This is a genomic window from Virgisporangium ochraceum (assembly GCF_016863655.1).
In the GTDB taxonomy this organism is placed as follows: domain Bacteria; phylum Actinomycetota; class Actinomycetes; order Mycobacteriales; family Micromonosporaceae; genus Virgisporangium; species Virgisporangium ochraceum.
Genome location: NZ_BOPH01000061.1, coordinates 1 through 57,671 on the forward strand (window position 1 = coordinate 1; position 57,671 = coordinate 57,671).

The 57,671-nt window shown below is 71.8% G+C and carries 50 protein-coding genes (1 of these 50 running past the window's edge); 29 read left to right on the plus strand and 21 right to left on the minus strand.

Annotated elements, in window-relative coordinates; all coding sequences use genetic code 11:
* From Voc01_RS21360 to Voc01_RS21370, 3 genes are all read left to right on the plus strand, one after another.
* A partial coding sequence (locus Voc01_RS21360) for a hypothetical protein (RefSeq protein ID WP_203929262.1) occupies window positions 1-538 on the plus strand: 538 nt, incomplete at its 5' end.
* Window positions 539-577: 39 nt separating this feature from the next.
* Window positions 578-880: a hypothetical protein gene (locus Voc01_RS21365; protein ID WP_203929263.1), complete on the plus strand. Its 303-nt coding sequence runs from the start codon at window positions 578-580 to the stop codon at window positions 878-880.
* A gap of 146 nt (window positions 881-1,026) precedes the next feature.
* On the plus strand, window positions 1,027-1,377 hold the full coding sequence (locus Voc01_RS21370; protein ID WP_203929264.1) for a hypothetical protein: 351 nt from the start codon (window positions 1,027-1,029) through the stop codon (window positions 1,375-1,377).
* Here Voc01_RS21370 and Voc01_RS21375 read toward each other — a convergent pair.
* From Voc01_RS21375 to Voc01_RS21410, 8 genes are all read right to left on the minus strand, one after another.
* Window positions 1,358-2,329, minus strand: a complete 972-nt coding sequence (locus Voc01_RS21375; protein WP_203929265.1) for a DUF6177 family protein — start codon at window positions 2,327-2,329, stop codon at window positions 1,358-1,360. The two genes, Voc01_RS21370 and Voc01_RS21375, sit on opposite strands and share 20 nt — an antisense overlap.
* On the minus strand, window positions 2,314-2,661 hold the full coding sequence (locus Voc01_RS21380; protein WP_203929266.1) for a hypothetical protein: 348 nt from the start codon (window positions 2,659-2,661) through the stop codon (window positions 2,314-2,316). The genes Voc01_RS21375 and Voc01_RS21380 overlap by 16 nt, the downstream gene beginning before the upstream one ends.
* Window positions 2,661-6,614, minus strand: coding sequence for a type VII secretion protein EccCa (gene eccCa, locus Voc01_RS21385; protein WP_203929267.1), 3,954 nt, complete (start codon window positions 6,612-6,614; stop codon window positions 2,661-2,663). The genes Voc01_RS21380 and eccCa overlap by 1 nt, the downstream gene beginning before the upstream one ends.
* 47 nt (window positions 6,615-6,661) lie before the next feature.
* Window positions 6,662-7,828, minus strand: a complete 1,167-nt coding sequence (locus tag Voc01_RS21390) for a MinD/ParA family ATP-binding protein (RefSeq protein WP_203929268.1) — start codon at window positions 7,826-7,828, stop codon at window positions 6,662-6,664.
* A 109-nt stretch (window positions 7,829-7,937) separates the two neighbouring features.
* The gene (eccD, locus tag Voc01_RS21395; RefSeq protein ID WP_203929269.1) at window positions 7,938-9,260 is read right to left on the minus strand and encodes a type VII secretion integral membrane protein EccD; all 1,323 of its coding nucleotides are present in this window, start codon (window positions 9,258-9,260) and stop codon (window positions 7,938-7,940) included.
* Window positions 9,257-9,511 (minus strand): hypothetical protein, encoded by a 255-nt coding sequence (locus tag Voc01_RS21400; protein WP_203929270.1) that lies wholly within the window; start codon window positions 9,509-9,511, stop codon window positions 9,257-9,259. Before Voc01_RS21400 ends, eccD begins: the two co-directional genes overlap by 4 nt.
* A gap of 56 nt (window positions 9,512-9,567) precedes the next feature.
* Window positions 9,568-10,122, minus strand: coding sequence for a Uma2 family endonuclease (locus Voc01_RS21405; protein WP_203929271.1), 555 nt, complete (start codon window positions 10,120-10,122; stop codon window positions 9,568-9,570).
* Window positions 10,119-12,101 carry a penicillin acylase family protein gene (locus Voc01_RS21410; RefSeq protein ID WP_203929272.1) on the minus strand — a complete coding sequence of 661 codons (1,983 nt, stop codon included), beginning with the start codon at window positions 12,099-12,101 and terminating at the stop codon, window positions 10,119-10,121. Before Voc01_RS21410 ends, Voc01_RS21405 begins: the two co-directional genes overlap by 4 nt.
* Window positions 12,102-12,180: 79 nt before the next feature.
* Between Voc01_RS21410 and Voc01_RS21415 the strand changes: the two genes are divergently transcribed.
* Genes Voc01_RS21415 through Voc01_RS21435 form a run of 5 tightly spaced genes read left to right on the plus strand, consistent with a single transcriptional unit; the run spans window position 12,181 to window position 17,988 of the window.
* A complete protein-coding gene (locus Voc01_RS21415) occupies window positions 12,181-12,906 on the plus strand; it encodes a siderophore-interacting protein (protein ID WP_239160367.1) in 726 nt (241 codons plus the stop codon).
* A 46-nt stretch (window positions 12,907-12,952) separates the two neighbouring features.
* Window positions 12,953-14,419, plus strand: coding sequence for a pyridoxal phosphate-dependent decarboxylase family protein (locus Voc01_RS21420; RefSeq protein WP_239160368.1), 1,467 nt, complete (start codon window positions 12,953-12,955; stop codon window positions 14,417-14,419).
* Window position 14,420: 1 nt separating this feature from the next.
* Entirely contained in the window at window positions 14,421-15,668 is a 1,248-nt protein-coding gene (locus tag Voc01_RS21425; RefSeq protein WP_203929274.1) for a lysine N(6)-hydroxylase/L-ornithine N(5)-oxygenase family protein, read from the plus strand.
* Window positions 15,665-16,204 carry a GNAT family N-acetyltransferase gene (locus Voc01_RS21430; RefSeq protein ID WP_203929275.1) on the plus strand — a complete coding sequence of 180 codons (540 nt, stop codon included), beginning with the start codon at window positions 15,665-15,667 and terminating at the stop codon, window positions 16,202-16,204. Before Voc01_RS21425 ends, Voc01_RS21430 begins: the two co-directional genes overlap by 4 nt.
* The gene (locus Voc01_RS21435; protein WP_203929276.1) at window positions 16,201-17,988 is read left to right on the plus strand and encodes an IucA/IucC family protein; all 1,788 of its coding nucleotides are present in this window, start codon (window positions 16,201-16,203) and stop codon (window positions 17,986-17,988) included. Before Voc01_RS21430 ends, Voc01_RS21435 begins: the two co-directional genes overlap by 4 nt.
* Here the strand turns inward: Voc01_RS21435 and Voc01_RS21440 are convergent.
* The gene (locus Voc01_RS21440) at window positions 17,969-18,700 is read right to left on the minus strand and encodes a hypothetical protein (protein ID WP_203929277.1); all 732 of its coding nucleotides are present in this window, start codon (window positions 18,698-18,700) and stop codon (window positions 17,969-17,971) included. The genes Voc01_RS21435 and Voc01_RS21440 overlap by 20 nt on opposite strands.
* A gap of 98 nt (window positions 18,701-18,798) precedes the next feature.
* A complete protein-coding gene (locus tag Voc01_RS21445) occupies window positions 18,799-20,616 on the minus strand; it encodes a hypothetical protein (protein ID WP_203929278.1) in 1,818 nt (605 codons plus the stop codon).
* Between the two features lie 55 nt (window positions 20,617-20,671).
* Between Voc01_RS21445 and Voc01_RS21450 the strand changes: the two genes are divergently transcribed.
* The gene (locus Voc01_RS21450; RefSeq protein ID WP_203929279.1) at window positions 20,672-22,615 is read left to right on the plus strand and encodes an acetoacetate--CoA ligase; all 1,944 of its coding nucleotides are present in this window, start codon (window positions 20,672-20,674) and stop codon (window positions 22,613-22,615) included.
* Here Voc01_RS21450 and Voc01_RS21455 read toward each other — a convergent pair.
* Window positions 22,602-23,282, minus strand: a complete 681-nt coding sequence (locus tag Voc01_RS21455; RefSeq protein WP_203929280.1) for a TIGR03089 family protein — start codon at window positions 23,280-23,282, stop codon at window positions 22,602-22,604. The genes Voc01_RS21450 and Voc01_RS21455 overlap by 14 nt on opposite strands.
* A gap of 56 nt (window positions 23,283-23,338) precedes the next feature.
* Between Voc01_RS21455 and Voc01_RS21460 the strand changes: the two genes are divergently transcribed.
* On the plus strand, window positions 23,339-25,603 hold the full coding sequence (locus Voc01_RS21460; protein ID WP_203929281.1) for an N-acetylmuramoyl-L-alanine amidase: 2,265 nt from the start codon (window positions 23,339-23,341) through the stop codon (window positions 25,601-25,603).
* Between the two features lie 190 nt (window positions 25,604-25,793).
* A complete protein-coding gene (locus Voc01_RS21465; RefSeq protein ID WP_203929282.1) occupies window positions 25,794-26,972 on the plus strand; it encodes a glycosyltransferase family 4 protein in 1,179 nt (392 codons plus the stop codon).
* Window positions 26,973-27,010: 38 nt separating this feature from the next.
* On the opposite strand, the gene Voc01_RS21470 is transcribed toward Voc01_RS21465, so the two are convergent.
* Genes Voc01_RS21470 through cofD form a run of 4 tightly spaced genes read right to left on the minus strand, consistent with a single transcriptional unit; the run spans window position 27,011 to window position 30,702 of the window.
* Entirely contained in the window at window positions 27,011-28,105 is a 1,095-nt protein-coding gene (locus tag Voc01_RS21470) for a mannose-1-phosphate guanylyltransferase (protein ID WP_203929283.1), read from the minus strand.
* A gap of 27 nt (window positions 28,106-28,132) precedes the next feature.
* Window positions 28,133-28,660, minus strand: a complete 528-nt coding sequence (locus Voc01_RS21475) for an NUDIX hydrolase (RefSeq protein ID WP_203929284.1) — start codon at window positions 28,658-28,660, stop codon at window positions 28,133-28,135.
* A 34-nt stretch (window positions 28,661-28,694) separates the two neighbouring features.
* Window positions 28,695-29,756 carry a coenzyme F420-0:L-glutamate ligase gene (locus tag Voc01_RS21480; protein WP_203929285.1) on the minus strand — a complete coding sequence of 354 codons (1,062 nt, stop codon included), beginning with the start codon at window positions 29,754-29,756 and terminating at the stop codon, window positions 28,695-28,697.
* Entirely contained in the window at window positions 29,749-30,702 is a 954-nt protein-coding gene (gene cofD / locus Voc01_RS21485) for a 2-phospho-L-lactate transferase (protein WP_203929286.1), read from the minus strand. Before cofD ends, Voc01_RS21480 begins: the two co-directional genes overlap by 8 nt.
* A gap of 119 nt (window positions 30,703-30,821) precedes the next feature.
* On the opposite strand from cofD, the gene Voc01_RS21490 reads away from it, so the two are divergent.
* The 3 genes from Voc01_RS21490 to Voc01_RS21500 all read left to right on the plus strand — a co-directional run bounded on the left by Voc01_RS21490 (window position 30,822) and on the right by Voc01_RS21500 (window position 36,084).
* On the plus strand, window positions 30,822-32,789 hold the full coding sequence (locus Voc01_RS21490; protein WP_203929287.1) for a hypothetical protein: 1,968 nt from the start codon (window positions 30,822-30,824) through the stop codon (window positions 32,787-32,789).
* Window positions 32,790-32,898: 109 nt separating this feature from the next.
* Window positions 32,899-35,523 carry a bifunctional FO biosynthesis protein CofGH gene (locus Voc01_RS21495; protein WP_203929288.1) on the plus strand — a complete coding sequence of 875 codons (2,625 nt, stop codon included), beginning with the start codon at window positions 32,899-32,901 and terminating at the stop codon, window positions 35,521-35,523.
* A 303-nt stretch (window positions 35,524-35,826) separates the two neighbouring features.
* Window positions 35,827-36,084 carry a WhiB family transcriptional regulator gene (locus Voc01_RS21500; protein WP_203929289.1) on the plus strand — a complete coding sequence of 86 codons (258 nt, stop codon included), beginning with the start codon at window positions 35,827-35,829 and terminating at the stop codon, window positions 36,082-36,084.
* A 98-nt stretch (window positions 36,085-36,182) separates the two neighbouring features.
* Here the strand turns inward: Voc01_RS21500 and Voc01_RS21505 are convergent, their stop codons facing one another.
* The gene (locus Voc01_RS21505; RefSeq protein ID WP_203929290.1) at window positions 36,183-36,632 is read right to left on the minus strand and encodes a metallopeptidase family protein; all 450 of its coding nucleotides are present in this window, start codon (window positions 36,630-36,632) and stop codon (window positions 36,183-36,185) included.
* Window positions 36,633-36,776: 144 nt separating this feature from the next.
* Between Voc01_RS21505 and Voc01_RS21510 the strand changes: the two genes are divergently transcribed.
* Together Voc01_RS21510 and Voc01_RS54660 are read left to right on the plus strand one after the other, a co-directional pair.
* Window positions 36,777-37,127 carry a DUF3499 domain-containing protein gene (locus Voc01_RS21510; protein ID WP_203929291.1) on the plus strand — a complete coding sequence of 117 codons (351 nt, stop codon included), beginning with the start codon at window positions 36,777-36,779 and terminating at the stop codon, window positions 37,125-37,127.
* 303 nt (window positions 37,128-37,430) lie between these two features.
* Window positions 37,431-37,610 (plus strand): transposase, encoded by a 180-nt coding sequence (locus Voc01_RS54660; RefSeq protein ID WP_203929319.1) that lies wholly within the window; start codon window positions 37,431-37,433, stop codon window positions 37,608-37,610.
* A 17-nt stretch (window positions 37,611-37,627) separates the two neighbouring features.
* Here the strand turns inward: Voc01_RS54660 and Voc01_RS21520 are convergent, their stop codons facing one another.
* From Voc01_RS21520 to Voc01_RS21530, 3 genes are read right to left on the minus strand one after another with little or no spacing between them, the layout of a single operon-like run.
* Complete coding sequence (locus Voc01_RS21520) at window positions 37,628-38,974, minus strand: aspartate aminotransferase family protein (protein WP_203929292.1); 1,347 nt, start codon at window positions 38,972-38,974, stop codon at window positions 37,628-37,630.
* Window positions 38,971-39,429 (minus strand): Lrp/AsnC family transcriptional regulator, encoded by a 459-nt coding sequence (locus tag Voc01_RS21525; protein WP_203929293.1) that lies wholly within the window; start codon window positions 39,427-39,429, stop codon window positions 38,971-38,973. The genes Voc01_RS21520 and Voc01_RS21525 overlap by 4 nt, the downstream gene beginning before the upstream one ends.
* A gap of 4 nt (window positions 39,430-39,433) precedes the next feature.
* The gene (locus Voc01_RS21530) at window positions 39,434-40,951 is read right to left on the minus strand and encodes an APC family permease (RefSeq protein WP_203929294.1); all 1,518 of its coding nucleotides are present in this window, start codon (window positions 40,949-40,951) and stop codon (window positions 39,434-39,436) included.
* Between the two features lie 93 nt (window positions 40,952-41,044).
* Between Voc01_RS21530 and Voc01_RS21535 the strand changes: the two genes are divergently transcribed.
* From Voc01_RS21535 to Voc01_RS21550, 4 genes are all read left to right on the plus strand, one after another.
* Window positions 41,045-42,244 carry a saccharopine dehydrogenase family protein gene (locus Voc01_RS21535; RefSeq protein ID WP_203929295.1) on the plus strand — a complete coding sequence of 400 codons (1,200 nt, stop codon included), beginning with the start codon at window positions 41,045-41,047 and terminating at the stop codon, window positions 42,242-42,244.
* 17 nt (window positions 42,245-42,261) lie between these two features.
* Window positions 42,262-43,251, plus strand: coding sequence for an agmatinase (gene speB, locus Voc01_RS21540; RefSeq protein ID WP_203929320.1), 990 nt, complete (start codon window positions 42,262-42,264; stop codon window positions 43,249-43,251).
* Between the two features lie 105 nt (window positions 43,252-43,356).
* Window positions 43,357-43,734, plus strand: a complete 378-nt coding sequence (locus Voc01_RS21545) for a hypothetical protein (RefSeq protein WP_203929296.1) — start codon at window positions 43,357-43,359, stop codon at window positions 43,732-43,734.
* 225 nt (window positions 43,735-43,959) lie between these two features.
* Entirely contained in the window at window positions 43,960-44,811 is an 852-nt protein-coding gene (locus tag Voc01_RS21550; protein ID WP_239160369.1) for a type IV toxin-antitoxin system AbiEi family antitoxin, read from the plus strand.
* A 317-nt stretch (window positions 44,812-45,128) separates the two neighbouring features.
* Here Voc01_RS21550 and Voc01_RS21555 read toward each other — a convergent pair whose 3' ends face one another.
* Both Voc01_RS21555 and Voc01_RS54135 read right to left on the minus strand, forming a co-directional pair.
* Window positions 45,129-46,559 carry a gamma-aminobutyraldehyde dehydrogenase gene (locus tag Voc01_RS21555; RefSeq protein WP_203929322.1) on the minus strand — a complete coding sequence of 477 codons (1,431 nt, stop codon included), beginning with the start codon at window positions 46,557-46,559 and terminating at the stop codon, window positions 45,129-45,131.
* A gap of 105 nt (window positions 46,560-46,664) precedes the next feature.
* A complete protein-coding gene (locus tag Voc01_RS54135; RefSeq protein ID WP_275423741.1) occupies window positions 46,665-46,796 on the minus strand; it encodes a hypothetical protein in 132 nt (43 codons plus the stop codon).
* A 111-nt stretch (window positions 46,797-46,907) separates the two neighbouring features.
* Here Voc01_RS54135 and Voc01_RS21560 point away from each other — a divergent pair, with 111 nt between their 5' ends.
* The 9 genes from Voc01_RS21560 to Voc01_RS21600 all read left to right on the plus strand — a co-directional run.
* On the plus strand, window positions 46,908-48,287 hold the full coding sequence (locus Voc01_RS21560) for a phosphomannomutase/phosphoglucomutase (RefSeq protein ID WP_203929297.1): 1,380 nt from the start codon (window positions 46,908-46,910) through the stop codon (window positions 48,285-48,287).
* 21 nt (window positions 48,288-48,308) lie between these two features.
* Window positions 48,309-48,476 carry a Trm112 family protein gene (locus tag Voc01_RS21565; protein WP_203929298.1) on the plus strand — a complete coding sequence of 56 codons (168 nt, stop codon included), beginning with the start codon at window positions 48,309-48,311 and terminating at the stop codon, window positions 48,474-48,476.
* On the plus strand, window positions 48,473-49,702 hold the full coding sequence (locus Voc01_RS21570; RefSeq protein WP_203929299.1) for an SIS domain-containing protein: 1,230 nt from the start codon (window positions 48,473-48,475) through the stop codon (window positions 49,700-49,702). The genes Voc01_RS21565 and Voc01_RS21570 overlap by 4 nt, the downstream gene beginning before the upstream one ends.
* A gap of 12 nt (window positions 49,703-49,714) precedes the next feature.
* Window positions 49,715-50,674 carry a cation diffusion facilitator family transporter gene (locus tag Voc01_RS21575; RefSeq protein ID WP_203929300.1) on the plus strand — a complete coding sequence of 320 codons (960 nt, stop codon included), beginning with the start codon at window positions 49,715-49,717 and terminating at the stop codon, window positions 50,672-50,674.
* The gene (gene manA / locus Voc01_RS21580; RefSeq protein WP_203929301.1) at window positions 50,674-51,834 is read left to right on the plus strand and encodes a mannose-6-phosphate isomerase, class I; all 1,161 of its coding nucleotides are present in this window, start codon (window positions 50,674-50,676) and stop codon (window positions 51,832-51,834) included. Before Voc01_RS21575 ends, manA begins: the two co-directional genes overlap by 1 nt.
* Window positions 51,835-52,144: 310 nt before the next feature.
* Window positions 52,145-53,623, plus strand: coding sequence for an adenosylhomocysteinase (ahcY, locus tag Voc01_RS21585; protein WP_203929302.1), 1,479 nt, complete (start codon window positions 52,145-52,147; stop codon window positions 53,621-53,623).
* A 528-nt stretch (window positions 53,624-54,151) separates the two neighbouring features.
* Complete coding sequence (locus Voc01_RS21590; protein WP_203929303.1) at window positions 54,152-55,882, plus strand: ABC transporter family substrate-binding protein; 1,731 nt, start codon at window positions 54,152-54,154, stop codon at window positions 55,880-55,882.
* Between the two features lie 113 nt (window positions 55,883-55,995).
* Window positions 55,996-56,982 (plus strand): ABC transporter permease, encoded by a 987-nt coding sequence (locus Voc01_RS21595; protein WP_203929304.1) that lies wholly within the window; start codon window positions 55,996-55,998, stop codon window positions 56,980-56,982.
* 57 nt (window positions 56,983-57,039) lie between these two features.
* Window positions 57,040-57,671, plus strand: the 5' portion of a protein-coding gene (locus Voc01_RS21600) for an ABC transporter permease (protein ID WP_203929305.1). 304 nt of this gene lie beyond the right edge of the window; 632 of the gene's 936 nt are visible here — the first part of the coding sequence; it begins with the start codon at window positions 57,040-57,042; its stop codon lies off the right edge, out of view.

The window sequence follows — 57,671 nt, forward strand, 5'->3', positions numbered from 1 at the left end:
CAACGGCAACGACGGCAACGGGAACGGCGACGGGAACAACCCTCCGGGGTCGTCGGGGCCTGACCCGTTCGATCAGCTGCCTCCGGAGCGTCAGCAGCAGCTCATCGACGACGTGATCGCCGACTCGAACAAGGACTTCCCGATGACCCGCGAGAACGCCGAGGCGGTGCTTCGTGGTGGACCGCCGGGCACCACGCCGCACGTTGCGGGTCCAGGGGTCGCGGGTGGCGACGTCCAGTTCCGCGACCCGGACGGGAACACCGTCCTCGCCCGGGAGAACAAGTCGATCGGCGCCGGTTACAACGCCTGGACCAAGGAGGTCAGGCACGCCGCGCAGGACCAGCTCGACGGCAGCGGCGAGGTCTGGGTGCAGGTTCGCAACGGCTCCGACGTCGACAGCTGGGTCCGCAGGTTCCAGGGGAGCCGCACGCCGGAGCGTCTCGCCGACTACGAGAACGTCGACGTGATCTTCCGCGACGCCGACGGCAACCTGCTGGGTGAGTACAATCTGGGCACGAGGCTGCCTCCCCGGGAGTAGAAGACAGATCACCCTCAGGCACTCATGGGGAGGAGCGAAGTGAGCATTTCGAGTTACGTGGTCTGCCCGTCCCGGAAACTGATACTGGCGCTGGGCAAGCGCCTCAGCGATCCGAATGGAACCGTCATCGGGTTCTCGATCGGTGAGCACTTCACCGCCGATGACCCCGAGCGCACCCGGGCGCTGCTGAAGTTCCTGGCCGACACCGCCGGCGAGACGCTGGTGGTCAAGTTCAGCGACGACCCCGAGTTCGAGCACATTGCCGGCTATCGCGAGATCGGCGGCGACACATACGACGACATTCCGTTCGACGAGTACCTGCGCGGCTCGCCCGGCAGGTAGAACGACAGGTGGCCCACACCGACCGTCGCTCCTCTCCGAGGCGCGGCGGTCGGTGTTCCGTTCCAGGCGTTGCGCGTCGGGCGGACGATCCGGGCGCGGCAGGACCCGTGCCGTCAGCGGGGAGCCGGCGGTCTCATGGAGATGTGATGCCGACCTACGTGCAGATCTACTTCGCGTCCCAGGACAGCGGCGACCGGCTCCTGTCGAGGGTCGGTGCCGCGCTGGGTGTGCGGTTCGAACCGGTCGACCGGCCCTATGCCGACTACCGGGCCAGCACCGGAGACCTGGTGCTCGACCTCGCCTTCAGCCACGAGCTGGAAGACGACGCCGGCGTCCCGTTCGAGAGCATGCCCCACGTGCTGACCGTGCGTGACCTGCAGCGTGGTCAGCACGAGGAGCCCGCCGCACGGGAGATGTTCCGTCGCCTGGAAAGGGTGGGCTACCGGCCCATGTACCTGGTGAAGGGGCTTGTCCCGATCAGCCCGGGCCGGGAGTAGCCGGCTCCGTCAGGCCGTAGCGGCGCAGCACCGCGGTCAGCGTCTCGTACGGCGCACCGGGGCCGCCGTCCAACCGGTACCACCAGGCCCGGCGCGCGCCGCGGCCGAAGGCCCGGCCCATCACCACCGCCGGCTCGGACTCGACCGGGTTCTCCTGGTGACCCACGAGGATTCCCCACGGCAGGGCGGGCATGCTCGGCGTGCTCGACCGAAGGCCGCCCGACCTGCCCGGGTGCACCGACACGATGACGCTGCGGGCGGTGCCGGCCACCTGCTCGGCCAGCGCTTCGATCGTCTCCTCGCGCACCGACGACAGGGGCGGGCCGGCCAACCGGAGCTGTTCGCGCACCCCGTTGTCGACCCGTTCGACGGTCAGGACACCGAGCACCGCCTTCCACGGCTCGCCGCCGACGACCGCCAGGCTGGTGGGGGACGGCGCACGGGTGCGGCAGAACGTCGTCACGTCGCGGCGGGACCACGGCTCGGTCACCGGCTCGGCGACGCCCCAGCCGGCCGGGCCGCTGCCGGTGAACGCGCGCACGGCGGCCTCGGTGCTGGCGCCCAGTTCCAGGGCCTCGGTGGACGGGTGAAGGGTGACGATCTGCAGCTCAAGACCGCCGGTCCAGGCCGCGGCCACCGGAGACTGACCGGAGTGACCGGTGGAGCGGACCGGCGTGAAGCGGTCGCCGTCCCACCGCATGGGGAGACCGGTGAGCCCGTCGCGGAAGCTGTCGCCGGCGCGCACGACCCACTGGCCGCGGGCCTGGGTCAGCATGATCTCCAGGGGATACGTGACGAGCGCGTCGGCCGGGGTCACGATCTGCAGCGTCAGGTTGTCGCGGACCGCGTCGACGGCGGCCTCGGCCAGCCAGGGTGCCAGGCCGACCACGGCCCGGTTCTGGTGCAGCACGATCGCCTTCCCGGTGACCGCGTCGGTCAGCGGCCCGCCCATGTGTGCCCTCCCGTGATCGCCACCAGTTCCGCGGTGAACCGCCGCGCCACGTCGGCGGCCCGCGGGTCGTCGTGGGGTGCCCGGCTCTCCACCCACCAGACCGGACCGTCGACCGGCACCCCGAGCAGCCGCTCCGCCTCACCCGGCACCTGCACCAGCCGGCTGGTCTCGACGGTCAGCACCAGCCGGCCGTCGGCCGGGTCGAACAGCTGGATCAGCCCGGCGTCCTCGACCGTGCCCACCTTCAGGTCCGACGCGGCCGCGACCAGCGCGCCCAGGATCGCGGGCGCGTCGGGCTCATCGCGGCACAGCGCCACCGTGTCGAACGTCATCAGTCCTCCTTCAGCGTCCCGGTGTAGGCCGTCTGCACGATGCGCGGCGGGTCGCCCACCCGGACGAACTGCGCGCGCCCGACCGGAAGGGCCATCGGCCGGACCGGGCCCAGCAACTGGCCCTCCGTACGGTCGCCGGACATGAGCAGGCTCAGGCAACCGGCCTCCCGCGTGGCCAGCGGGAACGGCTCGAACAGCCCGCGCGACGCACCGGCCACCCGCCGCGCCATCACAACGTGCAGCCCGGTGTCGCGGCCGGCCGCCACGTACGGCACGAACGCGCCGAGCGGCTGGGTGGCCGAGGCGGCCAGGATGTCGTAGTCGTCGATGAGCAGGACGATCCGCGGGCGGGCCGCCTCACCCGGTCCCCGCTTGGCGAGCTCCTGACAGACCGCCGCCGACAGCTGCTGGGCGAGCGTGGGGTTCGGGGCATATCCACCAAGGTAGGGCTCCGGTACCAGGCCGGAGAGCGCGCGGCGCGGGTCGAACACCGCGAACACCAGGTCGTCGGAGGGGTACTGCCGCATCAGCTCCTCGGCGACGAGCCGCAGCAGGTTGGTCTTGCCGGTGCGGGGGTCACCGAGGATCAGGAGGTGCTGGTCGCGGCCGAACAGGTCGACGACCGCCGGGGAGAAGTCGTTCTCGAACCGCCCGAACGGAACCACGCCGTGGCCGGCCGGAGCGTCGAGAAGGTCCGTGATCGGCAGGACCGCGGGCAGCACGCGCACGGGTGGCGGAAGCGCGCCCGTCCACGAGGATCTGACGCCCTGTGCGGCCGCGACCAGACCGGCGTTCGCCGGGTCGGCGACACCGTCGAGGCGGGGCAGCGCGATCTGTGCGTAGAGCTTGTCGGTGGTGAGCACCCGGCCCGGTGTCTCCGGCGGGACGCCGCGGGCGAGCTTCCCGTCGATGCTCGACTCGCCGGGGTCGGTGAGGCGCAGCTCGATCCGGTTGGCGAAGGCGACCTGCTGACCGGAGCGCACCTCGTTCCACCGGCGGACGCAGGCGACGACGTGGATCCCGTACCGCCCGCCGCGGGAGAGCAGGTCGTGCACCTTGCCCTCGACGCTCTCGAACTCCGTGTTGAGCTGGCCGTAGCCGTCGATCAGCAGGACGACGTCGACGCAGCCGAGTTCGGCGCGCACCCGTTCGTCGGCGGCCCGGAGCTCGTCGACATTGTCGAGGTGGTGCCGGTTGTAGAGGCGTTGGCGCTGCGCGAGCATCGCGTGCACCTCGTCGATGGTGCGGCGCACGCGTTCGCGGTCGTCGCGGCCGGCGACGCCACCGACGTGCGGCAGGCCCGCGAGCGGGGCCAGGCCGTTGCCGAGCAGGTCGATGCCGTAGATGCCGACGTCCGTCGGGCGGTGGCTGGTGGCGAGGCCGAGCGCGATCGTGCGCAGCGCCGTGGTCTTGCCGGATCCGGGACCGCCGAGCACGAGCAGGTTGCCGCCGGCGGCGGCCAGGTTCACCAGCCACGGACCCTGCCGCTGGCGGGCCGGGTCGTCGAGCCGGCCGAGCGGCACCGGCAGCCCACCGGCCGGCCGGTCGACGCGCAGGCGGATACCGTCCGGGGTCGCGACGACCCCGTCGCAGGCCTGGTCGAGGGTCACCGCCGGGGGCAGCGGGGGCAGCCAGATCGCGGATACCGGCGTTCCGGCGGTCGTCATCTGGCCGACCACGGTCGACAGCAGGGTCGGGCCGGTCGTGCGTCGCGTGGCCTTCGGCGCCGGCGCGCCCGGCTCCTCGACCAGGTCGGCCGAGCCGAACACCGGCATGGTCTTGACCAGCGGACCGACGATCGGCGCGAGCTCGGCTTCCTCGTCGCCGGCGAGCGGACCCGACACGTAGGCGGCCTTGAACTGCTGGTAGATCGACACGTCGACCTTCAGGTAGCCGTTGCCCGGCAACGGCGGCAGGTGGAAGGCGTCGACGGTGTCGAGGACGGTGCGCGACTCCATCTCGCTGAGCGTGCGCAGGCCGAGGCGGTAGGACAGGTAGTTCTCCAACCCGCGCATCTTGCCCTGCTCGACCCGCTGGCTCGACAGCAGCAGGTGGACGCCGATCGACCGGCCGATCCGGCCGATGCGCAGGAACAGCTCGATGAACTCCGACTTCGCCGCGAGCAGCTCGCCGAACTCGTCGATCAGCACCAGGAGGTGCGGCAGCGGCGGCAGGCCCGAGTGGGGACCGGCCGCCTCGCGGCGCAGGTGGTACTCGGTGATGTCGGTGACCCGTCCCGCGTCGGCGAGCACCTGCTGGCGCCGCTGCACCTCGCCGTCGAGGCTGGTGTACATCCGCTCGACGAGCGACGCGTCCGACTCCAGGTTGGTGATCAGACCGGCGACGTGCGGCATCTCGAGGAACGGCGCGAACGTCGCGCCGCCCTTGTAGTCGACCAGCACCATCGCCAGCCGCTCGGGCGGGTGGCTGGCCGCGAGAGCGAGCACGAGCGTGCGCAGCAGTTCGCTCTTGCCCGATCCGGTGGCGCCCACGCACAGCCCGTGCGGACCCATGCCCAGCTGGGCCGACTCCTTCAGGTCCAGCAGCACCGCCCGGCCGGCCGGGTCGACCCCGATCGGCACCCGCAGGAAGTCGCGCTCGCCCCGCGGCCGCCACAGTCGGGCCAGGTCGAGCTCGGTGGGGTCGTTGAGGCCGAGCAGGTCGCGGAAGTCGGCCGGCGGCGTGCCGGTGCCGTCGTCGTAGGAGTCCGCCGAGAGCCGCAGCGGCGCGATCCGCCGCGCCAGACCCTCGATCAGCGGCGCCGGGGCGCGGTCGAGCGTGCCGTCGACCACCACGGGCGGAGACGCCTTGAGGTCCTCCAGCATCAGCGCGTCGCCGTCCAGCGTGATCCGCCGCGAGATCTCTCCCGGTTCGTGCAGGCGGTCGGCGAGCAGGTGCACGACGGTGGCGCCGAGGCTCGGCAGGTCGACCAGCTGGTCGGGGCTGGCCACCGTCTGCGCGATCCGGCCGTGCGCGTCGTCGATGACCAGCAGCCGCGGCCGGGTGCGCGCACCCGCCGCCCCGCCGCCGTGGCGCAGCGACTTGAGCGCGTTGGTGGCGCGCTGGTCGAGGTCGGCGCCGAGCAGGTCGGCGAGCGTCTCCGGAGCGGTGACCAGCAGCGGCGTCGGCCCGGACGGACCGATCGCCGTGCGGTCGAGCAGGTGCGGCAGCCAGCGTGCCCACGCCCAGTCCCCGGCGCGTTCCGGAGTGGTGACGATCGCGAGCGTGACGTCGTCGGGGGCGTGGAACGCGGCCACCTGGACGAGGAGCGCGCTCGCGAGGGCGACCGCCTCGGCCCTGTTCGGGGTGACGACGCTGACGTCGCCGGCACAGTCGAGCTCCACCCGCAGCGGCAGCCCGGGGGTCAGCTCGAAGCGCCGCAGCAGCGACTGGGCCTCGTGGCGCATGAACGGGTCGACGGGGTCGGAGGCGTTGGCCTGGTCACGCAGCTGCATGCGACGCAGGGGCAGCGCGCCGACGCCGATCCGCACCCGGAGGAAGTCGATGTCGGCCCGCCGCCGCTCCCACAGGCGCGCCGGGCTGCGGACGACGTCGAGGAGCCGGTTCACCGGCGGGTCGAGCACGTTCGCGTCGGCCTGCATCCGCTGTTCGCTCTCGCGGAGCGTCTCGCGCAACTCCTCCAGGTAGTTCTGGTACCGCTCACGCTGGACCCGGCGTTGCCGGCCGGCCTTGCCGAGCTGCGAGACGTACATCGCGCCGGCACCGACCAGCGCGGCGACCATCACGACCGCGCCGAGCGCCGCGAAGCCGGAGCCCCGCAGGAACATCATCATGGCCATCGCGACACCGGCACCGGCCATCGGCAGCAGGGCCTGCATCCCCACGCCGCCCTTGCCGTCGGGCAACTGCGGCGGCGGGTCGACGACGAGTGGCTCCACAGTGGACAGTGGGCGCGCGACCCGGGTGGGACGGTGCACGAGGCGCGTCGACATGGTTCCCCCCGGTTGGTCGGATCGGTTGGTCGGCCCGGTTCGTGGGCTCAGTGCTGGCGGGCGCGGTCGAGTGCCAGTGCGGCGGTCCGGGTCGCCGCGACGAGCGTCGCCTCGGCGATCCGCGCCGGCCTGATCCGCGCGCCGCCCGCCAGGTGCCGGTCGAAGGGCAGGGTGACGACGGGCACGCCGAACCCGTCGATCAGGTCGCGGGCGGCGTCGAGCTTGAGCGCCGCCCGGCCGTGCGGGCTGCCGGCGCTGAACACGACCACCACCCGCCGCAGCCACGCGGCGTACCCGGTGGCCATCACCCGGTTGAGGGCGCGGTAGGTCGCGCGGACGCCGTCGGGCGTCGCGGCCGCGACGAGCACCACGGAGTGGGCGTCGGCGACGGCGGCCCCGGTGGTGCGCGACTCCAGCCCCGGCGGGCAGTCGGTGACGGCGACGGCGAACAACCGCGACAGGGCCCGGGTGACGTCGCTGCACAGGTTCGGCTGCCCGGCTCCGCCGCTGGGCAGCACCCACAGCCCCGACTTCGTGCGCGGCAGCAGCGGTTCCAGCGCCCGCAGGTCGCCACCCCGGGCGGCGACCAGGTCGGGTGCGATCCGCTCGAGCGGCTGCGCGGTGACACCCAACCGCCAGGTGAGCGACCCTTCGTAGGGATCGGCGTCGGCGACGAGCACCGGGTCGGCCCGGCGCGCCGCGAACACCGACGCGAGCACCGCCGACACGGTCGACTTGCCCGCGCCCCCGTGCACCGAGGCGACCGCGATCCGGCGTCCGGTGTGCACGGGAGCCTGCACCTCGGCGGCCAGCTCGGCCAGTTCGCGGGTCGCCCGCCCGCTGGTGAACATCCGGCCGGCGGTACGCAGCACCTTCCGCAGCGGCCGTTCACCCGACGCGGTGCGCCGGGAGATCGACAGGTCGTCGAGGTCCGCGGCGGCGGGTTCCGTCGTGGGTTGAGGCGAGGGGACGGGCGTCGGCGCCGGAGGCCGCGGTGCGACGGGTGGGGCCGCGGGGTACCGGGCCGCCGGCGGCGGCGTGGCGTGTGCCGCTGGGTTCGGCTGTGCGGGCTGAACAGCCGGCTGCGCCGGCGGGGCCTGCTGCATGGGCGCGGTCTGCGGCGCCGGCGGAGTCTGCGGCATCGGCGGGGCCGGCTGGGCGGGCTGCGTCCAGGGGTGGGTCGTCTGCGGCGCCGGCGGCGCGGGCTGGGGCACCGGCGGGTGGGTTGGTTGGGGTGCCGGGACGGTTGCCCGTCCGCGGGCTCGGGGCTCTGGCGGGTGCGTTCCGTTACCGCCGGGGAGAGTCGTCATTCGACCGCCTCGCTCAGAAGGTGTCGAGCAGTCGTGAGTACAGGCCGAACACGCCGACGGTCACCGGCACCAGCGCGATCACCGCGAGTGCCTCGAACCGGTCGGCGTTCTGCCGGGCCCGCGCCAGCACGTGCGGCGGCGGCCGGTAGGCCAGCACCACCAGCGCGATCGCGCCGACGCCCAGGGCCGCCGACGGCGGCCCCCACCACAGGTCGGGAGCCTCGCGGATCCACCGCGCCAGCAGGCCCGCCATCACCGCGAGCGAACCGGCCACCAGCGCGACCACCTCGACGGCCAGCGGGAACGCCCGCATCCGTAGCAGCAGCGCGACGCTCACCAGGGACGCCAGCGCGAGCGTCCACGGACCCGGGGTCGCGGCCAGCACGACCCCGGCGAGCGTCGCCGACGCCGCGGCGGCCACGGTGGCCGCGGCCAGCCCGCGGTGGGCCGAGTCGACGGCGGCCAGCACCGCGACCCGGCTGACCGGCTCGTCGCCGCTGCGCAGGTCGTCGAGCCGGGTGAGACCGGACGCCATCATCGCCATCCGGGGCAGCACGCCGAGCACGCCGACGGAGACGATCGTCATGATCGCCGCGACGCGCCCGCCGGGCATGTCGAGCGCGATCATCGTGCTCCAGCACGCGAGCAGGACCAGCAGCGTGCCGCCGCCGAGGACGCCCGCGCGCCGGTTGCCCGTCACCGTGCCGAGCGCCACCACCGTGATGGCGACGCCGACGGCCCACAGGGTGTAGCGCAGCGGCCGGTCGGCGGTCCAGGCCGGGATGGTCGTCATCACCATCGCGGCGCCGCTGACCAGCACCGCGACGCCCACGACGCGTCGTCCGAACGCACCGACGCCGATCCCGGCGAAGGCCACCGCCGCGCCGATCAGGGTGACCGACACCTCGCCGAGCCGCGGACCGGCGAGCACCGCCGCGAGCGTGGCGGTGAGCACGATCACCGCGGTGGCCGTGCCGACGCGGGACCGGTCGCCCCACCGCCAGCGCCGGCGGTCGAGATCGTCGGCCACCTCGTCGGAGACGTCGTGCACGATCGCGGCCGGCGGCGCCTCCAGGATCGGGTCGACCCGCAGCATCGAGCCGTCGGTGATCTCGGCGGTGCGCAGGCTGGTGCCCGGGTCGAGGACGGTGCCGTCGAGCGTGCTGATCTGGTAGCCCCGCGAGTCGTCCATGGGCGGCAGGCCGACCATGCCGACGACCTCGGGCAGCAGCAGGCCGATCGGTTCGTCGGCGGGCAGCACCAGGTCGATGCGCCGGCGTGGGCCGGCCAGCGTCACCCGGCTGAGGTGACCCGTGGCGGTCTGTGGAGCTGTCATCGTGTCCCCGTTTGCACCGGTGCCGGAGTGCGCGCCCGCTGCTGCTGCTCGGCGATCATGTTCGAGAGGAAGGACCAGCCGACGCAGACCGCGCAGGCGACGGCGGCGAGGATGAGCCCCAGCCGCAGCCACCGGACGCCGTCGCCGGTGGACCGGGCGCGGCGCTCGCGCCCCCACAACAGCAGCTCGCGCATGCGGGCACGCCGAACCGCGACCGATTCGATGAGCTGCGTGTCGTACTCCCGTGCCACGCCACGATCCTAGCGACGGGGGGCGATCCCTACCGGCCGATAGGAATCGGCGGGCGTCAACCTACGTGCTCGGCCGGTTCCGTGCGCAGCAGCCAGGCGAGCGGCATCTTCGAGCCGACCTCGTACGTACCGTCCGGACGCAGGCGGTGCAGGGTGACGGTCTGTGCGGCGTCCCGGTCGACCAACCAGTAGCGGGGAATGCCGGCCTCGGCGTACTCGAGTCGCTTCGTGTCTCTGTCCATCGACCTGGAACCGGCCGAGACGATCTCGACCACGAGCAGGAGATCGGCGATCGGCAGCCAGACGCTCGACGGCTGCGGTTTCGTCCAGACGGTGAGGTCCGGGATACGTCCGCCTTCACCGTCGGGTCCTGAGATGCGGATGCCGGCGGCCTGAAGGATCTGCCTGGGCAGCCATCCACCCATGATGAACCAGGCGAACAGATCACTCGCGATTCCGGCGTGGTCGGAGTCGGGCGGCGGCATGACCGACAGCATTCCTTCAGGGCTGGTCTCGTACCGGTGGCCGTGCACGTCGGCGGTGTTCATCGCAGCCAGGTCGGTCAGATCGACCCGGGCCGGCATGGACTGCCCGATGACGTCCGCGCTCATGCGCTCATCGTACCGAGGGTCAGACTGGACCAGTCGGTTTCCACGGGGACGTAGTCGCCGGCCGCCCACAGGGGGAGCTGGTCGGCGAAGTGGGGGTCGCCCGGCACGCCCGACGCGCCGAACGGCACCACCCACCTGCTGCGGCTCCGGTCGGACACGTCCCACACGTAGCGGGCGACCGGCCCGCGCCAGCACGCGTCGGACACACCCGGGACGGTCGAGGTCGCCAGCACGCAGTTGGTGTCGCCGCCGAGGCGGACGGCGAGGGCGGGCACCGGGACGTCGACGTCCAGCCGGATCGGGAACAGGCGGTGCCGTCGGCCCCACGGCTCGTCGTCCAGGGTGGCGACGTCGTCGAGTGCGAGCCCGGCCAGCTCGACCGCGCTGTCCACTATGGACACCAGGGTGTCGAGCGCAAGACCGGTGCGGGCCAACGGATCCGTCCACGGGGTGAACAGTTCGTCGAACCCGCTCGGCGCCCGCAGCGGCGCCAGCGCGGGCGATCTGTGCAGCCGCCGCACCAGCGCCGTACGCCAGGCCGCGTACGCGCCGGCTTCCGCGCTGCCGGCGTCCATCCGCCCGTCCCACGCCAGCAGCCGCGCTCGCAGCCGGCCCGCGGCGCCGTCGGGCGACAGCTTCGCGAGCAGGTCACGCAGCGCGTTCCCACCAAGGGCAAGATCCATGTGGACCGCGTGCGGGTCGGCGCCGTTGGCCACCAGCTTCGCGATCCGCCGGGCGCGGTGGGGCGGGGCGAACCCGTTGCCCAGGTCGGCGACGTCGGGCCGGCGGTCGTTGGCGTTCACGGCCACACCGGTCACCTCGACGCGGGCCGTCGGGGCGTATCCGTCGCGCCAGTGGTACCGGGACTCCCACGCGGGCACCGGCACCTCGCGGCACCGGTCGTCGCGGAGGGGCACGCGGCCGGCGGACAGCTGGAGCACCGCCCCCGTGGAGTCGGCCACCAGCACGCTGTTGACCGGTTCGACCCACCGCTCCAGGGCGTCGGCCACGTCGTCCACGGTCCGCGCGCGCAGCAACGGGAGCAGTGCCCCGAACCCGAGGTCGCCGTCGACCATCGCCGGGTACCGCAGGCTGATCCCGGCGTCGTCGATCACCGGTCCCCGCGGCGTCTCCACGATCTCGACCGGCACCGGGTCGCCGCCGTCGACGAGGATCTCCTCGACGTGTGCCGCCACCGGCTCCCAGCCCCGCGGCCCACGGGCCTCGACCCCGCCGGACGCGGTGCGGCGCAGGTCCTCGCGGTACACGTCCTGGTAGTCCGCCATCGCGTTGGTCACCGCCCACGCCACCGGTCCGGCATGCCCGAAGTGGGGAACGCCGGGAACGCCGGGGAACGCCAGCCCCACCACGTCGAACTCGGGGCAGGCGAGGCGCACCTGCTGGTAGATCCCGGGCAGTTCGAGGATCCGGTGCGGGTCACCGGCGACGAGTCCGGACCTCGCCCACGCGTTGGAACCGGAGGGGCCCTCGAACGCGAACCACGACGCCGCGTCGGGGCCCAGGGTCGACTCGACGTGCGCGCGCCACAGCTTGCCGGGGAACGTGCCGAACAGGATGTGCTGCACCAGGAAGACACCGAGCGGGTGCCACGGCTCCCACGGGTCCACGGCCGAACGGCCGGTCGCGGCGAATTCGGGCGCCGCGGCGGTTCCCGTCGGCAGGCCGGCGTTCACACCGTCCACATAGGACCCGATCCACGCGCGGGTCGGTTCGTCGAGGTTCTCGTAGCAGCGGCGGGCGGTGGCGGCGAGCCGGGCGCGGCGGGCGAACCGGTCCCAGCCGGTCTCGCCGGGTCCGACGTGCTCGGCCAGCCTTCCCTCGCTGCGCCAGCGCTCGACCTGTACCTGCCAGGCCCGGTCGGTGGCCGCGACCAACCCCTGTGCGAAGGCCAGTTCGGAGACGCTGTCGGCGCGGAGGTGCGGGATCCCCCAGGCATCGCGGTAGATGGCGTGTGTCATCCCGTCCCACTATCCTCCTGCCGACCGTTGGGTTAGGTTACCCTCACCTAACTTGAATACCGTACCGGGAGGACACGTCGTGCGAAACTGGGAGGATCTGGTCCTCAGGGCTCTCGGGGCCAGGGACTACCGGTTGACGGTCGTCTCGGCGGAGCGGGTCGCCGACCACTATCACCGCCTGCTGGTCGAGGGTGGCGGGCTGCTGGAGGCCAACGGCGTCCACCCGACCATGTGGATCCGCCTCTGGTTCGACAACAACGGCAGGGCGCACCAGCGCGCCTACACGCTCGTCGACCCCGACCCGACGACCGGGCGGTTCGGCCTCGAGTTCGCCGTGCACGACGGCCCGGCGGTGACGTGGGCGCTGGGCGCCGCGCCCGGCGACACCATCGACGCCACCGTGTACGGCAGTTCGTTCGCGCTGCCCGACCCGCTGCCCGGCCACGTATACCTCGTCGGCGACGCGGCCTCGGTGCCGGCGGTGAACAGCCTGCTCGACGCGCTGGCCGGTGCGGGGCCCGAGGTCCCCGCGACGGTGTGGCTGGAGTACGCCCACGACGACGACCGCGACCTCCCGCTGCGCAACCGCGCCCACCACACCGTGACCTGGGTGCCGCGCAAGGACGGCGGCCAACTGCTGGCCGACACCGTCTGCGCCGAGGTGCCGGCGGGTGGCGACGGCTTCCACTGGATCGCCTCGGAGGCGAAGAGCAACCGGGCGATCGTGCGGCACCTCCGGAAGACGCTCGGCATTCCGAAGAGCCACGTCTACTCGATGGCCTATTGGAGTGCCCGGTCGTCTTAGGTTAGGGTTACCTAATAAACATTGACCAACATCGATGGGATAACCCGTGGTGCTGCCTCGTGACCAGCTGCTGAACAACGAATCCGTCGACCGGTACCGACAATTGCTGGCCGCCGGAATAGACCGGGTGGCGCACCGGATCGGCACCACGGACAAGCCGTTCACCGGAGTTCTCCCGGCCGATCTGGCCCTCGAGATCGACGTCGTCGACCTCGACACCCCCCTCGGTGACGCGGCCGCGGCGCTCGACGAGCTCGACACCGTCTACCTGCGCGACGCGGTGTACTTCCACCACCCGCGGTACCTCGCCCACCTGAACTGTCCGGTGGTGCTGCCGGCCCTGCTGGGCGAGGCGGTGCTCAGCGCCGTCAACCCCTCGCTCGACACCTGGGACCAGAGCGCCGGCGCCACGCTCATCGAGCGCCGCCTGATCGGGTGGACCGCCGACCGGATCGGCCTCGGCCCGCGCGCCGACGGCGTGTTCACCAGCGGCGGCACCCAGTCGAACCTGCAGGCTCTGCTCCTCGCGAGAGAGGAGGCACACCTCCGCTCCGGCGGATCGCCACTGCGGATCCTGGCATCGTCGGCCGGCCATTTCAGCGTCCAGAAAGCCGCGAAGCTGCTCGGACTCGAATCCGACCACGTGCGTCACATATCCACCGACGACGAAGGCCGCATGCGGCCGGCGGCCCTGGCCACCGAACTGCGCCGCGCCGCCGACGAAGGCGTGACGGTGATGGCCGTCGTCGCGACGGCCGGCACCACCGACTTCGGTTCGATCGACCCGTTGCCGGAGATCGCCGACCTGTGCGCCGCCGCCGGAACGTGGCTGCACGTCGACGCGGCCTACGGATGCGGGCTGCTGGTGTCGCCGACGCGGCGGCACCTGCTGGCGGGCATCGACCGGGCCGACTCGGTGACCGTCGACTTCCACAAGTCGTTCTTCCAACCGGTCAGCTCCAGCGCCGTTCTCGTGCGCGAGTCACGCGTGCTGCGGCACGTGACGTACCACGCCGACTACCTGAACCCGGCGCGCATGGCCGAACGGAACATCCCGAACCAGGTCGACAAGAGCATGCAGACCACGCGCCGGTTCGACGCCCTCAAGCTGTGGCTGACGCTGCGGATGATGGGTCCGGACGCGATCGGCGCACTGTTCGACGAGGTGATCGACCGCGCGGGAGCGGCGTGGAGCCTGTTGAGCGACGACCCGCGGTTCGAGGTGTGCGCCCGGTCGGACCTCAGCACCGTCGTGTTCCGGTACCTGCCGGCGGGCCGCGCGCTCGCGTTCGCCGACGAGGCCAACCTGCACGCCCGCGACGCGCTGTCGGCGTCGGGTGCCGCGGTGATCGCGTCGACGACCGTCGACGGCCGGCACTTCCTCAAGTTCACGCTGCTCAACCCGTCGACGACCGTCGAGGACATCGCGGCCGTCGCCGACCTCATCGCCGAGCACGCCGGCCGTCACGCCGACGAGGCCGCCGGCCTGCGCCTCAGCCCGACCGGGAGTTGACATGCCCACCCATGACTTCGTCGCGATCGGCCTCGGCCCGTACAACCTCGGGCTGGCCTGCCTGACCGCGCCGATCCGTGACCTCGACGGGGTGTTCCTCGAAGCGCGGCCGGAGTTCCAGTGGCACCCCGGCATGATGCTCGACTCGACCCGCCTGCAGACCCCGTTCATGAGCGACCTGGTGACGCTCGCCGACCCGACGTCGCCGTTCTCGTTCCTGAACTACCTCAAGGAGACCGGGCGGCTGTACCCGTTCTACATCCGGGAGAGCTTCTACCCGTTGCGCAGCGAGTACAACAGGTACTGCCGGTGGGCCGCGGCGAAGCTGCCGTCGATCCGGTGGAGCCACGAGGTGACGACCGTGCGGCACGCCGGCGGTCTGTACCACGTGGACACTCCACAAGGGACGTTCAGCGCGCCGCGGATCGTGCTCGGCACCGGCACCCCGCCGTACGTGCCGCCGGCCTGCGAAGGGCTCGACGCCGTACACGCCGCCGACTACCTGACGCACGCGCCGGCGCTGCGGTCGCTCGGGAGCATCACGATCGTCGGCAGTGGACAGAGCGCCGCCGAGATCTACCACGACCTGCTCGGCGACATCTCGCGCGGGTACCGGTTGAACTGGGTCACGCGGTCGCCGCGGTTCTTCCCGCTGGAGTACACGAAGCTGACGCTGGAGATGACGTCGCCCGACTACGTCGACTACTTCCACGCGCTGCCCGAACCCGTGCGGTACCGGCTCGAGGCCGGCCAGAAGGGGCTGTTCAAGGGCATCAACGGCGACCTCATCGACGCCATCTACGACCTGCTGTACGAGAAGAGCGTCGACGGTCCCGTGCCCACGCGGCTGCTCACCAACACGTCGCTGGTGTCGGCGTCCCTTGTGGACGGTGTGTACACGCTCGGCCTGCGCAACGACGAGCAGGAGCGGGAGTTCACGCTCGACACCGAGGGGCTCGTGCTCGCCACCGGCTACAGATACGTGCCGCCCGCGTTCCTCGCGGGGATCCGGGACCGCATCCGGTGGGACGGTGCGGGGCGCTTCGACGTCGCCCGCAACTACACGGTCGACGTGAACGGGCGCGAGATCTTCCTGCAGAACGCCGGCACCCACACGCACAGCATCACCTCACCCGACCTGGGCATGGGCGCCTACCGCAACTCCTGGATCATCCGCGACCTGCTCGGCGAGGAGTACTACCCGATCGAGAAGAGCATCACGTTCCAGGAGTTCGGGGTGGCGTCATGACGTTCTCCCGCGGTGAGTTCGCGATCGGTCCCCTCGACGCCGACCGCGACGCCGTGCTGCTGCACGGCTGGGTGACCCACCCGAAGGCGGCGTACTGGATGATGCAGGACGCCTCCGTCGACGACGTGGTCGCCGAGTACCGGCGGATCGCCGAACACCCGCACCACGACGCGTACCTGGGTTCGTACCGCGGCTCGCCGGCGTTCCTGGCCGAGCGGTACGACCCGGCCCGCTGCGAGCTCGTCGGCATCTTCGACGCCTCACCCGGCGACGTGGGCATGCACTTCCTCTGCGCGCCCACGGACACACCGGTGCACGGGTTCACGCTCGGGGTCATCACCACGGTGATGGCGTGGCTGTTCTCCGATCCCGCCGTCCGACGGGTGGTGGTGGAACCCGACGTGCGCAACACCGCCGTGCACGCGTTGAACGGGGCGGTCGGGTTCACGGTGATCGGACCGGTGGCGAAGCCGGAGAAGGAGGCGCTGCTGAGCATCTGCACGCGCGCCTCGTTCGAGGCGGCGGTGCTGGTATGAACCATCTCGACCCCTCGTTCTGGGCCGTCGCCAACCGGCTGCTGGTGCGCAAGGCACTGGCCGAGTTCACCCACGAGCGGCTGCTGACACCGGTGCGCGTCGCCGGTCTCTACACAGTGGACAGTGACGACGGCTCGGTCCGGTACCGGTTCGGGGCCACCCGGCTGGCGCTCGACCACTGGGACGTCGACGCCGACAGCATCACGCGGACCCGCGACGGCGCCGACCTGCCGGTCGACGCGCTCGACTTCTTCCTGGACCTGCGCGGGGCGCTCGGGCTGACCGACGAGATCCTGCCGGTGTACCTGGAGGAGATCGGGTCGACGCTGTCCTCGACGGCGTACAAGCTGTCGCGGCCGAACGTGGCGTCGTCGGCCCTGGTGTCGGCCGACTTCCAGGACATCGAGAGCGGGATGACCGAGGGCCATCCGTGTTTCGTCGCCAACAACGGGCGGCTGGGCTTCGGTCTCGACGACTACCTCCGGTACGCGCCGGAGGCGGCGCGGCCGGTCCGGCTGGTCTGGCTCGCGGCCCACCGCGACCACTCGACGTTCACCTGCACGACGGACCTCGACTACGAGGCGCTGGTGCGCCAGGAGTTCACGCCGTCGACGCTCGCGGCCTTCGGCGACATCGTGGACCTCGCGGATTACCACCTGTTCCCCGTGCACCCGTGGCAGTGGGACAACAGGATCTCGGTGACTTTCGCCGGTGAGGTGGCCGCGCGCCGGCTCGTGTACCTGGGCCCGTCGTCCGACGATTACCGGGCGCAGCAGTCGATCCGGACGTTCTTCAACACCACGACGCCGTCGCGGCACTACGTGAAGACCGCGATCTCCGTGCTGAACATGGGGTTCGTCCGCGGGCTGTCGGCCGCGTACATGGAGGTGACGCCGGCCATCAACGACTGGCTCGCCGACCTCGTCGCCGCCGACGACGTCTTCAAGGCGACCCGGCTGACGCTGCTGCGCGAGCGCGCGGCGATCGGATACCACCACCGGCACTACGAGGCGGCGACCGACCGGTACTCGCCGTACCGCAAGATGCTGGCGGCGCTGTGGCGCGAGAGCCCGGTGCCGTCCCTGGTGGACGGTGAGCGGCTGGCGACGATGGCGTCGCTGCTGCACGTGGACGCCGCCGGCGGCTCCTTCGCCGCGGCGCTGATCTCATCGAGCGGCCTCGCCCCGTCTTCGTGGCTGCGCCGGTACCTCGACGCGTACCTGGTGCCGCTGCTGCACGCGTTCTACGCGTACGACCTCGCGTTCATGCCCCACGGCGAGAACACGATCCTCGTGCTGCGCGACGGCGTGGTGGAGCGGGCGATCTTCAAGGACCTCGCCGAGGAGATCGTGGTGATGTCGGACTCACTGCCGCTGCCGCCCGCGTGCGAACGCGTCCGGGCCGCGGTGCCGGAGCACATGAAGCTCCTGTCGATCTTCACCGACGTGTTCGACTGCTTCTTCCGGTTCCTCAGCGCGATCCTGCACCGGCAGGGCGTGCTCGACCAGGACGCGTTCTGGCGGGTGGTGGCCGCATGCGCCCGCGACTACCGCGACAGCGTGCCGCACCTCGCCGACCGCTTCGAGCGGTACGACCTGTTCGCGCCGACGTTCGCGTTGTCGTGCCTGAACCGGCTGCAGCTACGCGACAACCGGCAGATGGTCGACCTGGCCGACCCGTCGGCGGCGCTGCAACTCGTGGGCGACCTGGAGAACCCGCTGGCCGGACTCGGCTCTCCTGGATCCGGCTCTCCTGGATCCGGCTCTACTGGATCCGGCGGGTGACGTCGGGGCTCAACGGGTCGCGCGGCGCGGCCGGCGGCGGTGTGCCGTACGGGTCGTACCCGGACGGCGCGACCGGGCTACCGGGCGGCGGCCCCACCGGGCTCCCCGGCGCCGGCCCGAACGACGGCGGTCCGCTGTACGGCGCCCCGATCGGCGGGCTGTTCGGGTAGCTGGGCTGGCCGCCGAACGGCGGCGGGTCGAGCGGGCCGGGCTGCCCGCCGAAGGGCGGCGGTTCGGCGGGCTGGCCGAACTGGTGGGGCTGGCCGAAGCCCGGCTGGCCCGGCGGCGGACCGGGTGGTGACCCTGGCGGGACGGCCGCGCGCGGGGTGCGGCTGATCCAGCGGTTCGGGCTCACCAGCGTCGCCAGCAGCGGGATCGACAGCGCCACCAGGATCGTGCCGGCACCGAAGCCGGCGTTGTCGATCTCCAGGATGTCGCTGGGCATCGTGTCGACGAACGAGGAGACGTCGCTGACCAGCCATAACCCGAGCAGCATGTAGGCGACGCCGACCAGGGCGGGCCCGAGTGGCGACAGCCGTGGCACCACGAGCACGGCGTACGCCGCCCCGGCGCCGACGAGGGCGAGGACGCCGAGCGCGTTGTCGCCCGTCCACCCGTCTTCGATGCTCGTGCGACCGACCCCGAACCCGAACAGGACATACGCGACGATGCCGAGCACGGGACCGAGGACGACACTGACGAGGTGGCGCATGCTGCACCTCCGGATCGATGCGCTACTGCCGACGACGCTACAACGAGCGGCGCCGTCATGGTCCCGTCCGGACGGGTATGCCTACTTCCCGACGCCGATCAGCCGTTGTCCTGCGGCGGGCGGGGCGGCGCCGCCCACGGTGAGGTGGCGGGCGGATCGGCGGGACGCTCGTCGCCGGCGTCGGTGGTGGGCGGCTGGCCGGGGAGGCGCTGGGTGGCGTCCGAGGTGGTCTCGGGCTGGCCGGGTTGTGCGGGCTGGCCGGGTTGTGCGGGCTGGCCGGGTTGTGCGGGCTGGCCGGGTTGTGCGGGCTGGCCGGTCAGCGGGGTTGGCGGGGCCGGTGGACGCTGGGCCAGCGGGTTGACGGGCCGCGGCCGCGGCGGGACGCTCGGCGGCGGGCTGACGGGCCGCTGCGGCGCCAGCGGGTTGACCGGCCGCTGCGGAGGCTGACCCTGGCTCGGCACGACGGGCTGGCCGGGCTGGCCGGGCACGACGGGCTGGCCCGGCGCGACCGGTGGATCGGGCTGGCTCGACGGCCAGGACAGGGTGTCGGGCGCGTCCGGCGCGTTGGCCGCCGACGGGTCGGGGCGGTCCTGGGCCGCCCCGCTCGTGGGCCCGGTAGCCGGCCCGGTGGTCGGTTCTGCGGGGTCCGGCTGGCGGGCCGGGGGAGTGGGCCGGGTCTGCTCGGCGGACGGCGGTACCTGCGGCGGCGCCGACGGAGGCACGGGCTGGGTCAGGTCGGTCGACGGGGTCTCCGGCGGCACCTGGAACGTCGGCTGGATCGTCGGGCGGTCGGACGGACCGGCGTTCGGCCAGCTGTCGAGCGGCCAGCCCTCGGTGGGCGCGGCGTGCCGTGGACCGGGGATCACCGGGGTGGGCGGTGGGGTCCGGCCGGCCGCCGGGGTGGAGCCGTTCGGAGGCACGCCCGGGCCCGGGTCCGAGGCAGGCGACGTGAGAGGCGGTGCGGTCGGGAAAACAGGCGGCGACGCGGGCGGCACGATCGGCGGGAGAGGCTGCGCCGCCGGCCCAACCGCAGGCGGCGCGGTCGGCGAGACAGGCGGCGATGCCGGCCCAGCCTCGGGCTCCGATGCCGGCCCCGATGCCGGCCCCGATATTGGCCCGGCCGCCGGGTCGGTGCCGGTGTCCCCCGGGCGCTTCGGTGGGGTGCGGCGGGGGAGGTCCTCGGGGGTTCCCGGGGTCAGCCCGGCGTACATCGCCTCGCGGGTGAGGGTCGAGCCCTCACCCGGCTGGGGGTAGGGGCTCACCGTCGACGGCCAGAGGGGGCCCTCGCCCAGCGCCGGCGGCGGGGAGCCCGCCGCCTCGTTCGGGGTGTAGACGGCGGCGGTGGTGGGCATGCCGGCCGGGCTGTAGGCGCCGGCGCCCGCCGGTGCGGGCGAGTCTGACACCGGCAGCACGCCCGTGGTGCCGGGCCCGGACGCGGGAGAACCCGAAACCGGGGCACCGGCACCGGCACCGGCACCGGCAGCGGGAGCGGCCGCCGGCCAGCGCTGCCACCTCCGCCGGCTCAGGGCGGCGACCACGAGGATCGCACCGGCCAGGGCGATCGTCCCGTTCGTGAACGGGGGGACCGTGTCGATCGGGTAGCCGTTGATCTCGAACTGGGGCAGCGTGTCGACCACCCACATCGGCTCGCGGACCGCGTACCCGTACACGCCCAGGTACAGCACCCCGGCGACCAGCGGGCCGACGGGCGACAGGCGCAGGGCGACGATCAGCCCGATGAGCAGGCCGGCGCCCAGCACCAGGGCCAGCGGCCCCAGCACGTCGCCGGTGTAGATGTCGTCGGCCGTGCTCCAGCGGTCGTAGGTCCGCTGCATGCGGGGTTGTCCCGCGGCGATCAGCACCCAGGCGAGGGGCGCTACCACGAGACCGGCCAACAAGCTGCCGAAATGGCGCATGTCAGCAAAGTACCGTCCCGGGTCACCCGGGGTCCGCCCGGGCAGAATGACATCCATGACCGCTGGTGACGTGCTGTGGACCCCGCCCGCCGACGTACGGGACACCACCCGGATCGGCCATTACCTGCGCTGGCTGCGGTCGGAGCGCGACCGTGACTTCACCCGGTCCGGGTACGAGGAGCTATGGCAGTGGTCGGTGCGCGAGCCGGCCGAGTTCTGGCGGACGATCTGGGACTACTTCGAGATCGCCGCCGCCACCCCGCCGGAGACGACCATCGACCGCGTCGCGATGCCCGGTGCGCGGTGGTTCCCCGGCGCCACGCTGAACTACGCCGAGCACGTGCTGCGCGCACCCGGCCGGGCCGACGACGACGTGATCGTCAGCGCCTACTCGCAGACCCGCGAGCCGGTCCACCTGACGAAGGCCGAGCTCACCGAGCGGGTGCGGCGGGCGCGCGGCGCCCTGCGGCGGCTGGGCGTCAGGAAGGGCGACCGGGTCGCCGCATACGCGCCGAACATTCCCGAGACGTACGTGCTGCTGCTCGCCACCGCCAGCCTCGGCGCGGTGTTCAGCAGCTGCGCGCCGGAGTTCGGGCTGCGCAGCGTGGTCGACCGGTGGCTGCAGATCGAGCCGACCGTGCTGCTCGCCGTCGACGGCTACCGCTACGGCCCCCGGGAGATCGACCGCCGGGAGGAGGTCGCGGCCATCCGCGACGCGCTGCCCAGCCTCGCACACGTCATTACGCTGAAATACGCCGAAAAATCGGATGAGAACGAGCTCACCCAGCCCACCGATGAGCCGCTCACGTTCGAACAGGTCCCGTTCGACCACCCGCTCTACGTCCTCTACTCCTCCGGCACCACCGGCCTGCCGAAGCCGATCGTCCACGGCCACGGCGGCATCCTGCTCGAGCACGTGAAGATGCTGGCCCTGCACCACGACCTCGGCCCCGACGACAGGTTCTTCTGGTTCAGCACCACCGGCTGGATGATGTGGAACTACCTCGCGTCGGCGCCGGCGGTCGGCGCCGGCATCGTGATGTTCGACGGCGACCCCGCGTACCCCGGCCTCGACGCCCTGTGGACGCTGGCCGAGGAAGCGGGGATCACCTACTTCGGCACCTCGGCCCCGTTCCTCCTCGCCTGCCGGAAGAACAACGTGAAACCGGGCAACCTGGAGAAGATCAGAGGCCTCGGCTCCACCGGCGCGCCGCTGCCGCCCGAGGGCTTCGAGTGGGTCTACGAGAACGTGAACCCGGACCTCGTCCTGTCCAGCGCCAGCGGCGGCACCGACGTGTGCACGGCGTTCGTCGGCGGGGTACCGCTGCTGCCGGTCTACTCGGGTGAGATCACCTGCCGCGCGCTGGGCGCGGCCGTCGACTCGTTCCGGCCCGACGGCACCTCGGCGCCGACCGGCGAGCTCGGCGAACTGGTGATCACCGCGCCGATGCCGAGCATGCCGGTCGGCTTCTGGAACGACACCGACGGCAGCCGCTACCGCGAGGCCTACTTCGACACGTTCCCCGGCGTGTGGCGGCACGGCGACTGGCTCACGATCACCGAGCGCGGCACGCTCGTGATCACCGGCCGGTCCGACGCGACGCTCAACCGGGGCGGCGTGCGCCTGGGCACGTCGGAGTTCTACTCGGTGGTCGAGGGCTTCGCGGAGGTCGCCGACTCGCTGGTCGTGCACCTCGAGGACCCGGAGGGCGGCCCCGGCGAGCTGATCCTGTTCGTGGTGCCGGCGCCCGGCGCGGCCGTCGACGACGCGCTCGTCACGCGGATCGCCAAGGAGCTGCGCGGCGGCCTGTCGCCACGCCACGTTCCCGACTCCGTCCACAGCGTCACCGCCGTGCCCCGCACGTTGAGCGGCAAGAAGCTGGAGGTGCCGGTCAAGCGCATCCTCACCGGCACGCCCGCCGACCAGGCCGCCGCGAAGGGCGCCCTGGTCAACCCGGAGTCGCTGTCGGAGTACGAGTCGCTCGTCAGGAGAGCGTGAGGCCGGCCCGCTCGGTCTCCGCGCGCCGCCGCAGCGTCGTCGCGTCGACGTCCTTGCAGAGGACGATCGAAGCGGACGCGGTGAGCGGCGCGAGCAGCCAGTCGACCGGGTCGGGATAGGTGGTGACGTCGACGAGCACCCGCCCGTTCGCGGGGATCCCGAGCTCCTTCGCGCGGGCGGTGGCCCGGTCGAGCACCGCGGCGTGGGTCTCCCCGAAGTACGCGGGGTCCGCCGGCGGCCCGGTGCGGAAGTGGTCGCCGTGCGGCCGGACCTCGCTGATGTAGTCGAGCCAGCCGTCCGGCAGTTCGCCGCGGTACGGCATGCCCATCGCGGCCAGCCCGAGGAAGAACCGGTCGGTGGCCGACGACTCGACGGGTGCGGACGCGAACGCCACGTCACCGTCGGACTCGACCGACAGACCGGCGGCCCAGCAGCCCACCAGGATGGCGGCGGTCTGCCAGTGCGGGGTCACCGCGACCAGCGCGGCGTCGCCCGGGCCGAGGCCGCAGCCGTCGACCAGCAGATTGGCGGTCTTCGACACCCAGTTGGCGAACGTGTTGCCGCTCAGTTCCACCCACTCGCCCGTGCCGTCGTCGTAGAACGTCAGCAGCGGGCGGGCCGGGTCGGCCGCGGCGGTGCGGGCGGCGAGGTCTCCAAGATTCGTCACGGCATCTCCAAATGCGGTGGCATGCGTTAGCCCACCCGGAGGGGTGGTGATCGAGCGTGCCGCAACCGCGACGATATCGGCCGGTCCGGCGAAAGCTGTGGGCGGCCGCCGCGGCGCTCGGTGTGCTCCTGTCGCTGCTGCTCCTTCCCGACCACCGCCGCGACGACGTCGGCGGCGTCGACCCGGCGCCGCTCGGCCCGGCCGTGCCAGCCGGCCGGTCGCCGTCGGCCGAGGCGTCGCCGCCGGGCTCCGCGGCACCCGTGTCGGTGGCGCCCGCGGAGTCGGTGACCCCGACCGGCACGGCCGTCGCCGGCCGGCCCGGTGCCGCCGAGCGGGGCCGGCCCGGTGCCGACCCGCGCTTCCGCCCGGCCGGCCCCGCGACGCCCGGCGCGGTGACGCCCGAGGTGGCCCACCTGCGGCTCGGCGGTCCCGACGCGCCCGCCGACGGGGTGCAGGTGCGGGCCGGGGTTCCGCGCGGCCTGCCGCTCGCCGCCGGGGCCGGCGGCCTGCGGGGTGACCGCGACACCCGCACGCTCGGGGCGCGGCAGACCGACACGCAGGTGTTCAGCGCGGTGGGCGTCACCTGGGTGGGTGACCCGTCGGCCCGGGTCAGCGTGGCCGTGCGGTCGCGGGTCCCGTCGAAGGGGTGGACCGGGTGGCGCGCGGTGGGCGCCGCGAGCGCGGACCGCGACCCCGACGCGCGCCCGGAGGACCGCGGCCCCGCGCAGCCGCCGGCCGGGACCGGCGGTCCGCCGGCCGGGAGCGGCGCCGACCGGGCGGAGACGGCGCCGACCTGGCGCAACGCGGCCGACCTCGTGTGGCTCGGCGCCGCCGACGCGATCGAGGTGCAGGTGAGCGCCGAGGTCCGGGCCGGGATCGCCGACGTCGTCGTGGACCTCATCGACCCGCGCACCGCGCCCGCCGACGCCACGGCCGGCGTGCCCGCGACCGCGCCGACCCCGGGAACGGGCCGGGTGCCGATGCCACCGATCGCCCGCCGCGCCGACTGGGGCGCCGACGAGCGCCTCATGGACTGGACGCCCGCCTACTCCCGCCCGGTGCAGGCCGTCGCCCTGCACCACACCGCGACCGCCACCGACTACCAACCGGTCGACGTGCCGCGGATGCTGCGGGCGCTCTACTACTTCCAGGCGGTGTCGCGCGGCTGGGGCGACCTCGGCTACCCGGTGCTCGTCGACCGGTTCGGGCGGCTCTGGGAGGGGCGGTACGGCGGGCTGGCCCGGCCGGTGGTCGGCGCGCACGCGAGCGGCTTCAACCGGGTTGCGACGGGCGTCGCACTTCTCGGCGACTTCGACCGCACCGCGGTGCCGCCGGCGGCCGTGGAGGCGGCCGGTCGCTACGCCGGCTGGAAGCTGTCGCTCGCGCCGACGGCGGTGCACCCGTGGAGCAGCGTCAAGGTGACCAGCGAGGGCGGCGCGTCGCGGTTCCGTGCCGGCACCGCGGTCACCCTGCCCCGGGTGTTCCCGCACCGGCAGACCGGTGACACCGACAGCCCGGGCGACCGGGGCACGGCCGCCCTCGGCGCGGTGCGTGACGCCGCCCGGCGGTACCTGGGAGACCGGGTCGAGCCGTCGACCCCGCGGCAGCGGCTCGCCACGTGGCGGCCGTCGGACGCGACGTGGCGGGCGCAGGGCTCCGCCGGTCCCCTCCTGTTGGGATCGGTGGGTGACGTTCCGGTGGCGGCCGACTTCGACGGCGACGGCAGCGGCGACCCCGGTACCTGGACGCCCGCGACCGGCCGGTGGCGGATCGCGAACTCCGGCGGCGGCACCGTCGAGGAGTACTCGCTCGGCCATCCCGGTGACCGCCCGGTACCGGCCGACTACAACGGCGACGGACGCGCCGAACCGGCGGTGTGGCGGGAATCCGACGGAACCTGGTGGGTCGGTGTCGGTCCGCCGACGCAGTGGGGCGTGCCCGGTGACGTTCCGGTGCCGGGCGACTACGACGGCGACGGACGCGCCGACATCGCCGTGTACCGGCCGGTCGAGGGGAACTGGCACATCCGCGGCGGACGCACCGTCCGGTTGGGGGAAGCGAACTTCCTTCCGGTGCCGGCCGACTACGACGGCGACGGAAGCGTCGACCCGGCCGCGTGGTCCCCGGTGACCGGACGATGGTTCCTACCCGGACGGTTGCCCGCGAAGTACGGCGAACCGGGCGACACGCCCGTTCCGGCACAGTACGACGGCGATGGTCGGGCCGATCAGGCCGTCTGGCGCACCGGGGAATGGACCATCCGTAGGCACGGATCCGTCCGCTTCGGCCAACCGGGTGACGTTCCCATTGTGCTGTCCTGAATATTGCCTCAATCGACGCGCCACGGTCGGTGTGGTGGTGCGCGGTCGGCGTAGTGTTGGCGTACGGGACAGTGACGTAAGGTGCTGTAACTAACTGTTCCGCCGCCCACCCCGGGCGGACGAGTACCTGGTCCGGAACAACGAGTGCGGAACAACCAGTGCGGAACAACCAGTGCGGAGGAGCCGTCACGTGACCCCCGGTCGCCCACCCCGCGTGCTAGTCGACGCCACGAGTGTCCCCGCCGACAGGGGCGGTGTCGGGCGCTACGTCGACGGGCTGCTGGGCGCCTTGGTGAACACGGACGCCGACATCGCGGTCGTCTGCCAGCGCACCGACTCCGAGCGGTACGCCCGCGAGCTTCCCGCCGCCCGGGTCGTGGCCGCGCCGGCCGCCGCCGCGCACCGCCCGGCCCGCCTCGCCTGGGAGCAGACCGGCCTGCCGCTGCTCGCCCAGCAGATCGGCGCCGACGTGCTGCACTCGCCGTTCTACACGTGCCCGTTGCGCATCAGCTGCCCGGTCACGGTCACCGTGCACGACGCCACGTTCTTCACCGAGCCGGAGCACTACGACAAGTCGCGCCGCACGTTCTTCCGGTCGGCCATCAAGACGTCGCTGCGCCGGGCCGCGCGCGTCATCGTCCCCTCGAAGGCCACCCGCGACGAGCTGATCCGCCTCCTCGAGGCCGACCCGACCCGCATCGACGTCGCCTACCACGGCGTCGACCCGGGCGCGTTCCACGTGCCGGCGGAGGAGGAGAAGGCGCGAGTCCGGGCCCGCCTGGGCCTCGGCGCCACCGGCTACATCGCGTTCCTGGGCGCGAAGGAGCCGCGCAAGAACGTCCCGAGCCTGATCCGCGGCTGGGTCACGGCGGTGCGGAACCGCCCCAACCCGCCGGCGCTGGTCGTGGCCGGCGGCTCCGGCCACGACGACGAGATCGACCAGGCTGTGTCGGAGGTGCCGGCCCACCTGCGGCTGCTGCGCCCCGGCTACCTCCGGTACACCGACCTGCCGGGCTTCCTGGGCGGCGCCATGGTGGCCGCGTACCCGTCCTTCGGCGAGGGCTTCGGCCTGCCGATCCTCGAAGCGATGGCCTGCGGCACCCCGGTGCTCACCACGCCCCGGCTGTCGCTGCCCGAGGTCGGCGGCGAGGCCGTGGCGTACACCGGTCCCGACCCGGAGGAGATCGGCCGCGACCTGGCCGCCCTGCTCGACGACGAGCCCCGCCGCAAGACGCTGGCCGCCGCCGGCCTGGCCCGGGCACAGGAGTTCACCTGGGCCACCAGCGCCGAGGTGCACCTGGCGGCCTGGACGCGCGCCGCACGCGAAGCCGCCGTCCTCGGCGACGCCGCCCGCGGCGCGCTGCGGTAGCCGGAGTCCTCGGCGCCGCCCGCGGCGCGCCGCGGTAGCTAGAGGTACCCGGAGGCGCCGCGCTCGCGGAGGCTGTCGACGACGGCCTTCACCTCCTGGGCCCGCCCGCGGGAGCACACCAGGAGAGCGTCGTCGGTGTCGACGATGATGATGTCGGTCAGGCCCACGGCGGCCACGAGGCGCCCGCTGCCCGGCACCACGACCACGTCGGCCGCGTCGTGCAGGACCACCTCGCCCTTCGCGTCGTCGGCGTCGAGCACCACGTTGCCGCGCGCGTCGGCGGGCAGCACGTCACCGAGGGTGTGGAAGTCGCCGACGTCGTTCCAGCCGAACGTGCCCGGCACCGTGGCCACCAGGCCCTCGGCCGCCGCACCCTCCATCACCGCGTAGTCGACGGAGATCTTCTTCAGTGTCGGCCAGACCTCGCCCAGCCGGTCCTCGCGGCGCGGCCCGTGCCAGGCGGCCGCGATGCGGCGCAGCCCGTCGTGCAGTTCGGGCTGCTGGCGGGCCAGCTCGTCGAGGAACACGTCGACGCGCCAGAGGAACATGCTCGCGTTCCACAGGTACTGGCGGGAGCGCACGTACGCCTCGGCGCGGGCCGCGTCGGGCTTCTCGGCGAACTCCTCGACCGCCCGGATCGGGCCGTCGCCGTCGGTGGCGCCGCACTTCAGGTAGCCGTAGCCGGTCTCGGCGCGGGTCGGCGTGATGCCGATCGTCATCAGCTTGCCGGCGCGGGCACCCTCGGCCGCGGCGCGCACCACGGCCTGGAACGCCGGCACGTCGGCCACCAGGTGGTCGGACGCGAACGAACCCATGAGCGCCGTCGGCTCGCGCTCGGCGATCACCGCCGCGGCGAGGCCGATCGCGGCGCAGGAGTCGCGCGGGGCCGGCTCCACCAGGATGTTGCTCTCTGGCAGGTCGGGAAGTTGGCGGGCCACCGCGGCGGCGTGCGCCACGCCGGTGACCACCATCGTGGTGTCGGCGGTGGCGAGTCCGTCGAGCCGCTCGGCCGTCGCCTGGAGCAGCGTCGACGACGTACCGGTCAGCGGGTGCAGGAACTTGGGGTGGCCGGCCCGTGACAGCGGCCACAGCCGCGTGCCACTTCCTCCGGCGAGAACTACGGCATAAAGCACCCGTCCATCATGCCGGATGAATCTGCGTCACGTTGAGTAAGCCCATCGGAGTGCGGGTCCGATCAACGGGACCACGCCGTCGGCCAGGGGCGACGGCAGCGCGTCGGGCGCGAACCAGGCGAGGTCCTTCGACTCGGCGCTGCACACGGGTTCGGCGCCCTCGGGGGCGAGCACGGCGTACCGCACGTCGTAGTGCACGCTCGGCCCGAACCGGCAGCGCACCGGGTGCACGTCGAGGCCGATCGGCTCCGGCCCGATCAGCAGCCCGTCGATGCCCGACTCCTCGCGTGCCTCGCGCAGCGCCGCCGCCGCGAGCGTCGCGTCGCCGGGCTCGCAGTGGCCGCCCATCTGCATCCACGCGCCGACCCGGCCGTGCAGGCACAGCAGCACGCGTTCGCGGTCGGGCGCGACGACGAGCGCGCTCGCGGTGAGGTGCGGCCCGGCCGTGGTGGGCAGCACCGACTCCGGCCCGGTGGCGAGCAGGTCGCGGAACGTTCTGGCGTCCGGAGTGGACAGTCCACTGAGGACATTTCGGGCGTCGGTGTAGAGCGTCACTGTGTCTCCCAAATCCCGCACAAGAGCGCCGGCATCACTGCCTCCGCTCCGCTCCGGAAGCAATGCCGGCCGGCATCCCCACCGTGATCGTGCCGAACGGCGCGTCGGCGCCCGGCTCGTCGGTCCAGGTCGAGGCGAGGCCGGCGGCCGCCAGGGCGGCGCGCAGCCGGTGGATGTCGGCGCCCGCACGGGCCGGGCGCCGCGGGTCGCCGCCGGGTCGCAGCGTCACCCTTCTACTGGACGCGCTGAGCACGTCGACCGTCGTGTCCACCATGGACAGTGCGTGCTCCACCGCGCCCTGTGGCAGGTCGCCGTCGCCGAGCGGAACGTCGTCCGGGAGCGTGGCGGCCCGGCGGAGACCGTCGGCGCGCGCCTCCGCGGTCCCGAGCGCGAACATGTCCTCCGGGCCGGCGCGCACCAGCGCGCGGGCGCCGCCCTCGGCGGACGCCGTGAAGCGGAACCCCCGGACGACCGCGACCGGCACCTGCTCGGCCTTGCCCTTCACCAGGTCGGCCGCCGCGGCCAGCTCGTCGACGACGGCCACCTGGGTGACGTCGAGGATGTTGCCGTAGGCGTCGGGCCCGCCCCGGTAGTCGCGCACCGGTTCGATGCCCGCCGCGCCGATGGCCACGTCGGTCTGGCCGATCCGCCACGGGCGTCCCATGGTGTCGGAGACGACGACCGCGACGTCCACACCGGACAGTGCGCGGATCCGGGCCCGCAGCGCGGCGGCCGAGGCGTCGGGGTCGGCCGGCAGCAGCACGAGGAGGGAGCGGTCCACATTGGACTCGTCGACGCCGGCGGCGGCCAGCACCAGACCGTGGTGGGTCTGCACGATGCGCATCGGCCCGCGCCGGGCCACCACGCGCGCCGTCTCGCTGTCGATGGCGCGGTCGCGGGCGGCGTCGCGCTCGGGCCCGGGCTCGGGCGGCAGCGGGACGAGTCGGCCCTCCGCCTTGCTGACCACCTTGCTGGTGACCACGACGACGTCGCCGTCGGCCAGCCACGGCGCGGCGTCGGTGATGAGCGCGGCCAGGTCGGCGCCCGGTGTCACGTCGCCGATCCCGGTGACCGGACGGACGGTGAGCTCAGACATCGAGGCCCGCCGCCGTGAGCGCCGCTGTTGCGATCGCGGCGGCGGCGTCCACATCGGACATCCACAGAGGACGGTCGACGACCCGGACGCCGTCGACGGTGGTGCCCGCGTCGGCGGTGTCGACGAGCCACGCGTCGAGGATGCCGCCCGCGGACCTCGCGCCGTAGAGCCCGCCGACCCCGGCGGCGGTGCACTCCACGCCCAGGGTGGCGAGGCACTTGTCGGCCATGCCGCGCACCGGCGCGCCATTGATGATCGGGCTGACGCCCACCACCGGCTTCGTCAGCGCCTCCTTCAGGCCGGGAACGGCCAGGATCGGCGCGATGCTCACGACCGGGTTGCTGGGTGCCAGCAGCACGGCGTCGGCGGTGGCGAGCGCGTCGGGCACTCCCGGCGCCGGCTTGGCCGCCTCCGCGCCGACGAACACGAACCGCTTCGCCGGCAACGCGCCCCGGTGCCGGACCCACCACTCCTGGAAATGCAGCGCCTCGGTCTCCGTGACCACGTGGGTCTCCACCCGGTCGTCGGTGGCCGGCAGCACGCGCACGCCGGGCTGCCAGCGGGCGCACAGCGCCTCGGTGACCGCCGACAGGGGGTAACCGGCGTCGAGCATGCGGGTACGCACCAGGTGGGTGGCGAGGTCGCGGTCGCCGAGGCCGAACCAGGTCGGCTCGGCCCCGTAGGCGACCAGCTCCTCCTTCACGACCCAGGTCTCGTCGCGTCGGCCCCAGCCGCGCTCGGGATCGGCCGCGCCGCCGAGCGTGTACACCACTGTGTCGAGATCGGGACAGATCCTCAGGCCGTGCAGCGTCACGTCGTCACCGACATTGACGACGGCCGTGACCTCGGCCGGCTCGCCCCGCGCCGCGAGCCGCCGGGCCACTTCCCGCACGCCCACCAGGAAGCGGGCGCCACCGATGCCGCCGGCCAGAACCACGATGTGCATGGGTAGCAATACTTCCGTAGGCGCGGGTGCGACCATCCCGGGGGTGTTCGGTATCCCGGCCAGCGGCGTGACGCACTAGGCTCGCATCCGTCCGTATGTGTCAGCCCATTGGGGGATCCGTGACTACCCAGCCCACCGGTCCGCACGGCACGGCCCCGCCGTCGGCCGCTGAGCAGACGAAGCCATTCCGTCAGGTGATCGCATTCGTGCTGCTCGGTGGCACCGCGGTCCTCCTGCTGATCACCTTCGCGCGTCTGCTGCTCCAGTTCGACGACTTCAGCGGGACGTTCTCCGCCCGCGCCAACCAGTTGGCAGACGACTTCGTCTCGCTGCCGGTCATCCTGGCGCTGGCCGTGGCCGTGCTGATCGCCACGCATGTGCGACCGCCGGTGCCGATGGCCCGGATCATCACGATCGTCGCGCTGGCCCTGGCCGGCTTCGCGGCGTTCTTCGCACTGGTCAGCATCTTCACCGGGTTCGCGCACACGGCCGGCGACGGCGGCGTCGAGGGCACCGGAGACGTCCGGCGGGCCTTCGAGGACCTGCTCGTGCGGCTCGTGCTGCTGTCCTTCCTGGCGGTCGTCGGGTTCGTGGCCTTCCGGTCGCTGCGGGGGCTACCGGCGGCGCAGCAGTTCGCCTACGCGGGTGGCTACCAGCAGCCCGGTGTCCAGACCGGCGGCCAGCAGGCGGTCCCCGGGTACGGCTACGGCCAGCCCGGCTACCAGCAGCAGACCGGCTACGTGCCCACCGGCGGGGCCGGCGCGACGCAGGCGTACCAGCCCGGCCAGCCGTACCCGGCCACCGGCGCGACGCAGTACGCGCAGCAGCCCGCCGCCGGCGGGTACCAGGCCACCCCGGCGGGCGGCTACCCGACCGCGGGTCAGCAGCCGGTTCAGCCGGGCCAGCAGCCGGGCGCCGCGCAGGGTGCACAGCAGGGTGCACAGCAGGCGACGCAGTCGGGCGGGTTCGCCGCGGCCGGATGGCCGGGCGGCGCGACCGCGGCGGGTGCGGCCGGTGGTGCCGCCGCCGGCGCGGCGGCAGGTGCCGCATCGGGTGGCGCGACGGGTGCGCAGGGTTACACCGGGCAGCCGGGGTACGGCGGCTACGGCGCCAGCACCGGCACCGACACGTCGGCCACCGCCGGCTCCTCGCCCGAGGCGCCCACCGCGGCCACCGCCTCCACCGCGGCCGCGCCCACGTCGGGTGTGCCGACGTCGGGGTCCGACGACCTCACGTCGCCGTTCGGCCCGGCTCCGACGAGCAGCGCCGGCCCGTCGACGTCGGAGTCCACGTCGCCGTCGTCCGACCCGGTCGCGTCGCCGTTCGGGTCGACGCCGTCGAGTGCTCCGACATCGGGGCCGGCGTCGCCGTACGGGTCCACGCCGTCGAGTGCTCCGACATCGGGGCCAGCGTCGCCGTACGGGTCCACGCCCACCGCGGGGGCTTCGCCGTACTCCACGCCACCGTCGACCTCGTCGGGCGCGGCCACCTCCGGGTGGCCGTCGATCGGGCAGTCGTCGGGCACGGAGGCGGCCGCGTCGCCGTTCGCCTCGCCGTACTCGGCGCCGCCCGCCGCGGGTGGCTCGTCGGCTCCGTCGACGGGCGCGCCCGTGGCGCCGTCGACCGGAACCCCGGCCACGCCGCCCACCTCGGGACCGCCCGCGGCCCCGTCACCGGGTTCGGCGTTCACGCCGTACTCCCCCCCGCCGGGCGGCTCCCCGTCCGAGCAGGCGACCTCGCCGTTCGGCACCGCCCCGTCGTCGTCCGCGTCCCCGTTCGGGGAGGCGCCGGCGTCCAGTTCGCCGTTCGGCACCCCGCCGGCGCAGCCGGTGTCGCCGGCCAGCGGTGGCCAGCCCGGCACCGTGTCCGGTCCGGCGAACTCCGGCGACCCGGGCCTGGAGGGCGAGAGCACCACGGTCCTGCGCCCGGGCGCGTCGTCACGCGGCAGTGACGAGCCCACGCAGACCGTGAGCGGCGAGGAGCCGACCGCGCAGGTCGACCAGCCCGACGAGGAGGGCCAGCGCACGCAGGTCATCCGGCCGGGCCAGAACAACCAGAACGACCAGCCCACCGAGCGCTGGCACTGACCGAACGCGACTGGGGTGCCGCGGACCTCCGGGTCCGCGGCAACCTTCCCGTCCGGGGCGTGATGCGCGTCGCATAGTGGGGCGCGCCCTCCGTCGTAGGCTGCAAGGCGTGCCAGATGATCGCGCCACCTTCGGCCAGCCCAGCTCCGCGGTCCGCCGGGCGCTGCGCCGGGCCCGCGACGGGAGCCAGCTCGACGTCACCGAGGCGGCCGTTCTGCTCGCCGCCCGCGGGGAGGCGCTCGACGACCTGCTCGCCGCCGCCGGTGCCGTCCGCGACGCGGGCCTGGCCGACGCCGGGCGGCCGGGCGTGGTCACGTACTCGAAGAAGGTCTTCATCCCGCTCACGCGGCTGTGCCGCGACCGCTGCCACTACTGCACGTTCGCCACCGTGCCGCACAAGCTGCCGGCCGCGTTCCTCGACCGCGACGAGGTGCTCGCGATCGCCAAGGAAGGCGCCGCGCAGGGCTGCAAGGAGGCCCTGTTCACGCTCGGCGACCGCCCCGAGGACCGCTGGGAGCAGGCCCGCGAGTGGCTCGACGCCCGCGGCTACGACTCCACGCTCGACTACGTGCGGGCGATGGCCATCGCCGTGCTGGAGGAGACCGGTCTCCTCCCGCACCTCAACCCCGGCGTCATGAGCTGGGCCGACCTGCAGCGGCTCAAGCCGGTCGCGCCGAGCATGGGCATGATGCTCGAGACCACCGCCACCCGGCTCTGGTCGGAGAAGGGCGGCCCGCACTACGGCTCGCCCGACAAGGACCCCGCCGTGCGCCTGCGCGTCCTGGAGGACGCCGGCCGGGTCAACGTCCCGTTCACGACGGGCATCCTCATCGGCATCGGCGAGAACCTCACCGAGCGGGCCGAGTCGCTGTTCGCGCTCCGGAAGGTGTCCCGCGAGTACGGGCACATCCAGGAGGTCATCGTCCAGAACTTCCGGGCCAAGCCCGACACGGCGATGCGCGGGATGCCCGACGCCGAACTCGACGACCTCGCCGCCACCGTGGCGGTCGCCCGGCTGGTCCTCGGACCGGGAGCACGGATCCAGGCGCCGCCGAACCTCATTGGTGACGAGTACGCGCTCCTGCTCAGGGCCGGCATCGACGACTGGGGCGGCGTCTCGCCGGTGACCCCCGACCACGTCAACCCCGAGCGCCCGTGGCCGCAGATCGACGAGCTCGCGGCCCGCTCCAGGGCCGCCGGATTCCAACTGCGGGAACGGCTCACCATCTACCCGCGCTACGCGAAGCAGGGCGACCCCTGGCTCGACCCGCGCCTGAGCGCACACGTGGCCGCGCTGATCGACGTCACCACCGGGCTGGCGAACGAGAAGGCCTACCCGAAGGGCCTGCCGTGGCAGGAGCCCGACGGCGGCTTCGAGTCGACCGGCCGCACCGACCTGCACGCCGACATCGACGTCGCCGGCCGTACGAGCGACCGCCGCGGCGACTTCGACTCCGTCTACGGCGACTGGGCCGAGGTGAAGAACGCCGCGGAGCTGGCGTCGCCTGGACTGAGGAGTGCAGGGAGCGAAGCGACCCGAGCGACGAGGGAAGGCGGCGCCTCCGGAAGCTCCACGGCCCGCGCGAGCGGAGCGAGCGCCAACAGCTCAGTCCGGCCGGTCGAGCGGATCGACGGAGACGCCATGGCCGCGCTCAAGGTCGCCGAGTCGGACCCCGGCGCGCTGCTCACCCGGTCCAACGAAGATCTTGCCCTGGCTCTGTTCACCGCGACCGGCGCGGCGCTCGACGCGCTGACGAACCTCGCCGACCGACTGCGCCGCGACACCGTCGGCGACGACGTCACGTACGTTGTGAACCGCAACATCAACTTCTCGAACGTCTGCTACGTGGGCTGCCGGTTCTGCGCGTTCGCGCAGCGTGAGCGCGACGCCGACGCCTACCGCCTGTCGGTCGACGAGGTGGCCGACCGGGCCGAGGAGGCCTGGCGGGCCGGCGCCACCGAGGTGTGCCTGCAGGGCGGCATCGACCCGAAGCTGCCGGTGACCGCCTACGCCGACATCGTGCGGGCGATCAAGGAGCGCGTGCCGGGCATGCACGTGCACGCGTTCAGCCCGATGGAGATCGCGACCGGGTCGGCGAAGGCCGGCGTATCGGTGCGCGAGTGGCTCCTGTCGCTTCGTGAGGCGGGGCTGGACACGATCCCGGGTACGGCGGCCGAGATCCTCGACGACGAGGTGCGCTGGATCCTCACCAAGGGCAAGCTGCCGGCCGCCACCTGGGTGGAGGTCGTCGGCACCGCGCACGAGGTGGGCCTGCGGTCGAGCGCCACCATGATGTACGGCCACGTCGACCAGCCGCGGCACTGGCTCACGCATTTCCGGGTGCTCGCCGACCTCCAGGACCGCACGGGCGGCTTCACCGAGTTCGTGGCGCTCCCGTTCGTCCACACGAACGCACCGATCTACCTGGCCGGCATCGCGCGGCCCGGACCGACGATGCGCGACAACCGAGCGGTGCACGCCATGGCCCGGGTGCTGCTGCACGGGCGCATCCCCAACATCCAGTGCTCCTGGGTGAAGCTGGGCGACGAAGGCACCGCCATGATGCTGAACGGCGGCTGCAACGACCTCGGCGGAACCCTGATGGAGGAGACGATCTCGCGGATGGCGGGGTCGGGCCACGGGTCTCTCCGGACGGTGGAGCAGCTCCACGCGATGGCCGCGCTGGCCGGTCGGCCGGCTCGCGAACGCACCACCACATATGCCCGCGCGTAGGTGGGTGACTACACACCGTTGAGCGTTACCTAGCACCGTACTGGGTCGATAACAGTGCGGCGTGGCAGTTTCGCACCCGCTGTGAATTCCTTGCTCAACCGGGCCCAATTATCAGGTTCGGCTTGACGATGCACGCATTACACGCGTGTAATTTCACGGGGGAGGTTCGAGCGGTGTGGTCAAACCCGTACCGAACGGACCTTGAAAGACACACGTCACCGCGAGAGAAAGACCAGAACAAGCGCCTTCCGCGTGGGGGGTTGCGCCGGTGATCCAACCGGCGCGCAGTAAGGAGGCACGCTGATGGACGGCCAGGTCGTAGTGGCCGATCTGCTTGGTAACGCTCCGGAGTGGCAGGAGCGCGCTCTGTGCGCGCAGACGGACCCGGAGGCGTTCTTCCCGGAGAAGGGCGGCTCCACCCGCGAGGCCAAGCGGATCTGCACCCGGTGCGAGGTGCGCGCCGAGTGCCTCGAGTACGCACTCGGCTCCGACGAACGGTTCGGAATCTGGGGTGGGCTCTCGGAACGTGAGCGCCGCAAGCTGAAGCGCCGCGCCGCTTAGAAAAGCAGGGCGGCGCCCGCGCCGGCTCGGCTGGCTCGAGGCGCCGCTTAGTGTCAGGAACGCCCGCCCTCGAGGCGGGCGTTCCTCTATGTGCGGGATCAGGTGTCGAGGTCGTCGGGGCTCACGCCGAGAAGGTTCGCCACCTGCTCGACGATCACGTCGTGGATGAGATCGGCGAGATCGTCACGGTCGCTGGCGCGCAGTTCGAGGGGACGCCGGTAGAGCACGATCCTCGGCGGCAGACCCTGCCGGCCCGGCCGCCCCGGCAGCAGGCGGGCCAGCGGCACCTCGCCGTCCTCCAGCACGTCGGAGTCGTAGACGTTCAGCTCGGGCGGCACGTCCTCCACCGCGAACTCGACGCCGGCCAGCTCACCGGCGAACCGGCCCTCCAGCGCCTCGACGGCGTCGAGCACCAGGTCGTCGAAGATCTCGGCGCGGGTGCGCGCCAACGGCACCGAAGCGGGCACGAGCCGGCCACGCAGGCCACGGCCGTGCCGATCGCGCCCGCGGCGCCCGGGCCCGCGGCTGCGTCGATCAGGGGAACTCACGCAGCCAGCGTACCGACGCCACGACCGGCGCAGATACCGCAGTCCACCCAGCGGCGTGTCGCGGCTCACGGACCCCGGGTGGCTCGACGGCGTGTCGCGGGCCATTCGGCCTTTCGTGGGACCCGGGAGCGATAACGTTCCGCCGTGAGGTCACCACGGCGCTGCTCCCGCAACGGCTGCCCCCGGCTGCCGGTCGCGACGCTGACGTACGTGTATGCGGAGTCGACCGCGGTCGTGGGGCCACTGGCTTCGTACGCCGAGCCCCATTCCTACGACCTGTGCGAGCCGCACGCCCGCAGCCTCACCGCCCCCCGCGGCTGGGAACTGGTCCGCCACGACGGCGAGTTCGAGCCGCCGCCCCCCACCTCGGACGACCTGGTGGCCCTGGCCGACGCCGTACGTGAAGCCGCTCGTCCGGTTCAGCGGCAGGGCGACTTCCCGGAAACTGCTGGTCTTGGTCGGCGGGCGCATTTGCGGGTCATTCCGCCTGCCTAGGTTTTTCCGTCGTCGTGGGGTTCGGGGGTCACCCCAGTCCCGCCACCCGCTCTTCGAGGCTTGGAGGGGGTTGGGCCAGCTACGGGTGGCCCGCCTGTCGACAGGGACCAGCTAGAGAGCCTGTTTCCGAACCTGGCGTGTGGGACGTGGTAGGTCCGGTCCGGCGTGGTGGGGATCGATGAGGGCGGGCTCTTGGCAGACCTGACCGATGCCCGAGTAGGCGGTCCTGGCGGCGATGCTGGCGGTGCCGGCCTGTCACCGGCCCAGCTGAGGCCGGCCTGAACGCCACCACCGTCGGGCGTCCTGCACGCGGTCTCCTACCTGGTCGACCACGGCATCAAATGGAGGGAGCCGCCGACCGATTCCCCGCCCTGGCAGACCGTCTACGGCCTGTTCGCCCGCTGGTGCGCCGAAACAAGATCAGAAACAGGCTCCACAGCTGGTCCCGCCACCTTCACGCTTTCAAGGGGGACAGGCGCGTGATGCTGGACCAAACCGCCCTACAGACGTGACCAGGCCTCAGAGAGAACGGAACGGAGAATCGACTCGATCTCCGCGAAGTGGGACTCGTCGCAGATCAGGGGCGGGGCCAGCTGCACCACGGGGTCGCCGCGGTCGTCGGCACGGCAGTACAGGCCGGCCTCGAAGAGGGCCTTGGACAGGAAGCCGCGCAGGAGGCGTTCGGACTCCTCCGCCGAGAACGTCTCCTTCGTGGTTTTGTCCTTCACCAGCTCGATGCCGTAGAAGTAGCCGTCGCCGCGTACGTCGCCGACGATCGGCAGGTCGTAGAGCTTCTCGAGGTGGGAGCGGAAGGCGTCGCGGTTGCGGCGCACGTGGCCGTTGAGGTCCTCGCGTTCGAAGAGGTCGAGGTTGGCCATCGCGACAGCGGCGCCCACCGGGTGGCCGCCGAACGTGATGCCGTGCGCGAAGGTGCTGGTGCCGTGCAGGAAGGGCTCGGCGATGCGGTCGCTCACGATCATGGCGCCGAGGGGGATGTAGCCGCTGGTCAGGCCCTTGGCGCAGGTGATGATGTCGGGCTGGTAGCCGAACCGCGTGGCGCCGAAGTACTCGCCGAGGCGGCCGAACGCGCAGATGACCTCGTCGGAAACCAGCAGCACGTCGTGGCGGTCGCAGATCTCGCGGACCCGCTCGAAGTAGCCGGGCGGGGGCGGGAAGCAGCCGCCCGCGTTCTGCACCGGCTCCAGGTAGACGGCCGCGACCGTGTCAGGGCCCTCCAGCTCGATGGCCTCCTCGATGCGGTCGGCGGCCCAGCGGCCGAACTCCTCCGGCGTGTCGCCGGCCCCCTCCGGCCGCCGGTAGAAATTGGTGTTGGGCACCCGGAACGTCGACGGCACCAGCGGCTCGAAGTCCTGCTTCAGGGCCGGGATACCGGTGATCGACAGGGCGCCCATCGTGGTGCCGTGGTAGGCGATCTGCCGGGAGATGACCTTGTGCTTGCCGGGCTTGCCGACCTTGCGGAAGTAGGAGCGGGCGAGCTTCCACGCGCTCTCCACGGCCTCGGAGCCGCCCGCGGTGAAGAAGACCCGGTTCAGGTCACCCGGCGCCAGGCCCGCGAGCCGTTCGGCGAGGGCGATGGCGGACGGGTGTGCGTACGACCAGATGGGAAAGTAGGCGAGCTCGCTGGCCTGCTTGGCCATGGCGTCCGCCAGCTCCTGCCGTCCGTGGCCGACCTGCACCACGAACAGGCCGGCGAGGCCGTCGAGGTAGCGCTTGCCGTGAGCGTCCCAGATGTAGGCGCCCTCGCCGCGCACGATCGTCGGCGGTGCGGTGTCCGCGTACGCCGCCATCCGGCTGAAGTGCATCCACAGGTGGTCGTGAGCGCTCATCGGGTCCCCCAGGAGTAGGTCTGTTTCGCGAGTTTCAGGTACACGAAAGTCTCGGTCGTGGTGACGCCGGGAATCATCCGCACGGTGTCGTTGAGCAGCTTGAGGAGGTGGTCGTCGTCGGTGCAGACCATCTCGGCCAGCAGGTCGTAGCCGCCGGCGCACATGACCACGTAGTCGATCTCCGGCACGGCGGCCAGCGCCTCGGCGACGCTGCGCAGGTCACCGGTCACCTTGATGCCGATCATCACCTGGCGGGTGAAACCGAGCGTCAAGGGATCGGTGACCGCGACGATCTGCATCACGTTGTTGTCGAGTAACCGCTGCACCCGTTGCCGTACCGCCGCCTCGGACAGCCCGACCACCTTGGCCAGCGCGGCGTAGGACATCCGCCCGTCACGCTGAAGCTGTTCGATGATGAGCTTGTTCGTGTCGTCGAGTACGGACTCGGTAGTCATGGTTTCAGGATGCCGCTTCGTCGGTGCCGACGAATTCCCCGGTCTCGGTGACGACAGTGTCGGAGCGCAGGGTCTCGCCCCGGAAGAACGCCGGCGCCATCACGTTCCAGACGATCATGAAGACGACACCGAGCACCATCGATCCGACCCCGAGCACGAACGCGCCGCCCACGCCGAGGATCGTCGTCTCGGTGTTCTCCGGGTCGAGCAGGTCGATACCGGTGCGCACCATCGCGACGAACAGGATCACCCCGCCGAGGAACGGCAGGATCACCTTCTGCAGGGCGGGCTTCAGGCCCCTACCGATCTCGCGGCGGAACGCCCAGGCCGACGTGAACCCGGTGAGCCCGTAGTAGAACGCGATCAGCAGGCCGATCGAGAGGATCAGGTCGTACATGGCCGCGGTGCTGATGAAGTACAGCCCGCCGTAGAACACCGCCGACACGATGCCCATCGCCCAGGTCGACACGCTCGGCGTCTGGAAGCGGGGGTTCACCGTGGCGAACGTCTTCGGCAGCGCCTTGTAGGCCGCCATCGCCAGCGTGCCGCGGGCGGTGGGCAGGATCGTCGTCTGCGTCGACGCGGCCGCCGACGTGAGCACCGCGATGATCAGCAGCTTGACGCCCCACGACCCCATCGCCGCCTCGCCGGTGACGCCGAGCACGTCATCGGTGTGCTCGGGGTTCGCCAGCCCGATGCCCTCGGTGCCGACGCCGGCGTAGGCCTGCGCCGCCACGGTGACCACCACGTACGTGAGCACCAGCACGATCGTCGACAGGACGGCCGCCCGGCCCGGGTTCACGTGCGGGTCGGTCGTCTCCTCGTTGGCGGCGACCGCCGAGTCCCAGCCCCAGTAGATGAACACGGCCAGGAGGAAACCCGCGGACAGCGCGCTGAACGACAGCCCGACCGGGTTGAACCACGACAGTGACGGGGTGATCGCCTGGTCGCCGGCGGTGCCCGCGTAGACCTGCCACAGCGCGACGACCGAGAAGAGCGCCAGCACCGCCAGCTCGGCCGCGAGCAGGAAGTACTGCGTACGCGCGGACAGCTCGATGCCCCGCCAGGCGATGAACGTCATGACGAGGATCCACACGATGCCGAGCGCCACGACCGCGCCCTCGCTGGCCTCGATGCCGAACAGCGAGTACGTGTACAGCGCCGCGATCTCGGCCAGCGACGCCATCACGATGACGTCGGCCATGATCAGTGCCCAGCCGCTGAGCCAGCCGGCGCGCGGCCCGAACACCTTCGCGGTCCAGGTGAAGTTGGTGCCGCAGTCGGGCGTCGCGGCGTTGAGCGACTTGTAGGCGTAGGAGATGAACAGGATCGGAACGAACGCGATGAGCATGATGACCGGCGCCTTCTCGCCGACCTCCGCGGAGATTCCGCCGAGGACGGCCGCCAGGCTGTAACCGGGCGCGGTGGACGCGACCCCGATCACGATGCTGGAAAGCAGTCCGATCGCGCCGAGTTTGAGGCCTTTGCCGGCAACTTCGGGAGCGGGCGAGGTGGTGGTCATGGGTACCGTCCTCAAGGCCGAGGGGAGCCTGCTGCGTTTATCGCAGGTTATGAGCTTCTTGACAAGGGTTTCCGTGGCAGGAAACCTGAGGTGATGCGGATCCTGTTGATCGGCGCCGGTGGCGTGGGCTCCGCCGCCGTGGCGATCGCTGCCCGGCGCCCCTTCTTCGACGCGATGGTCGTGGCCGACTACGACCTCGCGCGTGCGCAGCGGGCGGTCGCGTCCGCCGACCACCGGTTCACCGCGGCCCGCCTCGACGCGTCAAGCGCGGCCGACGTCACCGAGCTGTGCCGGGCCGAGCGGATCACCCACGTGTTCAACGCCGTCGATCCGCGGTTCGTCATGCCGATCTTCACCGGCGCGTTCGACGCCGGCGCCGACTACCTCGACATGGCCATGTCGTTGTCGCGTCCGCACCCGTCGAAGCCCTACGAGGAGACCGGCGTCAAGCTCGGCGACGAGCAGTTCGCCCTCTCCGGGGCCTGGGCCGACCGGGGCCGGCTCGCGCTCGTCGGCATCGGCGTCGAGCCCGGCCTGAGCGACGTGTTCGCCCGCTACGCCGCCGACGAGCTGTTCGACTCCATCGACGAGATCGGGGTGCGCGACGGCGCCAACCTCGTGGTCGACGGGTACGACTTCGCGCCGTCCTTCTCGATCTGGACCACGATCGAGGAGTGCCTCAACCCGCCGGTGATCTACGAGAGCGGCCGCGGCTGGTACACCACCGAGCCGTTCTCCGAGCCCGAGGTGTTCGACTTCCCGCACGGCATCGGCCCGGTCGAGTGCGTCAACGTGGAGCACGAGGAGGTGCTGCTCATCCCGCGCTGGGTGAAGGCCGGCCGGGTCACGTTCAAGTACGGCCTCGGCGAGGAGTTCATCGGCGTGCTGCGCACGCTGCACAAGCTCGGCCTCGATTCGACGCGGCCCGTTCGCGTCGGGTCCGTCGAGGTCGCGCCGCGCGATGTGGTCGCGGCGTGCCTGCCCGATCCCGCGGGTCTCGGTGATCGCATGCACGGAAAGACCTGCGCCGGGACGTGGGTGCGCGGCTCCTCCCGCGGCGAGCCGCGCGAGGTGTACCTGTACCACGTGGTCGACAACGACTGGTCGATGAGCCGCGACGGCGCGCAGGCCGTGGTGTGGCAGACCGCCGTCAACCCGGTGGTCGCGCTCGAACTGCTGGCGCACGGCGGGTGGAGCGGCGTCGGCGTGCTGGGACCGGAGGCGCTCACGCCGTCACCTTTCCTTGAGCTCTTGAACGACCACGGCGCGCCGTGGGAGATTCGCGAGTCGTGACCGAACGTTATGGAGCGATGTACGGCCCGGACATCACGTTCCTGGGTGTCGACCGGTGTTCCTGGGACGCGGTGCCCGACGACGCCGACGTGGTGATCCTCGGCGCGCCGTTCGACGGTGGCACCTCGCACCGGCCGGGCACCCGGTTCGGGCCGCAGGCGATGCGGCAGGCCTGCTACCTGGCGCACGACGGGTCGCGGCCGTCGCTGGCGCTGCGGGTCGACGCGCTGCGCGACCTGCGCGTGTACGACGCCGGCGACGTCGAGATGTTCGGTGGCGACATCGAACGCTCGCTGCGCGACCTGGAGACGGCCGTGACGACGGTCGCCGCCGCCGGCGCGATCCCGGTGGTGCTCGGCGGCGACCACTCGATCGCCTGGCCCGACGCCACCGGCGTGGCCCGGCACGTCGGGTGGGGCCGGGTGTCGATGGTGCACTTCGACGCGCACGCCGACACGGGCGAGATCGAGTTCGGGTCGCTGTACGGGCACGGCCAGCCGATGCGGCGGCTGATCGAGTCGGGCGCCGTACGGGGAGACCGGTTCCTGCAGATCGGCCTGCGCGGCTACTGGCCGGGGCCGGACGTGCTGTCGTGGATGGCGTCGCACCGCATGCGCTCCTACGAGATGACGGAGGTCGTCGCGCGCGGCCTCGACGAGTGCCTCTCGGAGGCCTTCACCATCGCCGTCGACTCCTGTGACGGCGTCTTCCTGTCGGTGGACGTCGACGTGGTCGACCCGGGGATGGCGCCCGGCACCGGCACCCCCGAGCCCGGTGGTCTCACCACCCGCCAGCTGCTCGACGCGGTGCGCAGGTGCTGCTACGAGCTGCCTGTGGCCGGTGTTGATGTGGTGGAGGTCGCACCCCCGTACGACGTGTCCGACGTGACCGCATATCTCGGAAATCGGGTGGTGCTGGAGGCACTCTCGGCGATCGCCCGGCGACGCCGTGACGCCGTTTCCGGAGAGACGTGGGATCCACGCCAGCCGCTGCTCGACGGCCGGTAACAATTTGCAGTGAGGTGGAAAACTCGGGGAATCGAGCGCGGCATCATGGGAAGGTAGCGGCGCTGCCGCGGCGGGGGTACGTAATGGTCGAGGGGGGAACAGACCGTGGGGTACATCAAACCCGACAGCGCGCTGGTGCGCGCTGCCACTGATCTACTGAGTCGCCACGCGGGGCAGGCCGGGGGAACCTGCTCGAGCTGTGGCGAGTCCAGCCCGTGCGCGTCGGCGCGCCACGCGGTGGAGGTGCGGCGGGCGGCGGGCCTGCCCGACACGATCTCCGCGTCCGACCCGCTCGTCAACGACGGCTCCGACGCGCTGAGCGCCCCGATCGCGCCCAGCTCCTTCGGGTCCGGCTTCAGCGGCAACTCCAGCTACGGCGACTCGCCCGCACCCGCGCTCGCGGTGGCCGGCCAGTCGGGCGTCAACTCCGGCTCGTTCGGCTCCCGCCCAGCGGTCGGCCTGTCCAAGGCCGGAGCCGAGTAACGCCCGCCCGCGCCGCGTGCGCCCCGTGCGCCCCGCGCGTCGCGTCCGGCGGTTCGTGCGCCGATCTTGCGGTTGTGGCCGCACCTTTCTGGTCATATAGGCCGACTTGTCGGGGGCCACGACTGCAAGATCGGCGCGCGGAGGTTGTCCACAGGGGCGGCGGTTGTCCACAGCGGACCGGTTCGGGGGTGCGGGCCGTGGGGGTGGTCGGGCAGTCTGCCGGGCGTGGGCGAGCAGATCTACCGGTACCGGCAGCTGCGGGAAGCGGGCGTCAGCCGGCGACAACTCCGAACGGTCGTCGACAACGGCGGGGCCGTTCGTCTCGGGTCGGGTGTCTACGGCAGCGGGCCGGCGGAGTGGATGCGCGACGTCCGTGCCCTCGTCGCCCGCCTGCCCACCGGAACCGCCCTCGGGTACCAGAGCGCCGCGGCTCTCTACGGGTTCGGGCCGGCTGTCGACACCCTGCACGTGATCGTTCCGGTGGGTACCGTCCGACCCCGGATCGCGGGCGTCACCTGCCATGAAGCGGTGCTGCCGGTAGCGGCGCCGGTGACGGTCGCGGGGGTTCCGTGCTCGCCGCCGGCCAGGTGCGCCATCGACCTTGCCCGTTCGATGCCCCGGATGCACGGCCTCGCCACCCTCGACGCGGCGCTACGCAGCGCGACGTGCACCGCCGACGATCTCCCCGAGGAGGTCGGGCATCACGCCGCCCTGCGCGGGGTCCGGCGAGCGCGCGAACTGGTGGGGATCGCCGACGGCCGGGCCGAATGTCCGCAGGAGAGCCACCTCCGGCTGGTCGTCATCGACGGTGGACTGCCGGTGCCGGAGCCGCAGCTGTGGGTGTGCGACCCGAGGGGCCGGCACATGTACCGGCTCGACCTCGGATACCGCGAGCAGAAGGTGGGCCTCGAGTACGAAGGCCGGTCGCATCTGACGACGGCGAGGCTCGACGCCGACCGCTCGCGCATGAACTGGCTGAGCGCGCAGGGCTGGGCCATGCGCTACTTCACCGCCCGCGACGTGTACTCCTCGCCCGGCCTGGTGGTAGCCACCGTCCGCGCCGCCCTGGCGGCGTGACCCCCGCGCCCCTCGTCCTTCCGCCGGGCACCTCCGCCCGCCGCTCGTCCTTCCGCCCGCTCCTCCGCGCGCCGCTCGTCCTTCCGCCCGCTCCTCCGCGCGCCGATCTTGCAGTTGTGGCCCCCGACAAGTCGGCCTATATGGCCAGAAGGGTGCGGCCACAACTGCAAGATCGGCGGGAGTCTTGCGGGGCGCGGCCGAGCGCGGCGGGGCCGGGCGCGAGGGCGCGGTTCGGGGACGGAGGCGCGGTGGGGACACGAGGGCGTGGCGCCGGGCGCGGTGCGGGGCGGACCTCGGGACTGGGGGCGCGGGATCCGTCAGAGGGCGTGCATGACGTGCTTGATTCGGGTGTAGTCGTCCAGGGCGTAGGTGCTCAGGTCCTTGCCGTGGCCGCTCTGGCGGAAGCCGCCGTGGGGCATTTCGGCCACCAGGGGGATGTGGCAGTTGACCCACACGCAACCGAAGTCGAGGCGCTGCGTCATGCGCATCGCGCGGCCGTGGTCCTTCGTGAAGACGGAGCTCGCCAGGCCGTACTTCACGCCGTTGGCCCACCGGACGGCCTCGTCCTCGTCGGAGAAGCGCTGGACGGTGATCACCGGTCCGAAGATCTCCTCCTGCACCGCCTCGTCGTCCTGGCGGAGGCCGGAGACCACCGTCGGCGCGTAGAAGAAGCCCTTCGACCCGATCCGTGACCCGCCCACGGCGACCGAGGCGTGGTCGGGCAGCCGGTCGACGAAGCCGGTGACCCGCTCGAGCTGGGCCGCGTTGTTCAGGGGACCGTAGGCGACATCGGCGTCGGAGGGCGGACCCACCTTCGTCCCGTTGGCCTGTTCCACCAGGGCGGCGACCACGTCGTCGTAGATTCCCGGCGCGGCCAGCACCCGGGTGGCGGCGGTGCAGTCCTGGCCGGCGTTGAAGTAGCCACCGACCGCGATGGCCTCGGCCGCCGCGGAGAGGTCGGCGTCGTCGAAGACCACCACCGGGGCCTTGCCGCCGAGCTCCAGGTGGGTGCGCTTGAGGTCGAGCGCGGCGGTCGCGGCGACCTCCAGGCCCGCGCGGGTGGAGCCGGTGATCGAGACCAGTTCCGGGGTCGGGTGCGACACCAGGGCGCGGCCCGTGTCGCGGTCACCGCACACCACGTTGAGGACGCCCGGAGGCAGGAACTCGGCCGCCAGCTCGGCGAGGAACAGGGTGGACGCCGGGGTGGTGTCGCTGGGCTTGAGCACCACCGTGTTGCCGGCGGCCAGCGCGGGTCCGAACTTCCAGACGGCCATCATGAACGGGTAGTTCCACGGGGTCACCTGGCCGACCACGCCGATCGGCTCGCGCCGCACGTAGCTCTCGAAGCCGGTCATGTACTGCCCGGCCGCGCGGCCCTCCAGCAGCCGGGCCGCGCCGGCGAAGAACCGCACCTGGTCGACGGCCGGCGGCACCTCCTCGCTCATCGTCAGCTCGATGGGCTTGCCGGTGTTCTGCGACTCGATCGCGACCAGTTCGGAGGCGCGGGCCTCCATCGCGTCGGCGAGCTTGAGCAGCGCCTTCTGCCGGTCGGACGGGGTGGCGTCGCGCCAGCCCGGGAAGGCGTCGGCGGCCGCGCGCATCGCGCGGTCGACGTCGGCCGCCCCGGAGACCGGCGCCGAGGCGAACACCTCGCCGGTGCTCGGGTCGACGAGGTCGGCGTACCCGCCATCGGACGGCTCGACGTACTCGCCGCCGATGAAGTTGCGCAGCACCCGCTTGTCTGCCATGACCTCGTCCTCCCTCACGCCCTCAGGCTCGCCCCATGGCGCCAACCCCGTTCTACGTGTCCGGAGGTCCTGAGTCCAGCGGCGATGTGGAGATCGACCGGCCGGTTACTTCTTCTTCTTTTTCTTCTTCTTGCTCGAGGAGCCGTCGGAGTCGCCGCAGGCGGCCAGCAGGGTCAGGGCACCACCGCCGAGGAGGGCGGCGATGGCGGTACGCCGAGTCACATTCGTGTCATCCACGCAACCGTTGTAACAGACGGGCACCACGGAAGAGAGTGCCGCCGCCGTCCCCGGGCCCGGCCGCACTAGGCTGCTCAGGGTCAGTCAAACCGAGCACGGGAGCGCAAACCGGTGTCCGACCTCAGCCTGATCGTGAAGGCCTACGACGTGCGGGGCACCGTCCCCGACCAGCTCGACGAGACGGTCGCCGAGGCGCTGGGAACGGCGTTCGCCGAGACCGTCGGCGGTGACCGCGTCGTGGTGGCCCGCGACATGCGCGAGTCGGGCGTCGGGCTGGTCGCCGCGTTCGTCCGGGGCGTCACGGCCACCGGCACGAGCGTCGTCGACGCCGGGCTCGGTTCGACCGACCTGCTCTACTTCGCGTCGGGTTCGCTCGACCTCCCGGGCGTCATGTTCACCGCGAGCCACAACCCGGCCCGCTACAACGGCCTCAAGATGTGCCGCGCCGGCGCCCGGCCGATCGGTCAGGACAGCGGCCTGCTCGAGATCAGGAACCGGGCGCAGGCGATTCTCGACGGCGCGGCGCCGTCTCCCGCTCAGAAGCGGGGTGACGTGCAGCAGCGTGACCTGTTGAGCGACTACGCCGCGCACCTGCGGACCCTGGTCGACCTGTCGGGGATCCGCCCCTTGAAGGTGGTGGTCGACGCCGGCAACGGCATGGCCGGGTACACGGTGCCGGAGGTGCTGGGCTCTGCTGGTTCTATCGGGGGGCTGCCGCTCACGGTGGTCCCCTTGTATTTCGAGCTCGACGGCAGCTTCCCGAACCACGAGGCCAACCCGCTGGAACCGGCGAACCTCGTCGATCTGCAGGCCGCGGTGCGTGAGCACGGCGCCGACCTCGGCCTGGCCTTCGACGGCGACGCCGACCGCTGCTTCGTGGTCGACGAGCGCGGCGTGGCGGTCTCGCCGAGCGCGATCACGGCGCTGGTCGCGGCGCGCGAGCTCGCTAAGCACCCGGGCTCGACGATCATCCACAACGTGATCACGTCGCGGGCGGTGCCGGAGATCATCACCGAGCACGGCGGTGCGCCCGTGCGCACGCGGGTGGGGCACTCCTTCATCAAGGAGGAGATGGCCCGCACCGGCGCCGTCTTCGGTGGCGAGCACTCGGCCCACTACTACTTCCGCGACTTCTGGTTCGCCGACACCGGCATGCTGGCCGCGATGCACACGCTGGCCGCGCTGGGTGAGCAGGCGGCGCCGCTGTCGGAGCTCGCGGCGGAGTACGAGCGGTACGTGGCCTCCGGCGAGATCAACTCGACCGTCGACGACCAGGCCGCCCGCATCGCCGACGTGGAGAAGGCCTTCGCCAGCCGCGACGGCGTGACGCTCGACCACCTCGACGGGCTCACCCTCGGATTCGCCGACGGGAGCTGGGCCAACCTGCGCCCGTCGAACACCGAGCCGCTGCTGCGGCTGAACGTGGAGGCGCCCACGCCCGCGGGCATGGCCGAACTGCGTGACGAGATCCTCGAGATCGTGCGGGCCTGAACGATGAAGGAGAACACCCCCATGGACTTCACCGAGCTGTTCCAGCAGCTGCGCTGCCCCGACGAGCACCACGCCGAGCTGGCCTACGACGCCGCCGCGCAGACCCTGACCTGCACGGTCTGCCGGCGCGTCTTCCGCATCGAGGACAACGTGCCCGTGCTCCTGCTCGACGAGGCGCAGACCGCATGAACCCGCTCGACGGTGCCGCCGGTGTGCGCGGCCTGCGCGTGGCCGACCACGCCCTGCTCGACGACCAGGCCGCCCTCACCGCCGCCGACCCCGGCCAGATGCTGCGCGCCACCGCGTCGGCCGGCGCGCAGGTGCGCGAGTCGGCGTCGCTGGCGGCGGAGGCCGACTACCGGCCGTTGATCGACGAGGGCCGGCCGCGCGCGGTCGTGGTCGCCGGCGTCGGCACCGCCGCGCGCACCGGTGACGTGCTGGAGACCGTCGCCGGCCCGCGCTGCCCGGTGCCCGTGCTCTCGCACCGCAGCGCCGGCATCCCCGGCTGGGTCGGTGCGGCCGACGTGGTCATCGCGGTGTCGGCGTCGGGCCGGTCGCCCGAGGCGCTGGCCGCGGCGGAGGCGGCGGCCCGGCGCGGTGCCCGGCTGGTGGCGATCGGCGCTCCTGACACGGAGCTGCAGGCCATGGCCGAGCGGGCGCGGGCGACGTTCGTCCCGGTGCCGCGGCGCGCGCCGGCGCGGGCCAGCTTCTGGGCGCTCACCGTGCCGGTGCTGATGGCCGCCCGGCACCTGGGGCTGGTGAAGATCACCGAGGCCGACCTCGCGGAGACGGCGATGCGGCTCGACGCCGAGGCCGAGCGCTGCCGGCCGGGGCTGGAGTCGTTCGTGAACCCGGGCAAGACGCTGGCGCTCGACCTGGCCGGCTCGATCCCGGTGCTGTGGGGGTCGTCGCCGCTGGCGACGGTCGCCGCGCGGCGGTTCGCCGACACGCTGGCCGCCAATGCCCGGTACCCCGCGATCGCGGGTGGGCTGGGCGAGGCCAACCGGGGCCGGGTCGGCCTGCTCGACGGCCCGTACGGCGCACTCAACGAGGCAGACCGCGACATCTTCGCCGATCCCGGCGACGACGACGGACCCGACGTGCGGCTGCGGCTCGTCCTGCTGCGCGACGGTGGGCTGCGTGAGGAGCACCCCACCGCCGACGGGGTGGCCGCCAACGACGAGGCCGAGCCGGCGAGCGTCGAGGAGCGCCGGGCAGACGCGGTCCAGCGGATCGCGGAGCAGCGGGGGGTGCGGGTCAGCGTCGTGGAGGCCGAGGGCGGTTCGGCCTTGGAGCGGCTCGCGTCGCTGTTGGCGGTTCCGGATTTCGCGTCCATCTACCTGGGTATGGCGCACGGGCTGGACCCGATGGCGGTGCCGGCGATCTCCGAGCTCAAGGAGCTGACCAACTCATGAGGAGGCGGTCCCATGGCAGGTAGCGAGGGTGGAACCAAGGCTGTCGTAGCGGCGCTGCTGGCGAACCTCGGCATCGCGGTCACGAAGTTCATCGCGTTCTTCCTCACCCAGTCCTCGGCGATGCTGGCCGAAGCCATCCACTCGGTGGCCGACTCCGGCAACCAGGGGCTGCTCCTGCTGGGGGGCAAGCGGGCCAAGCGGCGGGCGACGCCGCAGCACCCGTTCGGCTACGGCCGCGAGCGGTACATCTACGCGTTCGTGGTGGCGGTGGTGCTGTTCTTCGTGGGCGGCATCTTCGCCCTGTACGAGGCCTGGCACAAGTTCGCCGACCCGCACCCGATCGAGAGCTGGCACTGGGTGCCGGTCCTCGTGCTGAGCGTCGCGATCGTCCTGGAGAGCTTCTCGTTCCGCACCGCGATCAGGGAGACGAACAAGATCCGCGGCGAGTCGTCGTGGGTGGCGTTCGTGCGGCACGCCCGGGTGCCGGAGCTGCCGGTGATCCTCCTGGAGGACCTGGCGGCGTTGCTGGGGCTCGTCTTCGCGTTCGCCGGCGTCGTGCTCACGCTGGTCACCCACAACGGCATCTGGGACGCGACGGGCAGCGCCGCGATCGGCATCCTGCTGATCGTGGTGTCGGCGATCCTGGCCATCGAGATGAAGAGCCTGCTCGTGGGCGAGGGCGCGACCCCGGAGCAGACCAGCGCGATCGAGGCGGCCATCAGGAACAGCGACGAGGTGGCCGACCTGATCCACATGCGCACCATGTACCTCGGCCCGGAGGAGCTGCTGGTCGCGGCGAAGTTCGCGGTCAAGACGTCCGACTCGGCGGCCGACGTGGCGGCCGGTATCAACGCGGTGGAGGCGCGCATCCGTGAAGCCGTGCCCATCGCGCGTGTGATCTACCTCGAGCCCGACATCCGTAGAGCCGTCGCTCCCGAGCAGGCTAAGCCTCCAGCGCAGGCGGCGCACTGATGCGGCGGCTCGACGCCCCGGTCCGCGGGTACGCGTGGGGGTCCCGGACGGCGATCGCGGCGCTGCAGGGGCGCCCGGTGCCGTCCGACGGCCCCGAGGCGGAGCTGTGGATGGGCGCGCACCCGGGTGCGCCGGCCGTCCTGGCCGACGCGCGCACCGGGCTCGACGCCGCGATCACCGCCGACCCCGCCGGGCTGGTCGGCGCGGAGGTGGTGGAGGAGTTCGGGCCGCGGCTGCCGTTCCTGCTCAAGGTGCTCGCCGCGGCGGCGCCGCTCTCGCTGCAGGCCCACCCGACCACGGCGCAGGCCGAGGCCGGCTTCGACGCCGAGGACGCCGCGGGCGTCCCCCGTGACGCGCCGCACCGCACCTACGTCGACCGGCACCACAAGCCGGAGCTGCTGGTGGCGGTCGAGGAGTTCGACGCGTTGTGCGGGTTCCGCCCGCCGCGCGAGTCGGCCGACCTGCTGGCCGCGCTCGATGTGCGGCAGCTGCACCCGGTGATCGCCGAGCTGCACAACCCCGACCAGGCCGCCGCGCTGCGTGGCGCGGTCACCGCGCTGCTGACGATGCCGGTGCCCGGTCCGCTGGTCGCCGCGACGGTGAAGGCCGCGGCCGGCCGGCCCGGCTACGAGCTGGTCGGCGAGCTGGCGGCCACGTACGCGGGCGACGCCGGGGTGGTGCTGGCCCTGCTGCTCAACCGGGTGCGGCTGGCACCCGGTGAGGCGGTGTGGATGCCCGCCGGCAACCTGCACGCCTACCTGCGCGGGCTGGGCGTGGAGATCATGGCCGCGTCCGACAACGTGCTGCGCGGCGGCCTGACCCCGAAGCACATCAACGTGCCCGAGTTGCTCCGGGTGCTGCGGTTCGAGGTCCTGACCGATCCCGTCGTGCGTCCCGTCGAGCTCGCGCCCGGTGTGTGCACCTGGCCCGTCCAGGTGCCCGACTTCGCCCTGTTCCGGGCGCAGGTCGACGGCACGTCGGCGGAGCTGCCCGGCACCGGTCCGCGGATCGCGATCTGCATGCGCGGCGAGGTGACCGTCGACGACGGCACCCAGCCCTTGGGCCTGCGCGGCGGCGAGGTCGCCTTCGCCGCGGCCGGCACGAAGCCGCTGACGGTGGCCGGCTCCGGCGACGTCTACATGGCGACCGTCGGTCGCTGACCCGCCCGTCGCTGGCACCCAAAACGGTCACATAGGTTTTTCGCGGCATTTCGCTTGACAACGTCAGTGCGAAGAGTAAGTTCTTAACCACGCAGTGTCATCGCGACGCGAGTCCGAAGCCACGCGCGGGGGAACCAAACCGGGGGGAGCACGGGGCGGCGGGAGGCGGAAACGCCACCCGGCGCCCCGTGCGTAATTGTGCGTACGGTCCACAACTTCCGGAGCAAGTTGCTCTGCCCCGAAACCCAGCCCAAGACCAGTCGCGTAGGGTGGAAAGCCGTCCACTGCAGCCGCAGATCCTGGAGTTTTGATGACCAGTACCCTTCCGCGTACCGACGCGCCCGGCTCCCTCGCCGAGGGCGACTACAAGGTCGCCGACCTCTCGCTGGCCGCGTTCGGTCGTAAGGAGATCCAGCTCGCCGAGCACGAGATGCCCGGCCTGATGGCGGTCCGGCGCGAGTACGCCGAGGCGCAGCCGCTGCGTGGGGCGCGCATCACCGGCTCGCTGCACATGACCATCCAGACTGCGGTGCTCATCGAGACGCTCGTGGCACTCGGCGCCGAGGTGCGCTGGGCCAGCTGCAACATCTTCTCCACCCAGGACCACGCCGCGGCCGCCATCGTGGTGGGCCCGACGGGCACGGTCGAGGACCCCAAGGGTGTTCCGGTGTACGCCTGGAAGGGCGAGACGCTGGAGGAGTACTGGTGGTGCACCGAGCAGGTGCTGCTGTGGCCCGACGGCCACGGTCCCAACATGATCCTCGACGACGGCGGTGACGCCACGCTGCTGGTGCACAAGGGCGCGGAGTTCGAGGCCGCCGGCGCGGTGCCCTCGCCGGACACGGCCGACAACGAGGAGTACGCCATCATCCTCGGCGTGCTGCAGCGGTCGCTGAAGGAGGACTCCCAGCGCTGGACCCGCGTGGCGGCCGGCATCAAGGGCGTCACCGAGGAGACCACCACCGGCGTGCACCGGCTGTACGAGATGAAGGACCGCGGCGCGCTGCTCTTCCCGGCGATCAACGTCAACGACTCCGTCACCAAGAGCAAGTTCGACAACAAGTACGGCTGCCGCCACTCGCTCATCGACGGCATCAACCGCGCCACCGACGTGCTCATCGGCGGCAAGGTCGCCGTGGTGGTCGGGTACGGCGACGTGGGCAAGGGCTGCGCCGAGTCGCTGCGTGGCCAGGGCGCGCGGGTCATCGTCGCGGAGATCGACCCGATCTGCGCCCTGCAGGCGGCGATGGACGGCTACCAGGTCACCACGATCGACGACGTCGTCGACACCGCCGACATCTTCATCACGGCCACCGGCTGCTTCAACGTGATCACGGCGGAGCACATGAGCCGCATGAAGCACCAGGCGATCGTGGGCAACATCGGCCACTTCGACAACGAGATCGACATGGCCGGCCTGCAGAAGCTGCCGGGTGTGGAGCGGGTCGTCGTGAAGCCGCAGGTCGACGAGTGGCGGTTCGCCGACGGGCACTCGATCATCGTGCTGTCGGAGGGCCGGCTGCTGAACCTGGGCAACGCCACGGGCCACCCGAGCTTCGTGATGTCGAACTCGTTCACCAACCAGGTGATCGCCCAGATCGAGCTGTTCACGAAGACTGAGCAGTACCCGCTGGGCGTCTACACGCTGGCCAAGCACCTCGACGAGAAGGTGGCGCGGCTGCACCTGGCGTCGCTGGGCGTCAAGCTCACCGAGCTCAGCAAGGAGCAGGCCGAGTACCTCGGTGTCCCGGTCGAGGGTCCGTACAAGCCCGAGCACTACCGGTACTGAGCCCATGCGGATCTGAGATCTGAGATAGGCGGAGCGTGGCGATCCTGGCCCGCTCCGCCTATTTGCTGCCCGCGTTCACGAGTTCGTCATTTCCGTGAGCGCCCGGTGTGCCATCGCAGGCGTTATGAATGAATCGATTCCGCCCGTCTCGCACAGATTGTTCGGGGCGTACGGGGCGTAACCGTGGGCGCTGCCCATTCGGGTAGGTCACTTTTCGCTTGACCGAGCGTGATGCGTCGTGAGCCGCCGTTTTGTCCGGAAAAGTCCGCACAAAGCCCCCGTCCAGTCGTATTCGTCGATCCCATTCTTCCCCCATTCGACGGCATCGACTCCACCATTCGTACGAGGCTCATAACCGGCTTGACGCGTCCGCATAACGGGACAGTCACGAATCTCCGTCGGCACTTGGCGACTGGCGTCAACCGTCGTTTCCTTTAGGCACTACAGCGCAACCGGTCGGCCGCGGTCCATCTGTCGTGGGCGCGGACCGTTTCCATGACCGGCTTGTGGTAGCTGACTGGAGGGGAAATGCGTACTCGAACCACCCGGCTTCGCGGGCTCGTGGCCTTTGCCGCGGTCTCCGTGCTGGCCCTTAGCGCCTGCGGCACCAGTGGCGGCAGCGACAACGAGGGCCCGGAGAGCTCACCGGGCTTCGCGGAATGTGAGCAGAAGCCGAACGACTGCAACACCGGGGCCGTGAAGGATGGTGGCTCGCTCACGATCATGTCGGAGAAGTCCATCCAGGACTGGAACGTCATCAGTGCTGACGGCAACACCGCCGACACGACCTTGATCACCAACGCCCTCATCCCGCAGCCGTTCTTCTCGAAGCCGAACGGCGACATCGGCTGGAACGAGAACCTGCTGGTCGAGGAGCCCAAGCTCCTCAAGAACGACCCGCAGACCTGGCAGTACAAGATCAAGCCTGAGGCTGTCTGGAGCGACGGCACGCAGATCACCGCCAAGGACTTCCAGTACCACTGGAAGGTCGCCAACGGCACCGACTGCCCCGACTGCGACCCGGCCAGCGACACCGGCTACAAGTCGATCGAGAAGATCGAGGGCACCGACAACGACAAGACGGTCACCGTCACGCTCAAGGCCGGCGAGCTGTACTCGGACTGGCAGAGCCTCTTCCAGCTGTTCCCGTCGCACATCGCGGCGCAGCAGGGTGACCTGAACACCCCGGCCGGCCTGAAGAAGGCCTTCGACTTCTTCCGCGGCACGCCGACCTGGTCGGGTGGCCCGTTCAAGATCGAGAAGTACGAGACCGACGTGTCGGTCGTGCTGGTCCGCAACGAGAAGTGGTACGGCAAGAAGGCGCCGCTCGAGAAGGTGACCTTCCGGATCATCACCGACCAGGCTCAGCACATCCCCGCGCTGCGGAACCAGGAAGTGCAGATGCTCACCTCGCAGCCCAGCCCCGACCTCGTGCAGCAGGTCAGCTCGCTGCCGGGCGTGAACTTCAACCTGGCGGCCGGTCAGACGTGGGAGCACTTCGACCTCAACACCACGAACAAGTACCTGGCCGATAAGGAGCTGCGTCGCGCGATCTTCACCGCGGTCAACCGCCAGGAGATCATCGACAAGACCGTGGGTTCCTTCTACAAGAAGGCCGCGCCGCTCAACAACCACAACCTGATGCCGGGTAACCAGGGCTACAAGGACTACATCACGCCCACCAACCAGGGTGCCGGCAAGACCGAGGACGCCAAGAAGATCCTCACCGACGCTGGCTACAAGATCGAGGGTGGCAAGCTGATCGGTAAGGACGGCGCGCCCGTCCCGCCGTTCCGGTTCAAGTACACGACCGGTAACACCCTGCGTCAGCAGTCGGGTGAGCTGCTGCAGGCCCAGCTGAAGCAGATCGGTATCGACATCTCGATCGAGCCGATCACCAGCCTCGGCGGCACGCTGAACAACGGTGACTTCGACATCATCATCTACGCGTGGGTCGGCTCGCAGTTCATCGGTGACAACGTCGCCCTGTGGCGCACCGGCGGTGGCAGCAACTACGGCAAGTACTCGAACCCCGAGGTCGACAAGCTGCTCGACGCCGCGGCGCGGGAACTCGACAAGACCAAGCAGCGCGACCTGTTCAACCAGGCCGGTGAGCTGATGGCCAAGGACGCGTACGTGCTGCCGCTCTTCCAGAAGCCGGCCATGATCGCCGTCTACTCGCAGTTCCTGAACGTCCGCAACAACCCGAACAACTCGGGCACGACGTACAACATCCAGGAGTGGGGCGAGAAGGCCTGACGCTGGCCTGTAACACGCCACACCTAACCTCGCTGTAACGATGTCGAAGGGCCCCGGACGCTGCCGGCGTCCGGGGTCCTTCGGCCAAGCGGCGAGTCTTCGCGGAGGAACCTATGCTCGCCTACGCCATCCGGCGCCTGCTCGTCGCGATTCCGGTGCTGCTCGTCGCGTCTGTGATCGTCTTTACGCTGACGCTGTTCACCGGTGACCCGGTGCAGGAGAAGTACGCGGCCCGAAACCCTCCGGTCCCGCAGCAGACCATCGACAACGAGCGCGAGCGGCTGCACCTCGACGACCCCATCCCGGTCCAGTACGGCAACTGGCTCAAGAACCTCGTGACCAAGGGCGACTTCGGCCCCTCGATCAACACCGCGAGCAACATCGGTGACGAGCTGGGTCGGCGGATCGTCGTGACCATGCGCCTCGTCCTCTTCGCGATGTTCCTGGCGCTGATCCTGGCGATCATCTCCGGCGTCCTCAGCGCGACCCGACAATATTCGTGGATCGACTACGTCTTCACGTTCTTCGGCTTCCTGTTCCTCGCGATGCCCGCGTTCTGGGTCGCGGTGCTGCTCAAGCAGGGAGCGGTCACGTACAACGAAGCCACCGGCACCCGCACGTTCTTCACGATCGGCGCGCGTTCCGTCGAGACCGAACCCGGAATCTGGCCCGCCATCGCCGACATCTTCGGGCACTCCGTGCTTCCGACCATCGCGCTGGCCCTGATCACCTACGCCGCGTGGAGCCGGTTCCAGCGGGCCTCGATGCTCGAGGTGCTCAACAGCGACTACGTGCGGCTGGCCCGGGCCAAGGGACTCACCCCCCGCAAGGTGCTCACCCGCCACGCGCTGCGCACCGCGCTGATCCCGATGACCACCGTGAGCGCGCTCGGCATCGCCACGATCATCGGCGGCGCGGTCATCACCGAGACCGTGTTCGAGTGGCAGGGCATGGGCCGCTACCTGATCGACTCGATCGCCACGCGCGACCGGTACGCGATCATGGGCTGGCTGCTGGTCGCGGGCATCTTCGTGGTTCTCGGCAACCTCATCGCCGACATCCTCTACGGCATCCTCGACCCGCGGATCCGCTATGAGTGACCGCCTGTGGGGGTCCACAATGAACTTCGATCTCAGCGGCGGCGGCGAGGTAACGACATGACTGTTCCCGGGGCGATCCCCACGTCGACGGTGGCACCACCGCCGTCCGGCGGTGAGCGGGTGGAACGCGAGTTCACCGTCAAGGAACGCAAGCAGTGGCAGATCATCGCCAGCCGTTTCTTCCGGCACCGGGCGGCGGTGGCCAGCCTGATCGTGTTCATCCTGCTGGTGCTGCTCGCGTACGTGGGCCCGCTGGTGTGGAAGTACGACTACGCCGACCTGAGCTCGCCGTCGAACATCCGGTTCTCGCCGGACAACCCGATGGGCACCGACAGCCTCGGGCACGACCTGTTCGCCCAGGTACAGCGCGGCATGCAGCAGTCGCTGCTCGTCGCGTTCATCACCACGCTGCTCGCCACGGGTCTCGGCGCGCCGTACGGCGCGATCGCGGGCTACTTCGGCGGCCGCGTCGACACGATCATGATGCGGATCTGCGACGTCCTGCTGACGCTGCCGCTGCTGCTCGTCGCCGGCGCGCTGGTCACCGGCCGCGGCGGTAGCGTGCTGATGGTGGGCCTGGTGCTCGGTCTGCTCGGCTGGGTCGTCGACGCACGGGTGGTACGCGGCGTCGTGCTGTCGCTGCGCGAGCAGGAGTTCATCGAGGCGGCCAAGGCGCTGGGCGCCGGCCC

Excerpts from the sequence above, each read along its gene's own strand:
- Voc01_RS21370 (WP_203929264.1), top strand. The coding sequence starts at position 1,027 with ATGCCGACCTACGTGCAGATCTACTTCGCGTCCCAGGACAGCGGCGAC.
- Voc01_RS21375 (WP_203929265.1), bottom strand. The coding sequence starts at position 2,329 with ATGGGCGGGCCGCTGACCGACGCGGTCACCGGGAAGGCGATCGTGCTG.
- Voc01_RS21380 (WP_203929266.1), bottom strand. The coding sequence starts at position 2,661 with ATGACGTTCGACACGGTGGCGCTGTGCCGCGATGAGCCCGACGCGCCC.
- eccCa (WP_203929267.1), bottom strand. The coding sequence starts at position 6,614 with ATGTCGACGCGCCTCGTGCACCGTCCCACCCGGGTCGCGCGCCCACTG.
- eccD (WP_203929269.1), bottom strand. The coding sequence starts at position 9,260 with ATGACAGCTCCACAGACCGCCACGGGTCACCTCAGCCGGGTGACGCTG.
- Voc01_RS21405 (WP_203929271.1), bottom strand. The coding sequence starts at position 10,122 with ATGAGCGCGGACGTCATCGGGCAGTCCATGCCGGCCCGGGTCGATCTG.
- Voc01_RS21410 (WP_203929272.1), bottom strand. The coding sequence starts at position 12,101 with ATGACACACGCCATCTACCGCGATGCCTGGGGGATCCCGCACCTCCGC.
- Voc01_RS21425 (WP_203929274.1), top strand. The coding sequence starts at position 14,421 with ATGCCCACCCATGACTTCGTCGCGATCGGCCTCGGCCCGTACAACCTC.
- Voc01_RS21430 (WP_203929275.1), top strand. The coding sequence starts at position 15,665 with ATGACGTTCTCCCGCGGTGAGTTCGCGATCGGTCCCCTCGACGCCGAC.
- Voc01_RS21435 (WP_203929276.1), top strand. The coding sequence starts at position 16,201 with ATGAACCATCTCGACCCCTCGTTCTGGGCCGTCGCCAACCGGCTGCTG.
- Voc01_RS21440 (WP_203929277.1), bottom strand. The coding sequence starts at position 18,700 with ATGCGCCACCTCGTCAGTGTCGTCCTCGGTCCCGTGCTCGGCATCGTC.
- Voc01_RS21445 (WP_203929278.1), bottom strand. The coding sequence starts at position 20,616 with ATGCGCCATTTCGGCAGCTTGTTGGCCGGTCTCGTGGTAGCGCCCCTC.
- Voc01_RS21450 (WP_203929279.1), top strand. The coding sequence starts at position 20,672 with ATGACCGCTGGTGACGTGCTGTGGACCCCGCCCGCCGACGTACGGGAC.
- Voc01_RS21480 (WP_203929285.1), bottom strand. The coding sequence starts at position 29,756 with ATGTCTGAGCTCACCGTCCGTCCGGTCACCGGGATCGGCGACGTGACA.
- cofD (WP_203929286.1), bottom strand. The coding sequence starts at position 30,702 with ATGCACATCGTGGTTCTGGCCGGCGGCATCGGTGGCGCCCGCTTCCTG.
- Voc01_RS21500 (WP_203929289.1), top strand. The coding sequence starts at position 35,827 with ATGGACGGCCAGGTCGTAGTGGCCGATCTGCTTGGTAACGCTCCGGAG.
- Voc01_RS21520 (WP_203929292.1), bottom strand. The coding sequence starts at position 38,974 with ATGAGCGCTCACGACCACCTGTGGATGCACTTCAGCCGGATGGCGGCG.
- Voc01_RS21525 (WP_203929293.1), bottom strand. The coding sequence starts at position 39,429 with ATGACTACCGAGTCCGTACTCGACGACACGAACAAGCTCATCATCGAA.
- Voc01_RS21530 (WP_203929294.1), bottom strand. The coding sequence starts at position 40,951 with ATGACCACCACCTCGCCCGCTCCCGAAGTTGCCGGCAAAGGCCTCAAA.
- Voc01_RS21535 (WP_203929295.1), top strand. The coding sequence starts at position 41,045 with ATGCGGATCCTGTTGATCGGCGCCGGTGGCGTGGGCTCCGCCGCCGTG.
- speB (WP_203929320.1), top strand. The coding sequence starts at position 42,262 with ATGTACGGCCCGGACATCACGTTCCTGGGTGTCGACCGGTGTTCCTGG.
- Voc01_RS21555 (WP_203929322.1), bottom strand. The coding sequence starts at position 46,559 with ATGGCAGACAAGCGGGTGCTGCGCAACTTCATCGGCGGCGAGTACGTC.
- Voc01_RS21565 (WP_203929298.1), top strand. The coding sequence starts at position 48,309 with ATGGACTTCACCGAGCTGTTCCAGCAGCTGCGCTGCCCCGACGAGCAC.
- Voc01_RS21570 (WP_203929299.1), top strand. The coding sequence starts at position 48,473 with ATGAACCCGCTCGACGGTGCCGCCGGTGTGCGCGGCCTGCGCGTGGCC.
- Voc01_RS21575 (WP_203929300.1), top strand. The coding sequence starts at position 49,715 with ATGGCAGGTAGCGAGGGTGGAACCAAGGCTGTCGTAGCGGCGCTGCTG.
- manA (WP_203929301.1), top strand. The coding sequence starts at position 50,674 with ATGCGGCGGCTCGACGCCCCGGTCCGCGGGTACGCGTGGGGGTCCCGG.
- ahcY (WP_203929302.1), top strand. The coding sequence starts at position 52,145 with ATGACCAGTACCCTTCCGCGTACCGACGCGCCCGGCTCCCTCGCCGAG.
- Voc01_RS21590 (WP_203929303.1), top strand. The coding sequence starts at position 54,152 with ATGCGTACTCGAACCACCCGGCTTCGCGGGCTCGTGGCCTTTGCCGCG.
- Voc01_RS21595 (WP_203929304.1), top strand. The coding sequence starts at position 55,996 with ATGCTCGCCTACGCCATCCGGCGCCTGCTCGTCGCGATTCCGGTGCTG.